Genomic DNA, 57,671 nt, shown 5'->3' with positions numbered 1-57,671 from the left:
TATCAGCTGGCCGATGGTCAGGATCAAGTCGTCGTTCCGATGACCTGGACCGACAGCAAGGGCGTGGTCTTCACCAAGGAGTTCATCCTCAAGCGTGGCGACTATGCCGTTGGCGTTGATTACAAGATCGACAACAAATCTGCCGAGCCGGTTCAGGTGCAGTTCTATGGTCAGCTGAAGCAGACCATAGCCACACCGAAGGATCAGGAAGGTCATGCCATGGTAGCCAGCGCTTACCGTGGTGGTGCCTTCTCCACTGAAGATACCCGCTACAAGAAGTACACCTTCGACGAGATGAAGGATGCCGACCTGAACAAGACCACCAAGGGTGGTTGGGTCGCCATGCTGCAACACTACTTCGTCTCTGCTTGGGCTCCGAACGCAAACGATACCAACAGCTTCTACAGCCGCGTGATCCCGGGTAAAGGCCAGGCCATCATCGGTTACAAGGCGCCGATGGTTGACGTGGCTGCCGGTCAACAGGCCGAAGTGACCAGCAAACTGTGGGTTGGCCCCAAGCTGCAAGACCAGATGGCCAAGGTGGCTAACCACCTCGACCTGACCGTCGACTACGGCTGGCTGTGGTTCATCGCCCAACCGCTGCACTGGCTGCTGACCGTGTTCCACGGTTTCGTCCAGAACTGGGGTCTGGCCATCATCATGCTGACCCTGCTGGTGCGCGGCATCATGTTCCCGCTGACCAAGGCCCAGTACACCTCCATGGCCAAGATGCGCATGCTGCAACCCAAGATTGCGGCCCTGCGCGAGCGCTTCGGCGACGACCGCCAGAAGATGTCTCAGGGCATGATGGAGCTGTACAAGAAGGAGAAGGTCAACCCGCTGGGTGGCTGCCTGCCGATCCTGGTACAGATGCCGATCTTCATCGCCCTTTACTGGGCACTGATGGAATCCGTTGAACTGCGTCACGCGCCGTTTGCCCTGTGGATCACTGACCTGTCAGTGAAGGACCCCTTCTTCGTGCTGCCAATCCTCATGGGTGCCTCCATGTGGTATCTGCAGAAGATGAGCCCGACCACCGTAACCGACCCGATGCAGCAGAAAGTGATGCAGTTCATGCCGATCATCTTCACTTTCATGTTCCTCTGGTTCCCCGCTGGCCTGACTCTCTACTGGCTGGTGAGCAACGTCATCTCCATCATCCAGCAGACCATCATCTATCGTCAGCTGGAGAAGAAAGGACTGCATTCACGCAGCTAATCTTCCCGTGATGACAAAAGAGGCGGCCTTCGGGCCGCCTTTTTTATTACAATGTCCCCACTACGTTTTCCTATCAGCGAACAAACGAGCCAAGCAAGATGACAACAGATACGATCGTGGCCCAGGCCACCGCGCCAGGCCGTGGTGGCGTCGGCATAGTCCGGGTCTCCGGCCCCGCCGCCGAACAGGTCGCCGGGATAGTGCTCGGCAAGCTCCCTCGGGTGCGCTACGCCGAATATCTGCCGTTCAGGGATGAGCAAGGCCAGGTACTGGATCAGGGCATCGCCCTGCTGTTCAAAGCCCCCAACAGCTTCACCGGCGAGGATGTGCTGGAGCTGCAGGGCCACGGCGGCCCCGTCATCATGGACATGCTGATCCGCCGCATTCTGAAAATCGATGGCATCCGCCCTGCCCGCCCCGGCGAGTTCAGCGAGCGCGCCTTCATCAACGACAAGCTGGATCTGGCCCAGGCCGAAGCCATCGCTGACCTTATCGAAGCCTCCAGCGAACAGGCCGCCCGCAGCGCCATGCACTCCCTGCAGGGGCAGTTCTCCAGCAAAATCCAGCAACTGGTGGAGAGCCTGATCCGGCTGCGCATCTATGTGGAAGCGGCCATCGACTTCCCGGACGAGGAGATCGACTTCCTCTCTGACGGCAAGGTGGCGGGCGACCTCTACAGCATCATGTCCGAGCTGGACGACGTGCGCAGTGAAGCCAAACAGGGCGCTCTGCTGCGGGAAGGGATGAAGGTGGTGATCGCCGGTCGTCCCAACGCCGGCAAATCGAGCCTGCTCAACGCTTTGGCAGGGCGCGAGTCAGCCATCGTCACCGAGATTGCCGGTACCACCCGCGACGTACTGCGCGAGCATATCCATCTCGATGGTATGCCGCTGCACATCATCGACACAGCCGGTCTGCGCGACACTCAGGACAAGGTGGAGCAGATCGGTATCGAACGCGCCTGGGCCGAGATCGAACAGGCCGACCGGGTGCTGTTTATGGTGGATGGCACCACCACAGACGCGGTTGACCCGCGGGAGATCTGGCCGGAATTTGTTGATCGGTTGCCAAAAAACATCGGCCTCACCGTCATTCGCAACAAGGCCGACCTGACCGGCGAGGATCTGGCACCGAGCCAGGAGCAGGGCCACGCCGTCTACCGCATCTCCGCCAAGACCGAGCTGGGGCTGCCTGCCCTGCGCGAGCACCTGAAAGCCTGCATGGGCTTCCAGGGCAACACCGAAGGGGGCTTTATGGCCCGTCGCCGCCATCTGGATGCGCTGGAGCGCGCCGCCGAGCGCCTGCTGGTGGCCAAGGAGCAGCTGGAAGTGTTCATGGCCGGCGAGCTGGTGGCCGAAGAGCTGCGCCTCGCGCAAGAGTCCCTCTCCGAGATCACCGGCGAATTCAGCTCCGACGATCTGCTGGGCCGCATCTTCTCCAGCTTCTGCATCGGGAAGTAATGTGGTGAAAAATCAGCAATAAAAAGCAGCCAGTGAGAAAATAAGATATTGTAAATATTGGATTTTGTTTTTTACTGGCTATTCTTGCCTGATCTTGTTTCGTGAGAATTTACCCCGAAAGTACCCCGAAGTAACCTCTCGGGGTACTTTCGGGGGACACTCATGAAGATCAGCATCGAATTCTGCGCACCGGACGCCGAAGGCAAGCGCGCTCTGCGCTTAACCTACTACGCCGGCTCCTACCTTGATCCAGCCACAGGCATCCGCAAGCACAAACGCAACTGCGCCATCACAATGACCACAGCATCACTTGCTGATGATGTTTTCCACTACACCATAATCAAAGTGGGCTGACGGGAAGTTGCTGTGATATTTCATCGCCTGCTCGACAAACTCATCTGCCAATGGTGCTCGTTGTCGATAGTCATGAAACAGAATGGCCTGGAGATGTCCCAGCTTGCTGCGCTGCTCATCGGATGGCAAGCCCTCATCATCCAACAGGCAGACTGTGGGCCGCCCCATTAGAATGGACTCGGCATGTATGGAGGAAGCACCGTTGCACAACACAACATCAGCCTCCTGAATCGCTCGGATCGAGCACTCCTCAGCGGGAATGATGCAATCGGGAAAACGATTATTGAATAATTTCTCTACCTGCGCCACGTCCCGCCAAGCAGGTAACTTGACTCTGACATTTTCCGTTATAAGCGGAGCAAAGTAATCGACTATTCCTGAATCACCAAATCTCAGACGCAAGTGTTCAAACATACTGATGAACAGTACAATCCTCGGTTTATTTTTTTGGGCTGGCTGGCTAGGACGAGCACTTTTTGTATGCTTTATCCATCCACTTTCTATGACTTTCGTATGACGACCCAAGGTCGCCTGGAGTGCAGAGGATGAAAAAGGCGTAAGTATGTAGTCAAAAAGATCCAAAAACCTTAGTTCATTGAGATTTTTATCTCCAAAAGGAGTAAGAAGATCATGTGGAATATATATGGATTTCTTAGGTTTTAATTTTTGAATTATTTCTAATGGCGATAAATAATTTGGGTAGTGTTCATTAAATTTTGGCGCCAAAAACTTTGCAACATCTCTAGTTAAATTAGTATGTGCTGATGTAATGTAGACAACATCCTCACCAATAAAGGGGGCAAGTAAATCTTCATCCTGCGCTGTGAGTTGGCCAAAATCCAACTCTGTGACATCATAACCAACCGCCCTAAGGTATTTGCATAAATCAGCCAACACATACTCAGAATCTACGCCTGAGGTAACAATTTTCATGAGGTCTGGCCTTTTATTATGTGGTAATTTGAGAAACAGCAAACTGATTATCGCTTGCTCTTATCCCCACTCGCGGTGTACGCGTCAACTTGGTGTCAATGACATCAATAATGAGAGTGCTGCCAACCTCAACCATTACCTTGGTAGACATGACAGAGAGTGCAATAATAGTAGAGTACTGCCCAGCGGTAACATTCACCTCTTCACTTGGTATAAATTTAGGCTCACTTATTATCCTCCAACTACCATCATTAACCCATAATGTGATAACAGGCATATCTGCCGTGGATGCCTGAAGCATACAGGCATACATATGACTATCTTGCGGGCCTGAATAGCAAGCGACCAGAGAAGCATGTCCACTCCCAGCCCCCAACCACGAAAATTTAGCCTTTATACTAATCACATCATCTACAGCAGTTTTTGCCTGAGCAATGGCCAGAGAAAAACCATCAGCTGGCGCCATAAAACCAATCTTGGTCGAATCAAATGGTGTTATCATCAAATTCTCCCAATAGAAATTTTCGGTATTGCAAATTGGGAGTCTAGCCGCCCTAAGTGTTACACAGCTGGGCGACTCAGTATAAATCGCCGGTGCAGAACCAAATACAGAATAAGAACCATCAGGCAAACATCCAATAGAGACAAAATCACATTTTTGATTTTCCGAAAGCTGTGCTATCTCATAGAAACCAACCTTATGAAGACATTTTCTAGTGTTCTTGCTATGTACCACAAAATGGCAATTATCGATATATAAAATATGACTTTGACAAGCCCTCAGAAGTAGATTTAGGATATGTCGCTCACCAAAAAAATCCTGCATCAGCCAAGGTGATGCGATACCAATACTTGTTACATGACGATCTTTCAAATGCAATACAAAATCGTCAACATTGCGAACATAAATAACTTCCTGATCTTGCAACAGTAACGAGACACCATCATGTAGCACTGGACATGCAAAAACTATATTGCACTGCTGCCAACTCTTGATATTTTTAGAAATACCAACAAAAACATCTTCAAGCTCAGCCGCTGTAACTATCACATCGTGGACATTGGCTGATGACATCACCGGTAATGAACTGACTTTCTCGCGCAGAAGTTCTGTTATAGCCTGAAGTCTGGAGATATCATCACGCAGAGTTAGCTGCCCCTCTGACAGTTGCTGGTTACCTTGCTCAATCCCCTGACTCAGATTAACCAGCTGTTCTGAAAAAATGAGATCAGCATCGCACTTTCCTGAACACCTCAGGAATGATTGGAGAAAACGCGTAAATCGACTCATGGTATCGTCATCCAATAATTATTATTCAGTACAGTTTTGCCTAACTGCTCTCTTCAGGTATACAGACAAGGGCATAGAAATGGGTGTTATCCCATCGGTTGTACTCTTTTGGATAAATATCAACAACTTCCTTAATGCTGAAACCGGCTTGACGTATAAGATCTATCTCATGCTGTAGCCATCTATATTCAGAGTAGTAATCTGTTCCTAGCTCTTTGGAGTAACCATCAACAATGACATCTTCAGTACACCCCATCTGATGCTTGACTATCAAAGTACCAGCAGGTCGTATCCATGAGCGAGCCTTCTGATAAATCCGTTCCGCCTCTGTTCTATTGAAGAAATTCATCACACCAAAAATGGTAACAAGATCAAATTTCTCTGCCACATCAAATATATTGAGATCTTCATTAATAACTTTCAGGTTGTCCATTCTTTTTATAAAATCGCTAAAGTTAGAATATTTTTCTACAGCGACTATTTTAGAGAAATCTTCTGTAAGGTGATTAACAAGCAGCCCAGTACCAGCACCAAGATCAAGCAGGGTTTTACTTTTATCTGAGAAACGTTTGACTAACTCAATATCAAAAATAGAAAAATCGGGGGCTTTATTTCTAGTCTCTATTGGTGATTTTATTTTGCTGGCTAGTTTTTCATAATAACTATTTATTTTATGATTACCACTACTCCACGAGTCCACAAAATCAACAGCTTTCTTATAGTCTTCATAAGTGTCAATATCTTGCGCTCGTATTATCTTCGCAGACATTGGCAATAATGGTTCTAAAAGATTGTAAAGATGGCCCGAGGTAAATCTTATATTTTCCCTGCGGATGGCAGCAGGTCCAGACCACTCGTAATCACCATCATCTCTGGAAAATGAAACAACTTGTTCTTGTTCATTGAGCTTCACAAAAACTGCGTCTTCGCTCACTTTTTGACTCACCCCAATAAATTCTTGCTCTGCTTCAATGCACTGAGCAATATCATCTGGGTGAACTAATAGATCCCCATCCCAAGCAATAATCATTTCATTAGCATGTTTACCACCAAGATAGAGACTAGCGCCAGTTTTAGAGTGAAAATAATCGTGATTGAAAACAAAAATAATATCTTTTCTGATCGAGCATACTTCATCAATAAGACTGCTAGCCTGAAAACCAACAACTATTCTAAGATCACTTACATGCCGGAATTGTTCTAGCTGTAGATGAATAAGTGGCACCCCTTGTAGCTTAATAAGCGACTTTGTTTGTCCCAGCCCAAGGCGCGAACCAACCCCCGCAGCACTAATTACCACTGACCTTCCATTTTGAGGTGATTTTATCTGTTGCAGTAACCTGAGCATAGCAACAGAATCATATACTGCATAATCTGCAACTTGCATTACCGTATTTGCCGGTTGGTGAATCAAGCCGCAAGCAATAGAAACATCAGCGATCCTCATGGCCTCAGCATCATTATTTCCATCACCGATGAAAACGACTTGCTCACCTTGCGCTTGATACTCTTTAACAATATCTTCTTTCTTTAGTATTTTGGTTAATCTAACCTTGCCATTGGCATCAACTTCCCCTTCTGATGATCGAATTACGCACTCTATTTTTTTGGCTAATTCTGCGATCCAGCCATTATAATTTCCAGTGGCAATAATACAGTCATCACGGTTACTATTGATAAAATCGAGCAGAGACTGGTTAAGGGGAATATCCGCTACGATGCGAGCAACTTGAGCCACATCTAGGTGACCAAGTATGTCAACCCGCTTGATGAAACTTTCCATGAATGGGATCTGACCATTAATAGTCTGGGCAGTTAACTCTTCTATTTGCGTAGTGACATTGAAACTTTTAGCTATGATAGGCAATGTTTCACAGCAGCTAAGTGTTCCGTCGAGATCGAAAATAAATTTCATCCTTTGCCTCGCTAGGTTGGCAATATCTAAACGTTTGTATTTATAAGACAATAAGCAAGTGAAGTCGAGACAATCTGGCGCAGGATCATACCCAGATCAGATGGACTTAGCCCACGATGGTAGACATATTCTGTTCTCACGACGAGACTTATTCGAAGACCTTTGGTGTGGCGCGCATCCAAGGTGGCTCTAGCGTCGCACTCTGTAGGGCGTTGTTGCCTAAATCGATGCAGTTTGAAGGGAACTTACTGAGGACTCGGAGATCTGATCACCACCATCCTCTTCAAGTTTGCATCATGGGCACGTCGCTTCACCCCATCACCAACTGGCCTACATACAACAAGTCTTTGATTAACCGTGGTTCACTCACCTTCTGGGTTGATGCCGAAGCCATGAACAGCTGGTTTCACCACGACCATCATGGGCGCCGAGGTCGCAGCCAGCTTTACACCGACCAGACCATCTGTACCTTCCTGATGCTCAAGGGGATTTTCAACCTCACTCTGCGGGCCACTCAGGGACTACTAGACTCCCTGTTCGAGTTGATGAATGTACCGTTGTGCGCACCGGACTATAGCTGCGTCAGCAAGCGAGCACGCTCGGTGACTGTGGCTTATCGACAGCCCCCAAAGGAACGTATTACCGACTTGGTTATCGACTCAACCGGGCTCAAGGTGTTTGGGGAAGGCGAGTGGAAGGTCAGAAAACACGGTTCGGAGAAGCGGCGAGTGTGGCGCAAGTTGCATCTGGCGGTAGACCCGGTGACCCACGATATCGTGGCGGCGGAAGTCTCACTGGAAAATGTCCATGATGCCGAGGTGTTGCCCACCTTGCTCAACCCTCTGCGGCGTAAGCTGGGACATGTTTATGCGGATGGTGCCTATGACAGCAAAGCCAGCCATCAGCTTATCTCGCGCAAAGGGGCGACAGCCTGTATCCCGCCTCGTAAGAGCGCGGGGCTATGGAAAAAGGGGCATCCAAGAAATGAGGCCGTGCTGGTGATGCGCAAGAAAGGGCTGGCGCACTGGAAGAAGATATCGGGGTATCACCGTCGCTCGCTGGCAGAGACGGCGATGTATCGGCTCAAGCAATTGCTGGCGGGGAAAATCAGTCTGCGTAACTACAACGGCCAAGTGGGAGAAGTCATGGCGTATGTTAGCGCCATAAACAAGCTGAATACCCTTGGTCTACCTGTCAGAAAGCCCCGAGTGTAGCGGTCACCAGGGGCTGGGGCAGTTGCTGCTTGATGGTTGATTTGGGAAACAACGCCACTCTGTAGTAGAACGCTTCAATGCAATCGAAGATTTCGGCGCGGGCCAGATCGTGGGTTTTGTTGATCCTTTTTATGATGCGATCTTTTTTTCAGCGAACTGAAGAACGATTCAGAGACAGCATGATCCCAACAGTTGCCACGTCGGCTCATATTGGGGGCCAAGTTATTGGCCCCAAAAAACACTGCCTATCGTTACTGCCATATTGGCAACCCTGATCCGACTACACGATAGCCAATCCACAAACCTAAAGGCGGCGCAGGCACCACATGAAGTAAGCGCCCCCCAACAGGGTGGAGACCAGTCCGACCGGCACCTCCTGCGGGAAGATGATCTGCTGGCCGACCCAGTCCGCCGACACCATCAACAGGGCGCCGGAAGCGGCGGCCCCAAGCAGATGCCAACGTGCCCGCACCAACCCCATCAGCTTGGCCATATGCGGCGCCAGCAGACCGATGAAGGAGAGCGGCCCCACCACCAGGGTGGCACTGGCGGTGAGAACGGCCACCAGCAGCAGGATGGCGAGCTGGGCACGGTTGAGGCGAATGCCGAGTGCGGTCGCCACCGCACTCCCCATTGGCAGCAGATCGAGCCAGCGGCTGACAAGCAGGCAGGCGGCCAGCATCAACAGCGCCAGCCCCACCAGCCCATAGGCCACCGGCAGGGTGACGTAATAGGTAGAACCGGACATCCAGGAGAGCAGTTGCTGCACCCGCAGGTCGCCGTTGGCCAGCGCAATGGCCTGCAGCGGCTCAAACAGTGCCGTGATGGCGATACCTGAGAGCAGGATCCGCTCCGGCTGGAAGCCGTGCTTGCGATTGACCACCACCAGCAGCAACAGGCAGCCGAAGGCTCCGAGCAAGCCACCGGCCAGCATCAGCGGCAGGGGCAACGCGGGCAGCAGCAGCGCTGTGGTAATCACCCCCATAAAGGTGCCGCCGCTCACCCCCAGCAGCTCCGGACTCGCCATCGGGTTGTTGCTGACCCGCTGCAACAGGGTGCCCGCCAGCGCCAGCAGCACGCCAGCCGCCCCCGCAGCCAGAGTGCGCGGCAGCCGCCACTCCAGCTGGGCCTGCCAGCGGAGCCAGCTTGGCCAGCTCCAGCCCGCCATTCCCTGCCCAACCAGCAGGGAGGCGACCACGGCCAGCAGCAGCCCGACCAGCAACAGGCCGATAAGGCGAGCCGGAGCCGGATGGCGAGCCACCTGCAGAGCGGCGTTTGCCTTAGGCGTACCCGACTTGATGCCAAGGCGCGGGATCAGCCAGAGCAGCAGCGGCGCGCCCAGCAATGCGGTCATGGCGCCGGTGGGGATCAATACCGGCCAGAAGCGGCTCAGACTCTGCAGCAGCAGATCGGTCGCCGCCAGCAGCAGGGCGCCGAGGATCGGTGCCCACAACAGGCGCTGGCCAAGCTGGCGGATCCCGAGCAGCCGCACCATGGCGGGCGCTGCCAGCCCGATAAAGCCGATCAGCCCCACAACGCTCACCACGCAAGCGGTGACAAACACCGCCAGCCCAAGTCCGGCAAAACGCAGATGCTGAAGGGAGACCCCCAGACTGCGGGCGCTGGCATCATCCAGCTCCAGCACCGCCAGCGGGCGCACCAGTACTGCGGCCAGCAAAGCGGCTGCCAGCAGGCGGGGTAACAGGTAACTCACCCCGCTCCAGCTGTTCTGCACTAGCGAGCCACTGCCCCACACCAGCAAACCTTTCAGCTCCTCCTGAAAGAACAGCAAGAGCCCCATGCTGATGGCCGCCAGATAGAGGTTGATCACCAGCCCGGCAAAGACGATGACCACCGGATTGAGCTGGCGACGCCAGGCCAGGGCAAACACCAGTGCCATCGCAAGGCTGCCACCGGCCATGGCGATCAACTCCCGCCCCAGCAGCAACCAGGAGGGGGCAAACAGGGTCACCATCATCAACGCCAGTTGGGCACCGGAGGCCACCCCCAAGGTGGTCGGTGACGCGAGCGGGTTGCGCAGCACCTGCTGCATCAGGGTGCCTGCCAGCCCGAGCGCCGCCCCGGCCAACAGGGTGACAGCCAAGCGGGGCAGCCAGCTGAAATGCACCACCGCTTGGCTGACATCATCCAGATTGGGGGCGAAGAGGCTCTGCCACCAGAGCGCACCGGGCAGCTGGCGAGCCAGCTCCCAATACGCGAGCAAGAGGGTCAACCCCAGCAGGATCGAGACAGGCCGCAGCAGCGGCGATGTGAGCAGTCGCTTCATCGGCTAGCCTCCATACGCTCGGCATCTTGCAGCAATGCATCGCTGAGCAGACCGGCGAAACGGCGGGCGGCCAATACGCCGCCAAAACTCCAGACCGCAGGCAGATGCAGCACGGGCGCCTGCCGTACCAGCGGCAGATGCTGCCACAGCCCAGGCTCCTGCAGCCGTTCGCTCACTCCGACCGGGATGGGATCGACCACCACCAGCCGCGCGGTTGGCAAGGTCATAAACTGCTCGATGCTGACCACCGAGAAACCCCAGTCATTGGTCTGCTCCTGCCAGCCATTACGCAGCCCGAGCCGCGTCATCACCGCATCGAACAGGCTGTGGCGACCAAACACCCGCACATGGCGCTCATCGATAAACTGCACCACCAGCAGGGGCGGCAGATCCGCAGGCAATCTGGCCTGCATGCTGGCGAGATCACGATCCAGCCCGGCCAGCAGCCGTTCGCCCTCGGCGGTTTTGCCCACCATGCGGGCGAGGGTCAGGGTCACCTCGTGCAGTCTCTGCCACAGATCGGTTTGCCCATCATAGAGGGCGATGGTGCTCACCGGCGCGATGCGGGAAAGAGTTGGCGCCAGCGGGGCCGCCAGCGGCGAGATGAGGATGCGATCGGGTTTGAGCTCCGCCAGCAGCTCACGGTTGGGCTGGGTGCGCAGGCCGATATCCACCACTCCGGCAGGTAGCCGTGGCTCGCCGACCCATGCCTGATAGGGGCCTGCATCCCCAACGGCCAGCGGCGTCACCCCGAGCGCCAGCAGGGTCTCGGCGATGGTCCAGTCGACGGTGGCGATACGGGGTAGCGGCGCAGAGGCGATCGGGGATGTGTCGGCCTGCGCCGCTAGTGGCAGCAGCAGGCTGATAAGGCAGGGTGCCATCTTCTTCAATAAACGGTTCAAGAGAGCCCCCGGTCAGACGATGGCGATGGGATGAGCATGAGCCGGATGGCGAATGACCTCCATCGGGATGCCATAGATGGCGTTCAGGGTCTCGCTGGTCATGATCCCCTCCGGTTCGCCGTGGGTGAGCAGGCGGCCGGAGTGGAGCGCCACCAACCGATCACAGAAGCGGGAGGCCATATTGATGTCGTGAATGACGATGATGACCCCAAGGTTTAGCTGACGGCTCAACTGCTTGACCAGCGTCAGCACCTCCACCTGATGGGCCACATCCAGCGCGGCCAGCGGCTCGTCCAGCAGGATGAAGCGGCTCTCCTGCGCCAGCAGCATCGCCAGCCAGACCCTGCCCCGCTCGCCGCCGGAGAGGGTATCCACCAGCCGATCGGCAAAGCGTTCGGTATGGGTAAGGGCGATGGCCCGATCGACCTGACGGTGATCCTCCGCCCCCATCCGGCCCAACAGGCCGCGCCAGGGATAGCGGCCCATCTCCACCAGCTCCCGCCCGAGCAGATTCTCGGCGCTCGGCAGATGCTGGGGCAAATAGGCCACCTGACGGGCAAACTCCCGGTTGCCCCAGTCGGGTAGCGGCTTGCCATCGAACAGGATCTCTCCATCACTCAAGGGTTGCTGGCGTGCCAGCAGCTTGAGCAGGGTCGATTTACCCGACCCATTGTGGCCGATGAGGCCATAGACCTGTCCCTGCTCGAAACGCAGGTCGGTGGGGTGCAGCAGCGTGCGGTCATTGACCGTGAAGCTGGCTGATTTCATCTCGAACATAAGCAATTCCTGTGCTGGCTTGCCGCCAGTCTCATCGGTGCCGGCATCAAGCTGGCACCTCGCAATCCAGATGGGCAATCGCATCACGGCTCACTGCGGCGCGGCACGCCCCGGTCAGTTCGGTGAGCTGGCCCTGACGCATCTCCAGCAGGCGATCGGCCAGCGGGAAATAGTGATCATCGTGACTGATAGCAATTACCGTCTTGCCCATCTCCTTGAGGCGCGGCAACAGCAGCTGATAGAAGATGCGGCGGAACTGGGGATCCTGATCCGCAGCCCACTCGTCAAACAGCATCACCTCGCGCTGCTCGGCCAGCGCCAGCAGCAGAGCGACCCGCTTGCGCTGCCCTTGGGAGAGCTCTATATCGGCGATAAAGCCATCCTCGATGGTGAGCTTGCTGCCCATCTGCAACCGCTCCAGCCACTCGGCCACCAGCTCATCCTTGGGTTCCGGCCCCAGCAGGTGCTGGAACAGGTGATAGTCGGTGAAGATGGCGGAGAAGAGCGCCAGATAGCCGTTGCGATCGGTGATCGGCTCACCATCCAGCAGGATCCGGCCCGATACCGGCTGGTAAAGGCCGGTCAGCAGCATGGCCAGCGTCGACTTGCCGGAGCCATTGCCACCGATGATGAAGATCTGCTCCCCCTTTTCGATGACCAGATCGATGGGGCCAACGGCAAAACCGCCCTCCCCCTGATAGTGAAAGCTCACCTGCTCCAACTCGATACGCTGCCAGGGGCGGATGGCGGGCGGCAGCGGGAAGTCCGCATCCGGCTCGGCCAGATTGAGGGCGGCGATCTTGTCGAACGCCACCTGAGCGGCAAGCAGGGTCGGCAGGGCGCCAATCCCCTGCAACAGCGGGGTGCGCAGGAACAGCAGGGTCAGCGCAAAGGTAGCAGCCACATTGGTGTTGGCCCAGCCAAGGCCGTTGGCCAGAAAGAAGACCAGACCGATCGCCCCCAGCATCATGATATTCGACCAGTTCACCGCGCTCAGGTGATAGGTGTCGGCGCGGATGATCTGCTGGCGGTAGTCACGGGCATTTTGCTCATAGAGCTGGTGGTAAACGAAGTGAGCCCGCTCGCGGTTTAGCGCCAGCTCCTTGCTGCCGGCGATGATGGCCTGATAGTTCTGATAGAGCCGATCTTCGGCCTGACGCATGTGGGAGAGATGGCGATAAACACGGTTCACCAACAACCAGCCCACCACCATGGTAATCGTGACCCAGAGCGCGGTCACCCCGAGTAATGCAGGAGAGAGCCAGCCAAGATAGAGGGCAGAGCCCAGCGTGAGTACCAGCCCCTGCACCAGCTCAGGCAGGCGCACGAAGGCAATGGTGATCTGGCCGATATCGCTGGAGAGGGAGGCCAGCAGCGGCCCCTGACCAATCTGGCGGATGCGGGCGACATCGCTATCCAACAGTTGCTTGAGCAGACGGCCACGCAACCGGTAGACAAAATGGTGACCGAGAGTGGTCAGGGCCAGCTGAGATCCGAGTGTGATCACCAGCAGCAGCACTATCAGGCCGACCAGCTGACCGAGGATCGGCAGCGGATCACCTATAGATTCGATAAGATACTGATTAATAAAAGCAATAACGCCAATCCCGCTGACGGCACTGAGCAGACTGAGCAGGGTAATGGCGATAAAAGGCCAACGATATTGGCGATAAACCAGAGACAAGAGTTCCATAACGGACCGGTATTCCAGAGAGGTCAGAACAACTGCGGGTGAAAAGAAGGGCGGGAATCCGGTTCCCGCCCGACTTCGATTACCAGCGGTAGTTGATGCTGCCCACTACGCTGCGCGGCTCGCCGTAGTAGCAGTAATAGTCACAACTGGCCACGTAGGTTTCACCCAGCAGGTTGTTGACGTTGAGCTGGGCACGCCAGTTCTTGGCAAAGTCATACCCGATCATCGCATCCCAGACGGTATGGGCCGGCACCTCGGCAGAGCCGTAGATGGGGGTGAAATCCGCATTCACGGCGCCAATACCCACGCTGGAACCGATATAACGTACACCGGTACCCAGCTCCAGACCCGAAGCCACCCCTTGCTGCACCTTGTAGTTGCCCCAGAAGGAGGCCTGGTGGCGAGGGATCAGGCTGGCATGGCGATCGCCACTGCCGGTGTCGTTGGTTTTGGCATCTGTGTAGGTATAAGCAGCGGTCAGACGCAGCGCATCGGTCACCTGCACGCTCCCTTCCAGCTCAACCCCCTGAGAGGTCACTTCACCCGCCTGGGTCTGCTGGCCGGAACCGGTAGAGACCAGCGAGTTGGTCTGGGCCAGATCGAACAGCGCCAGATTGATGTAACCGTCGAGGAAGGCAGGCGCATACTTCACGCCGGTCTCGTAGAGCTTGCCCTTGAGCGGCTTGTAGGAGTTTCGGGTGTTGGGATCGATCCCCGGCAGCACCTCGAACGACTCGGCATAGGCAAAGTAGGGAGAGAGGCCGTTGTCGGCCAGATACATCAGGCTGCCCGAGAGGGAGAGCTCGTGATCGTACTGGCGCTCGTCCTGGCTGGTATTGGTGTTGTGGGTCTCCACATAGTCGAAACGGCCACCGGCAGTCAGCAACCAGCGATCGTCCCAGCGGATCTGGTGCTGGGCATAGAGGCCGCTCTGGCCCTTGCTGCTCTTCTGGTGAGTGGCGGTCGACTCGTCAAAACCGGGGAAGCCGCTGTAATCCGGGTTCATGGTATTGATGGTGCCCATGGCGTAGTTGTCGGCCTCGACCCCTTCATTGACATGACGCTGCAGATCCACCCCCAGCAGCAAGGTCTGCTCGGTGCTGTCGGTGTTCCAGTAGCCCACCATCTGGTTGTCCATGGTGGCACTCTTGGTATTGCCATCACGGTAAACCAGGCCACGACTGGCAGTTGTGCCTTCATAGGTCGGGAAGATATAGGTCTGGCGCAGCAGCAGATCGTTGTAGTTGAAGCGGACGTTCTGCTTGAACTCCCAAGTCTGGTTGAGCTGGTGGGCCAGCTCGTAACCGGTGGAGATCTGGGTATTGCGGTTGCGATCGTAATCCGGCTGGCTCAGGTTGGTAGAGGGATCAATCTGGCCACCTGATGTATTCAGGGTGCCATAGACCGGGAAGAAGCCGTTGGTCGGGACCCCTTCGTCGTGCAGGAAGCTGGCCAGCAGGGTCAGGCTGGTACGATCCGAAAGATCGAAGGTGACGCTCGGCGCCAGATAAACCCGATCGTTGTAGGTGCCGGTAAGCACACCATCACGCTCTTTATAAAGAGCAACCATGCGGTAGCGGCTGTTGTCGGAGAGCGCGTCAGAGACATCCACCCCGACCTGACGATGATCCCGGCTGCCAAGCTGCAGATCTACTTGCCCTTGCGGCGTGGCGGTCGGTCGCTTGCTGATGGCATTGATCACCCCGCCCGGAGGCGCCTCACCGTAAAGGATCGAGGCTGGCCCCTTCAGCACTTCCACACTCTCCAGACCGAACGGTTCCGGCGTCCAGACGTAGTAGCCGGTGCCAAACAACCGGTTGCCATCCAGATAAGAGGCGGCATCGAAGCCACGCACCTTGAACCAGTCGGTGTTGTTGTCTGAGCCATAGAGGCCGGTCAATACGCCGGAACGGTAGCGAATCGCTTCATCCAGCTGCAACACGGCGTGCTGATCCAGCTCCTCGCGATTAACCACGGAGACGGCGCGAGGGGTCTCGGCCATCGGCACTTCCACCTTCATAGCCGTACCTGTCACCACCATGGTTTCGCTGGCTTTGGGCAGCTCAGCGGTGGTTTGTTCGGCCATCAGCGGCAGGGAGACGAGCAAACCGGAGAGCGAAAGCACGCCGAAGGCGCCCTTCTTGCCGGGTCCTGTAGTGTATTTTTGCGCAATCATATTAAAGTCTCGTTTATCAATGAGTTATGTTGTTTTAATTGTTATTTGTGGTCGTTTGTCGCGACATCACCCTGTTCCATGGGCGAATAAAGCAGCGCAATCCTACTACAGGAGCCGTGATCGAATCGATTCAATAATTGCTAATCATTTGCATCTACATTGTTATCTGACTGCATCGTTGGCAGGATTTCGCGGGAGGTGGGAGCCATCAGGAGAGCTATGAGCGGAGAAGAAAATGGGGAGGAATATAAAGAAGCAGAAAAAAGATCGGCAGGATGGATCCGGTGGCATTATCTGACTGGATCCATTATCCCCAAGCTTTATCCATATTTATCCACACCCTTTGGCGGTAGAATCCGGCTTTCCGTTTCTTTGTCTGAAATCAGGATCCATTCCATGGCCAAACTCAATCTCGTCGTCGGCTCCATGCTGGGCGCCGCCGAATATGTCGCAGACCACGTCGCCAACCTGCTGGAACAGGCTGGCCACCAGACCCGGATCCACAACCCGGCCAAGCTGGCAGAGGTACTGGATGATGCGGGATCCATCCTGCTGGTGGTCACTTCCACCCATGGTGCCGGGGATGTGCCCGACAACCTGCAACCCTTCGCCAAGGAGCTTGCCGAGCAGCATCCGGATCTTAATTCATTGAAATATGGCGTGATCGCCCTTGGTGACAGCAGTTATGACACCTTTTGCCAGGGCGGCAAGACGCTGGATCGCCTGCTGGCCGAGTGCGGAGCCAGCCGGATTGGCGAGCGACTCGACATCGATGTGACCCAACACGAGATCCCCGAAGATGCCGCAGAAGTGTGGATCCGCGACTGGATGACGATGATCGCCTGATCGGCGTGCGGGAGATCCTGAAAAAAAGCTTGATCTCCCCACTTATCCCCAGATCGACTATCCACCATGTTATTAACAGATTGATCCGGGGGGGTTGTTCTACAAGGTTACCCACAACGCCCAGGGGTAATGTGCATAACTACGGTGTAAAGCTCTGTAAAACCTATAGTTATCCATGTATTAGATCCAGACCGACAGACATCTGTGTATAAAAGTCCTGGTTATCCCCTCGTTCACCGGGCCAGGATCCAAGCTTTTCCACAAGCTAGGATCGTCCTTAAATTAATGATCTTTATGATCAAAAAGTGCTTATCAACAGAAAGGGCGGATCCTAATAAGAGATCCAGTAAAAGATCGATCTAAAGATCCTTAAGATCTAATTAGTGGATCCTCCCTTCATACTGAACGTTAAGTAGACGTTCCCCTCAGGACGCGAAACAGATAGAATGTTCCGCCCTTTAGCCCAGGCAAATAAAGATCTTCAGGCGTGCAGATCAAGGTGATCCCAATGCAATACCATGAACAATTTGATGTGATCGTCGTCGGTGGCGGTCATGCCGGAACCGAAGCAGCAACAGCGGCAGCCCGTATGGGCATGAACACCCTGTTGCTGACCCACAATATCGATACGCTGGGACACATGTCCTGTAATCCGGCGATCGGCGGGATCGGCAAGGGACACCTGGTCAAGGAAGTTGACGCACTCGGCGGGATCATGGCGCGTGCCATCGATCTTGGCGGGATCCAGTTCCGCACCCTCAACTCCTCCAAGGGCCCGGCAGTGCGAGCCACTCGTGCCCAGGCGGATCGCCTGCTCTACAAGGCCGTCGTTCGCCAGATGCTGGAGAACTACCCGAACCTGAAGATCTTCCAGCAAGCCTGTGACGATCTCATCATGGACGGGGATCGTGTTGCCGGTGTGGTCACCCAGAGCGGGATCCGCATCAGCGGCAAGACAGTGGTGCTGACGGTCGGTACCTTCCTGAACGGTTTGATCCACATCGGGATGGAAAACTACAAGGGCGGCCGTGCCGGGGATCCTCCCTCGATCGCCTTGGCCCAGCGCCTGCGTGAACTGCCGCTGCGCATCGATCGTCTCAAGACGGGTACGCCGCCGCGCATCGATGCCCGCAGCGTCGATTTCTCCGTAATGCAGGAGCAGCACGGTGACGATCCGCGCCCCGTCTTCTCGTTTATCGGCAATGCCAGCCAGCATCCCCGTCAAGTGCCCTGCTACGTCACCCACACCAACGAGCGTACCCACGAGGTGATCCGCAATAACCTGGATCGCAGCCCCATGTACGCCGGGGTGATCGAGGGGATCGGCCCGCGCTACTGCCCGTCGATCGAAGACAAGATCACCCGTTTCGCCGACAAGACGGCTCACCAGATCTTCGTCGAACCGGAAGGCCTGACCACCCACGAACTCTATCCGAACGGGATATCCACCAGCCTGCCGTTTGACGTGCAGGTGCAGATCGTCCGTTCTGTGCGCGGCTTCGAGAACGCCCACATCACCCGCCCCGGCTATGCCATCGAATATGATTTCTTCGATCCGCGGGATCTCAAGGCCAACATGGAGAGCAAGTGCATTCCAAACCTGTTCTTCGCTGGCCAGATCAACGGTACGACCGGTTACGAAGAGGCGGCGGCACAAGGCCTGATGGCCGGTCTGAACGCCGCGCTGCGTGCCCAGGACAAGGATCCCTGGAACCCGCGTCGGGATCAGGCCTACATGGGCGTGATGATGGACGATCTCTCCACTCTGGGGACCCGCGAGCCTTACCGCATGTTCACCAGCCGCGCCGAATATCGCCTGCTGCTGCGTGAAGACAACGCCGATATCCGCCTGACCGCCATCGGTCGCGAACTGGGTCTGGTGGATGACGAGCGCTGGAGCAAATTCAACGCCAAGATGGAACAGGTCGAGCTGGAGCGTCAGCGCATGCGTTCAACCTGGATCCACCCGCAACATCCGTCACTGGAAGCGGTCAACGCCTTGGTCAACACCCCGCTGACCCGCGAACAGAGTCTGGAAGAGCTGCTGCGTCGCCCCGAGGTGACCTATGATGCGCTGATGGCAATCGAAGGTGTCGGCCCTTCCGTGACTGATCCTGCCGCGGCCGAACAGGTTGAGATCCAGATCAAGTACGCCGGTTACATCGAACGTCAGCACGATGAAGTGGAAAAACAGCTGCGCAACGAGAACACCCTGCTGCCGCTGGATCTGGACTATCGCGAGGTGAACGGCCTCTCCAACGAGGTGAAAGCCAAGCTGAACGATGCCAAACCGCAGACCATTGGTCAGGCTTCCCGCATCTCCGGCATCACCCCGGCGGCCATCTCCATCCTGCTGGTTCACCTGAAAAAACACGGCCTGCTGCGTAAAACCGCCTGAGGATTCTTACCGTTGGAAAATATGCTGGAAAGATTGAACGGCCTGCTCATGCAGGCCGGAATTGTTATCACCGATATCCAAAAGAGCCAACTGGTGCAGTTGGTCGAGTTGCTGCACAAGTGGAACAAGGCTTACAATCTCACCTCGGTGCGAGATCCGGACGCCATGCTGGTCAAGCATATCCTCGATAGCCTGGTGGTAAGCCCCCACTTGCACGGTGAGCGCTTCATCGACGTGGGGACAGGTCCCGGCCTGCCGGGATTGCCGCTGGCGATCATCAATCCGGACAAGCAGTTCGTCCTGCTCGACAGTCTGGGCAAGCGGATCAACTTCATCCGCCAGGTGATCCAGGAGCTGGGTCTGACCAATGTGACGCCGGTCAAATCCCGGGTTGAAGAGTATCAACCCGAGGTGGGATTTGATGGTGTACTGAGTCGGGCATTTGCCTCGCTGGAGGACATGCTGAGCTGGTGTCACCACCTGCCGTCAGAACAGGGCAGCTTCCTCGCGCTCAAGGGACAATATCCCGAGCAGGAGCTGGCCCAGTTGCCTGCCAATATCCGTCTGGTAGCCTGTCATGAGTTGCGGGTGCCGGAGCTGGAAGGCGAACGTCATCTGCTGGAATTCAAACATATCCAGCCCGAATAGGGTCGCAGTTTCATTTAGGGGATCGTGTGGGAAAAGTCATCGCCATAGCCAACCAGAAGGGTGGAGTGGGTAAAACCACCACCTGTGTGAATCTGGCCGCCTCCATGGCTGCCACCCGGCGCAAGGTGCTGGTGATCGATCTGGATCCGCAGGGCAATGCCACCATGGGCAGCGGTGTCGACAAGTATGACGTCGAGCGCACCGCCTATGAGCTGCTGATCGAGGATGCCCCCATCAGCGAAGTGATCATCCCCGAAACCACCGGGGGCTATCACCTGATTGCCGCCAACGCCGACGTGACCGCGGCCGAAATCCGTCTGATGGAATTTTTCGCCCGCGAAATCCGCCTGCGCAATGCGCTGGCCTCGGTGCGGGACAAATACGACTACGTCTTCATCGACTGCCCGCCCTCTCTCAACATGCTGACCGTGAACGCCATGGCCGCCGCCGACTCAGTGCTGGTGCCCATGCAGTGCGAATATTACGCGCTGGAGGGGCTCACCGCCCTGGTTGACACCATCAGCAAGCTGGCCGCCGTGGTCAATCCGGAGCTCAAGATCGAAGGGGTGCTGCGCACCATGTTCGATCACCGCAACCGGCTGGCCAATGATGTGTCCGATCAGCTAAAACAGCACTTTGGCGACAAAGTCTACCGCACCATCATTCCCCGCAACGTTAGACTGGCTGAGGCCCCGAGTTTCGGTGCCCCGGCCATGCACTATGACAAATCATCGGTGGGCGCCAAGGCCTACCTGGCACTGGCTGGCGAGATCCTGCGCCGCCAGGAGCAGGAACGTCAGGCGACCATCGCAGACCGAGAGAGCATATGACTCCGAAAAAACGTGGACTGGGCAAGGGGCTGGATGCCCTGCTCAGTACCAGCACGGCTGCCCGCCAGAAACAGGTGATGAGCGATCAACGTACTGAAGAGGCCATGGCCCCCACCAATCAGGGCGAGCTGCGCAAGCTGCCGGTGGAGTGGTTACAGTCCGGCAAGTACCAGCCCCGCAAGGATATGTCCCAGGATGCACTGGAAGAGCTTGCCAACTCCATCCGCGCCCAGGGGGTGATCCAGCCCATCGTGGTACGCCCTCTCGGCGAACAATCCTTCGAAATCATCGCCGGTGAACGGCGCTGGCGCGCGTCCCAGCTGGCGCGGCTCGAGGTGGTGCCCTGCATCGTCAAGGATGTACCCGACGAGGCTGCCGTTGCCATCGCGCTGATTGAGAACATCCAGCGGGAAGACCTCAATGCCATCGAAGAGGCGGTCGCTTTACAAAGACTACTGACCGAATTCGAACTCACCCACCAGCAGGTGGCCGAGGCGGTGGGCAAGTCCCGCACCACGGTGACCAACCTGCTGCGTCTCAACCAGCTCAACGACGACGTGAAGCGTTTCGTCGAGCATGGCGACCTCGACATGGGTCATGCCCGAGCCCTGCTGGCCCTGAGCGGTCAGGCTCAGTCCGAACTGGCCAAGCTGGTTGCCCAGAAAGGGCTGACTGTACGCGATACCGAGAAGCTGGTGCAAAAAGCGCTTGAACCGGCAAAAGCCAGGGTCGAACTGGCTCGAGATCCTCAGATCGGCTATCTGGAGCGCCAGTTGGCAGAAAAAATAGGCAATCAGGTGCAACTTCAGCCTGGCAAGCGGGATAGCGGAAAGTTAGTAATAAGTTACGAGAATTTATCCGATTTGGACCGTATATTGGGCTATTTTGGCGTGTCAGAATCGTGATTCTTACGCTTTTTGTAGTAATAAAACATCCATTCCTTTTGATATGGCCATAACCTTGATTTGCCGCGGAAAGCCGCAAAAATTAAGGATTTTTGTCATATTGCAATAGCGGCCCTCAAGGGTATAATTTGACCGGCTTTAAGAGCTGTTAACATGGGGTCTTCGGATCCCGATTTTTTACAGTTCTGTAATGTTCAGGGGTAGGTTGGTGAAGCAGAAAATAGCCTTGGAAGGTTTTACGCTAGCCTGGGTTATGCTCGTTTGTCAGCTCATCCTGATCCTGGCGATGAGTGCTGTCTGGTTTTATCAGATTAGTGCCAGCGCCGGTTATTCCGCCCTTTACGGAGGGGGGATGTACTGGGTTCCTCAAGCCTTGTTTACTGTCTGGGTGCTGCGCCGCAAGGTGACAACCGAGAGTGTGGGCCTGGTTTTGCGGGACTTTTATGGTGGGGCTGGGATTAAGCTCGTTTCGACAGCAGGTCTGTTTGCTCTGTTGTTTGGTGCGAAAGTCGAGGTCGTTACCGTCTCGTTTTTTGCCACTTATATCCTCGCCCTCGTTGTACAGTGGATAGTCTCATTCACGCTTAACAACCACTATTAGGAAAACTCATGTCTGCAACCGGAGAAGTCCTGACTCCTCAGGGATATATCTCCCACCACCTGACCCACCTTCAAGTCGGGTCCGGGTTCTGGACGGTGAATATCGACTCAATGGTATTCTCCGTCGTGCTAGGCGCCCTGTTTATCCTGCTGTTCCGCAAAGTAGCCGTTAACGCTACCAGCGGGGTGCCGGGTAAGCTGCAGTGCTTTGTGGAGATGCTGGTCGAGTTTGTGAATGGTAACGTCAAAGACATCTTTCATGGTCGCAACAAGGTCATCGCACCTTTGGGGTTGACTGTGTTTGTCTGGATCTTCCTGATGAACCTGATGGATCTGATCCCCGTTGACTTTATCCCTCACGCTGCACAATTGATGGGTATTCCCTATCTGCGTGTGGTTCCCTCTGCTGACGTTAACATCACCATGTCCATGGCTTTGGGCGTGTTCTTCTTGATCCTGTATTACAGCATCAAGGTCAAGGGTATCGGCGGGTTTGTGAAGGAGCTGACGCTTCAGCCTTTCAACCACCCGGCGGCCATCCCGGTTAACCTCATCCTGGAAACTGTTACGCTGGTATCCAAACCGGTCTCTCTGGGTCTTCGACTGTTCGGCAACATGTATGCTGGCGAACTGATCTTTATCCTGATTGCGGGTTTGCTACCCTGGTGGTCACAGTGGATCCTGTCCGTGCCTTGGGCAATTTTCCACATCCTGATCATCACTTTGCAGGCATTCATCTTCATGGTTCTGACCATCGTCTATCTGTCGATGGCACAGGAAGACCATGGTTGATGCGACTCAAATAATCCTTTTTATACAATCAATTACATCTAAATAAATGGAGATCCTCATGGAAAACTTGAACATGGACCTGCTGTACATCGCTGCTGCAATGATGATGGGTCTGGCTGCTATCGGCGCTTCCATCGGTATCGGTATTCTGGGTGGCAAGTTCCTGGAAGGTGCTGCTCGTCAACCTGATCTGATCCCTGTTCTGCGTACCCAGTTCTTCATCGTAATGGGTCTGGTGGATGCGATCCCGATGATCGCCGTTGGTCTGGGTCTGTATGTGATGTTTGCGGTTGCTGGCTAAGTCGTTACGACATCTCCAGGCATAACCCATTAACTAACTAAAGAGGACATCGGCTGTGAATATCAACGCCACCCTCCTCGGCCAAGCAATTGCTTTTTTCTTCTTCGTTGTGTTTTGCATGAAGTATGTATGGCCGCCGCTGATGGCTGCCATCGAAGCCCGTCAGAAAGCTATTGCTGACGGTCTCTCTTCTGCCGAACGAGCCAAGAAAGATCTGGATTTGGCCAAGGCCAACGCCGTCGATCAGCTGAAAGAAGCCAAGCTGCAGGCTGCTGAAATCATTGAACAGGCCAACAAACGCAAGGCCCAGATCATTGATGAGGCAACTGTCGGTGCTCAGGCTGAGCGGGAAAAAATCCTGGCTCAAGGCCGTGCCGAGATTGAAGCTGAACGTCATCGTGCCAAAGAGGAACTGCGCAAGCAGGTTGCTGCTCTTGCCATTGCGGGTGCAGAGAAGATCCTGGCGCGCCAAATCGACCAGGCTGCCAACAGCGACATCGTCGACAAACTGGTAGCTGAACTGTAACGGGAACGGGGCTATGTCTGAACTGACTACAATCGCTCGCCCCTACGCCAAGGCTGCTTTCGAGTTTGCCGTTGAGCACAAGGCGGTTGATCAGTGGCTGGGGATGCTCAGCTTCGCTGCGGAAGTAGTGAAGAACGAGACCATCCACTCCCTGGTTAACGGCTCTGTGGCTGCCGACGAGCTGGCAAAACTGTTTGTCAGCATCTGCGGGGAGCAACTCGACGAGCATGGCCAGAACCTGATCCGGGTAATGGCAGAGAATGGTCGCTTGGGTGTGCTGCCGGCGGTCGTTGCCGAATTTGTGGTGTTCAAGTCTGAACTGGACAAAGAAGTTCAGGCTGACGTGATTTCGGCGATTGCACTGACCGACCAGCAGAAAGCCAATATTCAGGCTTCTCTGGAACAACGTCTCGCGCGCAAAGTGAAGCTGAATTGCAGCATCGACGCGTCCTTGATGGCCGGGGTGCTCATCAAGGCCGGTGATCTGGTTATCGACGGAACTGTCCGCGGCAAGCTGGATCGCATGGCTGACGCGCTGCAATCTTGATTGGGGTATTAGAGCATGCAACTGAATTCCACTGAAATCGCCGAGCTGATCAAGCAGCGCATTGCGCAGTTTGATGTAAAGAGCGAAGCGCGTAACGAAGGTACCATCGTCTCCGTGAGTGACGGTATCATTCGTATCCACGGCCTGGCCGATGCCATGCAGGGTGAGATGATCGAGCTGCCGGGCAACCGCTACGCTCTGGCATTGAACCTGGAGCGTGACTCCGTTGGTGCCGTAGTGATGGGTCCCTATGCCGATCTGGCCGAAGGGATGAAAGTAAAAGGTACTGGCCGCATTCTGGAAGTGCCGGTCGGTCGTGGTCTGCTGGGCCGGGTGGTCAACACCCTGGGTCAGCCTATCGACGGTAAAGGTCCGGTCGAGCACGATGGCTTCTCTCCGGTAGAAGTGATTGCCCCGGGCGTTATCGAGCGTAAGTCTGTTGACCAGCCTGTCCAGACCGGTCTGAAAGCCATCGACTCCATGATCCCTATCGGTCGTGGCCAGCGTGAGCTGATCATCGGTGACCGCCAGGTAGGTAAAACTGCCATTGCGATCGACACCATCATCAACCAGAAAGACTCCGGCATTAAGTGTGTCTACGTTGCGATTGGCCAGAAGGCCTCCACCATCGCCAACGTGGTGCGCAAGCTGGAAGAGCACGGTGCTCTGGCCAACACCATAGTAGTGGTTGCCTCTGCTTCCGAAGCGGCTGCCCTGCAATACCTGGCTCCGTATTCAGGTTGCTCCATGGGTGAGTACTTCCGTGACCGCGGTGAAGATGCCCTGATCATTTATGATGACCTGTCCAAGCAGGCCGTTGCATATCGTCAGATCTCCCTGCTGCTGCGCCGTCCGCCAGGACGTGAAGCATTCCCGGGCGACGTATTCTATCTGCACTCCCGTCTGCTGGAGCGTGCAGCTCGCGTCAACGACGAGTACGTAGAGAAGTTCACCAAGGGTGAAGTGAAGGGCAAAACCGGTTCTCTGACCGCGCTGCCGATCATCGAAACCCAGGCGGGCGACGTATCCGCGTTCGTTCCGACCAACGTGATCTCCATCACCGATGGTCAGATCTTCCTGACTTCCCAGTCTTTCAACGCCGGTATTCGTCCTGCGGTTGATCCGGGTATCTCCGTATCCCGTGTGGGTGGTGCCGCCCAGACCAAGATCGTCAAGAAGCTGTCCGGTGGTATCCGTACCGCGCTGGCCCAGTATCGCGAACTTGCTGCCTTTGCCCAGTTCTCTTCCGACCTGGACGATGCAACTCGCAAGCAGCTGGACCACGGTCAGAAAGTGACCGAGCTGATGAAACAGAAGCAGTACTCTCCGATGAGCGTGGCTCACCAGTCTCTGGTGCTGTTCGCCGCGGAAAAAGGCTATCTCTCTGATGTCGAGTTGAGCAAGATCCTCGACTTCGAAGCCGCTCTGCTCTCTTTCGCCGATACCCAGCATGCTGAGCTGATGGCTGAAATCAATGCCAAGGCTGACTACAACGACGCGATCGTTGGCAAGCTGACTGCGTTGCTGGATGACTTCAAGGCAACCCAGACCTGGTAAGCGAGTGTGGCAGCGCAAGCTGCCACCTGATGGAGAGAAGAGATGGCCGGCGCAAAAGAGATACGTAACAAGATCGGGAGTGTTAAAAACACTCAAAAGATCACCAGCGCTATGGAAATGGTGGCAGCAAGCAAGATGCGCCGTGCGCAGGATCGCATGTCTGCCAGCCGTCCGTACGCTGAAACCATGCGCAAGGTGATCGGCCATATCGCTCAGGGGAACCTGGAATACAAGCACCCCTACCTCATCGAACGTGAGGTCAAGCGAGTGGGTTACATCGTCGTCTCCACCGACCGTGGCCTGTGTGGTGGTCTGAACATCAACCTGTTCAAGGCTGCCCTCAATGATATGAAGCAATGGAGCGCGAAAGGTGCCAAGGTTGACCTGGCTCTGATCGGCAACAAAGCCTCCAACTTCTTTGAACGGCACGGCGCCAAGGTGAAAGCTCACGTCGCAGGACTGGGCGATAACCCGAGCGTCAATGACCTGATTGGTTCAGTCAAGGTCATGCTGAAGGCTTACGACAACGGTGAGATTGACAAGCTGTATCTGGTGTACAACAAGTTCGTCAACACCATGGTGCAGCAACCACGGGTCGATCAACTGCTGCCTTTGCCCGTAACTGAAGACAGCAAGCTCGCCAAGAAACACCACTGGGATTACCTCTATGAGCCGGATCCCAAGAAGCTGCTGGATACCCTGCTGGTTCGCTATGTCGAATCTCAGGTCTACCAGGGTGTAGTGGAAAACTTGGCCAGTGAACAGGCAGCCCGAATGGTTGCCATGCAAGCCGCGACTGACAACGCCGGTAACCTGATTAACGATCTGCAACTGGTATACAACAAGGCCCGTCAGGCCAGTATTACCCAGGAGCTGACAGAGATCGTATCCGGTGCTGCTGCGGTGTAAGGCAAGGGTTATCAAAGGTTTAGAGGATTTGACATGAGTAACGGTTTCATCGTCCAAATCATCGGCGCTGTAGTGGACATCGAGTTCCCGCAGAATGCCGTGCCCCAGGTGTACGATGCACTGAAGGTCGTTAGCGAAGGTCAAGGCCAGGGTCTGGTGCTGGAAGTTCAGCAACAGATCGGTGGCGGCGTCGTTCGTTGCATCACCATGGGTTCCTCCGACGGTCTGCGTCGTGGGTTGGAAGTAATGAATAGCGGTAAATCCATCCAGGTTCCGGTCGGTACTGCGACACTGGGTCGGATCATGAACGTACTGGGCGAGCCAATCGACGAGAAAGGCCCGATCGGTGAAGAAGAGAGCTGGTCAATCCACCGTGAAGCCCCCAGCTACGAAGATCAGTCCAACAGCACCGAGCTGCTGGAGACCGGCATCAAGGTTATCGACCTGGTATGTCCGTTCGCCAAGGGTGGTAAGGTTGGTCTGTTCGGTGGTGCCGGTGTAGGCAAAACCGTAAACATGATGGAGCTGATCCGTAACATCGCGATCGAACACAGTGGTTACTCTGTATTCGCCGGTGTAGGTGAGCGTACCCGTGAGGGTAACGACTTCTACCACGAGATGATGGAGTCCAACGTACTGGACAAAGTATCTCTGGTTTACGGTCAGATGAACGAGCCGCCCGGAAACCGTCTGCGCGTAGCGTTGACCGGCCTGACCATGGCCGAGAAGTTCCGTGACGAAGGTCGTGACGTGCTGTTCTTCGTGGACAACATCTACCGTTACACCCTGGCCGGTACCGAAGTATCCGCACTGCTGGGCCGTATGCCTTCCGCAGTAGGTTACCAGCCGACCCTGGCCGAGGAGATGGGTGTTCTGCAAGAACGTATCACCTCCACCAAGACCGGTTCCATCACCTCCGTACAGGCCGTTTACGTGCCTGCGGATGACTTGACTGACCCGTCTCCAGCGACCACCTTCGCCCACCTGGATGCGACCGTCGTACTGTCCCGTCAAATCGCGGCACTGGGTATCTACCCGGCCGTTGACCCGCTGGACTCTACCTCTCGTCAGCTGGATCCGCTGGTGGTTGGCAAAGAGCACTACGAGACCGCTCGTGGCGTTCAGACCGTACTGCAGCGCTACAAAGAGCTGAAGGACATCATCGCCATCTTGGGTATGGATGAACTGTCAGAAGAAGACAAACTGACCGTAGCCCGTGCCCGTAAGATCGAGCGTTTCCTGTCCCAGCCGTTCTTCGTAGCAGAAGTGTTTACCGGTTCTCCGGGTAAATACGTGCCGCTGAAAGAGACCATCCGTGGTTTCCAGGGCATCCTGAAAGGCGAGTATGACGATCTGCCCGAGCAGGCGTTCTACATGGTTGGCGGTATCGACGAAGTCGTCGAGAAATCCAAGAAACTGTAAGCCTCGACAGGAGGGCCCATGGCAGAGATGATCTCCTTTCACCTGGACGTGGTGAGCGCCGAAGGAAAACTGTTTTCCGGTCGCGTGCAATCCGCTCAGGTATCAGGCTCCGAAGGTGAGTTGGGTCTCCGCCACGGTCATGCTCCGTTGCTGACTGCCATCAAGCCGGGCCTGGTCCGCTTGGTGAAGCAGAACGGAACTGAAGAGGTGCTGTACATCTCCGGCGGTATGCTGGAAGTACAACCTGAATCCGTGACCGTGCTGGCGGACACCGCGATTCGTGCTGACGACTTGGATGAGGCGAAAGCCCAGGAAGCCAAGCGCGCAGCCGAAGAGCGGATCCACAGCTCCCATGGTGATATCGACTACGCCCAGGCCGCCACCGAGCTGGCCAAGGCGATGGCTCAACTGCGAGTCATCGATATCGTCAAAAAGAATTACCGCTAATAACGGTGATGTAAAAAGCGACCTTCGGGTCGCTTTTTTTTTACCCGTTGGATAGACTCCGCCGAGTATTTCCTCATGTTCCAAAGGTCAATTTATGTCCCTCAACGTCGTGATCCTGGCGGCGGGTAAAGGTACCCGCATGCGTTCTTCCCTGCCCAAGGTACTCCACCCGGTAGCCAACAAACCCATGGTTTCCCATGTGATCGATACTGCCCGTCAGGTCGGTGCCGAGCAGCTGCATCTGGTCTATGGCCACGGTGCCGAACTGCTGAAAGAGCGGATCGTGGCGGCCGATGTGAACTGGGTGCTGCAGGCGCAACAGCTGGGGACTGGTCACGCCGTCGCCCAAGCCATCCCGTTTTGGAAGGATGAAGACGACGTGCTGGTGCTCTACGGCGATACCCCGCTGATCCAGCCAGAGACCCTGCAGCGACTGCTTGCTGCCAAGGCTGAAAACGGTATGGCACTGCTGACCGTGGTACTGGACAACCCTACCGGCTATGGCCGTATCGTCCGTGAAAATGGTCAGGTAGTCGGCATCGTCGAGCAGAAGGATGCCAATGCCGAACAGCTGGCCATTCGTGAGGTGAACACCGGCGTGCTGGTGGCCAATGGGGGCCAGTTGCGTCAATGGTTGTCTCGTCTCGACAACAAGAATGCCCAGGGTGAGTTCTATCTGACGGATGTGATCGAGATGGCTCACGGCGATAATTGCCCGATTGCCGCTGTGCATCCAGAGCGTGCCGCTGAAGTTGAAGGGGCCAACAATCGGGTGCAATTGGCCCAACTTGAGCGCAGCTATCAGCAGATGCAGGCCGAGAAACTGATGATTGCTGGTGCAACCATGATCGACCCCGCACGCTTTGATTTGCGCGGGGTTTTGGAAATTGGTGAAGAGGTTGTTATTGATGCAAACGTCATCATTGAGGGCAAGGTGACTCTCGGCAATCATGTTCGTATCGGAGCCGGTTGCGTACTGAAAGATTGTGTCATTGGCGATCACACCGAGGTGAAACCCTACTCGGTTATCGAGGGTGCGCAGGTGGCAGATCAGTGCTCAGTGGGTCCGTTTACCCGCTTGCGTCCGGGGGCGGTTCTGGAGCAGGATGCGCACGTTGGCAACTTCGTCGAGATGAAGAAGGCCCGTCTTGGGGTTGGTTCCAAGTGCGGTCATCTGACCTATCTGGGTGATGCCGAGATCGGTGCCGGGGTAAATATCGGAGCCGGTACCATCACCTGCAACTACGACGGGGTCAACAAATTCCAGACCATCATCGAGGACGATGTGTTCGTCGGTTCTGATACCCAACTGGTAGCGCCTGTTCGCATCGGCAAGGGGGCCACCCTGGGTGCCGGCTCTACTATTACCAAGGACGTGGGTGAACATGAACTCGTGATAACCCGGGTACCCCAGCGTCACATCAAAAACTGGGCTCGTCCGGTCAAGAAAACTGATAAGTGATATCAGTATGAAGGCGACCCATGAACAAACGAATCATCAAGCTCGCAGACGCGAGCCACAGTCTGTTTTCCCGTTTTGTCGATCTGGTGGGAATTTCAGTCTCAATGGTGCTGCTTTCGCGACACTTTGGTTTGTTTCATGGGTTGGACGAGATGTCACTGGCCACGCTGGGCATGGTGGTCTTCTTTCTGGTTTCCCAGAATACCGGGCTCTATTGCAGCCGGGTTCGTAAACATCTGGCGCAGTCTCTGCTGCGCCTCATCTTCTCCTGGTTGGTAACAGCTACCCTGCTCTACCTGCTGGTCTATCTGGTTCCCATCTTCAAACCCTACCACCCTTTCCCGCTGGAGCTGGCTGTGCTCTGGCTTGCCATGGCCTGTCTTATTTCTACCGGCTATCGGGTGCTGTACCGACTGGTGACCCTCTGGTTCAGCGGTGCCTCCTGCTGTCGGCGTGTGGCCATCATTGGCGTGACTCCGGCCGGACTGGCGCTGGAAAAATCCCTGTGGGAGAGCCCGCGTCACGATATTCAGATGCTCGGATTTTTCGATGCCCGTAGCGAAGAGCGCTTCGGTTACCCGACTCGCAGTCCTCTGTTGGGTGATGTCGATGAGCTGCTCGAGCTGGCACGCAAAGGGCTGGTCGACGAAATCTATCTGGCGCTGCCCCTGACCGCCCGGGAGCGTATCAATCACTACCTCTACGAACTCTCCGACACCACGGTTAATACCTATCTGGTTCCCGATTTCTACGAGTACGGTCTGACCGTATCCCACATCGATCGGGTGGGCGATATCTATACCTTCAGCTTTTTCGATTCCCCGTTTGAAGGTGGCGCCGCCCTGCTCAAACGGATTGAAGATCTGGTGCTGGGTTCACTCATCCTGCTGCTCATCTCTCCGGTCATGGCGCTGGTCGCTCTCGGGGTGCGTCTCTCTTCACCCGGACCTGTGCTCTTCAAGCAAGATCGCTACGGCCTGGGGGGAAAACGGATCCAGGTCTGGAAATTCCGCTCCATGCGCGTCATGGAGAATGATGCCGTGGTGACTCAGGCAACCAGAGGCGATCCCAGAGTGACGCCATTCGGTGCGTTTTTGCGTCGTACCTCGTTGGATGAGCTGCCGCAGTTTTTCAATGTGATTCAAGGCTCCATGTCGATCGTGGGGCCACGTCCCCATGCCGTGGCACACAACGAGCAGTACCGCTCACTGGTGGAGCGGTACATGCTGCGCCACAAGGTCAAACCGGGGATTACCGGGCTGGCCCAGATAAATGGATTTCGTGGTGAAACCGACACCCTCGACAAGATGGAGATGCGGGTCAAGTTCGATCTCAAGTACATCCAGTACTGGTCGCTCGGACTGGATTTCAAAGTCATTTTCCTGACTGTATTCAAGGGGTTTATTGGTGCGTCCGCTTACTAGCCTCGTTTGCGCCGGACTGCTGCTCTCCCCCTCTCTTTCAGTCCGTGCCGAGGTCACTCCCGTATCCCATCAGGGGCCGCTGGGTCTGGAGATCCAGACCGAAGTGGAGAGTCGTTATGGTCACGACAGCAACCTGCTGTGGCTGCGTGACAGTGGTCAGGCGATTGACTCCGATTTCGTCGGGATCTCCCCGGAATTTCGCATGGTGGGTGAACGCGGCCTGGATCGTTATCAGTTCAGCTATCTGGGTGATTATCGTCGCTATGGCAGCAGCCATGCGGATGACTATGCCGATCACCAGTTCCAGTTTGACGGCAGCTGGCGCTTCTCCCTGCGCAACGCCTTCAAACTGATGTACCAGTATCGGCTGGGCCATGAGGCGCGTGGCGAGGGGCTGACCGAAGGCTTTATGTTGCAGGGAGATGCCTCTCCTTGTCCCAGCGACGCTGATAAGAAAGGTCGTGCGCTCTGTGGTGATGCCACATTCGGCAGATTTCAGATAAATGAGCCGTTGCGCTTCAAACGCAGCGAAGTGGGTGGCCGCTACAGTTACGGTGCACCCGATGCCAGAGGCAAGCTGGAACTGGCGCTCTCCCACAAGGATTTGGGCTATCTCGACAAGCACCTCTACCTGCATGACTTTGAACGCTATATGGCCGAGCAGGAGTGGCAGGAGAACACCGCCATTGTCGAGCTGTTCGATCAGGTGAGCCATGTCAGCCGTTTTCGTTACACCCTGCAGACCAATCTGCGACGCTACCCAGCCAATCCACGCAAGGATTCCGACGAGTTTTTCCTTATCACCGGGGTGATGAGCCAGCTGACCGGCAAGACCCGGATCGATGCCAATATCGGCGGGATCTACAAGCGTTTCGTCAACGATCCGCAGGCGGAGAGTTTCAAAGGGCTGAACTGGGAGCTGCGTCTGGAGTGGCAACCGCTCGATTACAGCAAGCTCGCGCTGCTCTCCAGCCGGACCATTCGTGATCCGGGTGGTGACGGCGGCTATGTCAGCAGCCAGCTATATGGCGCCGAGTGGCAGCACCACTGGTCACCCGGAGTGGCGACCACGCTCTCTTATCACGATATCCGGGATGATTATCACCAGTCGGTGGTCTGTGGTAACGACAACCGCCACCGTCAGGACGACATCCATCGCTGGGGCATGGGCATCAGCTACGACATTCGTCCCTCCGTCAGTCTGGGGCTCCACTACCAGCAGGCCGACTCAGGTTCCAGCTTTGCCGGGCAGCCCATCGACATCGGCGGCAATTGCTATGGCCGTGCCCTCGGTTACGACAAACAACAGCTTTCTTTTTCACTCAAGGTAGCCATTTAACATGAACAAAAGCGTGATGGTGCTTCTGCTTGGCTGGTTGTTCAGCCTGTCGGTCTGGGCTGGCCAGAGCCCGCAAGGCAACGATTCCGCCTACCGGTTGGCGCCGGGGGACGAGGTCGAAATCCGGGTGTATGGCGAGCCGGATCTGTCGATGAAGTTCAAGGTCGATACCAGTGGCCACGTCAATTACCCCTATCTGGGTCAGGTGCTGCTGATGGGCCATACCACCACTGAGGTGGCCGAGCTGCTGACCAGAGGGCTCAAGCACGGCGTGCTGCTCGATCCCATGGTGACGGTCAACGTGACCACTTTCCGCCAGGTGTTTGTTGCTGGCGAGGTGGCTCACCCGGGGGGCTACGAATACCAGCCCGGCCTGACGGTGGAGAAGGCCGTCGCGCTGGCGGGTGGTTTCACCGATCGCGCCGCCAGACGGGATATCAGCCTGCGCCTCAATGGCTGCGATCAGTTGCTGGAAGAGGTGAGCCTGCAACGGCAGCTCAATCCCGGCGACATCATCATCATCGAACAAAGTTTCTTCTGATCCAGGACGCTCTTCATGACTTCATTGTTGGTTGAAAATGGCCGTGCGCTAGAGAGCCGCCTCGATTTCAGCGGCCCCTGGCGGGTGCTCAAGGCAAACTGGTGGAAGGTGGTATTGTTTGCCGCCGTGGTGACCCTGGCGGCAGCCCCCTTTATCTTCAGCATGCCGCCCTACTATCAATCCAGTGCGACCCTGCTGCTGAAGGCAGATGCCAACAGCGCTTCCCCTATCGAGCCCGTCTATCGGGTCGATACCAGCCGCCGCGAGTACTACAACACCCAGTTCGAGCTGCTCAAGTCACGCCGGGTGGCCGAGAAGGTGGTTACTCATCTGGGCTTGGCCGAGTTGCCGGAATTCAACGGGCAGCCCAATCCGGACAGCTGGCTGAGCCGCATCAAGGGGCTCTGGAGTGCCGGACATCAGGAGGATGCCTCCTCACGCCACCAGCATGCGCTGGAGTATCTGGCCAGACACCTGACCGTCTCGCCGGTGCGCGATACCCAGCTGGTCAGCATAGGGTTCGAATCCCGCTCTCCCGAGCTGGCCGCCAGCGTCGCCAATGAGGTGGCCCAGACTTACATCGATCTCAATGTGGAGGAGCGGGTCGATGCCAACACCACGGCATCGCACTGGAACCAGAGCCGGCTGGTGGAGATAAAGGCCAGTCTGGAGAAGCAGGAGAAGCAGCTCGGCGATTTTCTTGCCCGCAATGATCTGCTGACGTTTCGCGGCGTAGATGGTCTGCAAACCGAAGAGCTCGGTATCATCACCAACAAGTACGCGGATGCACGCGAGCGGCGGCTGGCGGCGCAGGCCGAATTCCAGTCCATTCAGGAGTACGGCCGCAATCCGGCGGCGCTGGCTTCCCTGCCCGAGGTCTCCAACCACCCCCAGATGCAGGATCTGCGCATCGCCCTCATCAAGGCCCAGCAGGAGCTCTCCGAGCTGGCCAAGCGTTATGGCCCCAAGCATGACCGTATTCTGCAGGCCGAAGCACGCATCAAGGCGCTCAATACCCAGTCAAACCAGCTGATGCGGGAGATTGCCGACGGTATCGAGGATCGCTACCTGAGCAGCCAGCGCAAGGAGCAGGAGTACCTTGCCCAGCTTGACGAGAAGAAGCGGGAGTTCTCCTCGCTGGCAGTCAAGAAGGATGAGTACAACAACCTGAAGAACAATATCGACAAGACCCGTCAGCTCTATAACGAGCTGTTCCGCCGTCAGGAAGAGACCCGCCTGAACGCTCAGCTGCACGAGTCGAATGCCATCCTCTACGACGCGGCATCGGTGCCCTTGCTGCCTGCCAAACCAAACAAGATGCTGTTTCTGCTGATGGTGGTGATAATGGCGGGCATGGTTGCCGTGCTGGTAGTCATCACTGCCGGAGCGCTGCGCAATACCCTGGATCGTCTGAGCCAGCTGGTCTCCCAGCTCGGTGGTCGGGTGCTTGGTGAAATCCCGCGGCTGGCGGCCCTGCAGGATCAGAGTGCTCTGCTGCGGGTGGGGGCGGTCAATCCCAGAGTAGGTGCCAGTGCCGATGACCTCTACGCCATCATGCGGCTGGAGCCGGGTCAGCTGCAGCGCATCATGATCACCTCGACCCGTGCTGGTGAGGGCAAGTCGACGCTGGCGGCTCTCTGTGCCGCCAGCTTTGCCCGCCATGAGCGGGTGCTGCTGGTGGATGGGGATCTGCGCCGGGGCTCCCTTGGTCGCCAGTTGCTGGGGCAGGCAGCCAGACCGGGGTTAGCCGAGCTGCTCTCAGGCGAAGCCGACTTGGCTGTCTGTCTGGTGCCAAAAGAGGGATTGACCCTGCTGCCTGCTGGTCAGCCGGTATCTTCCCCGCTGGCACTGCTTGGTTCCCCGCGCTGGAGCGAACTGCTGGCAACCCTTGCCGGGCAGTTTGACCGCATCATAGTGGACACTCCTGCGCTGGAGGTCGGCAAGGATGCTCTGCTGCTGGGGCAACCGCTGGATGGTGCCATTCATGTGGTTCAGTCCGGGCAACTGCCGGCCAGCCGGGTGCTGAGCGTGCTTGCACAGCTGCGGGATGCCAGAGTGGCGGTTCTGGGGACTGTGCTGACCCAGGTCGCCGAGCGGGATCTGGAAGGGGCTGAGAACCTGAGATTCTGTGGTGCTCCCACCCGGGGCGCACTATGAAACTGCTGCGCAGCATCACTACCATAGGTGGTGCTTCCGTGCTATCCCAGCTGATCGGGGCGCTCTCGGTCTGGTCACTTTCGCACAAGTTCGACATGGCTGCGGTCGGGCTCTATGCCCTCAGCTACAGTCTGGTGCTGATCGGTGCCCAGCTTGCCACCTTTGCCTCGCAACTGCTGTTGCCCAAGCTGGAGGAGGCCGAGCTGCCCGGCAACCTGATCTTTTCCCTGTTGCAGGTCTTGCTACTCCCCATCCCCTATGTGCTGGTGGTGGTCTGCTTTTTCTCGCTGCCGCTCTGGCCGCTCTACCTGCTGACCGTGACCCACGGGCTGATCCTCATCGCCGAGAATCTGGCTCTGCGGGCCGGCCACTACCAGCGGCTCGGTCTGCAGCGTATCTCGGCCTCTGCCGTGGTGCTGCTCTGCCTGCTGCTTGCCCCTGACATGGTGCACTTTTATCAGTTATGGGCCTGTCTGTTGCTGCTGGTGATCGGGGGCTGGTTGTGGTCTGCCTTTGCCTGGCACAGTGCCATGCTGAGGGAGGCTGCCCCGCGCCACCTGCTGCACTTCTTCTCCCGCCATAAAGCGCATCTGGCTGGTGTCGGCAGTGCCGAGGTGCTGGCGATGGTGACGGCCAATCTGCCGACCGTGCTGATCAACTTCTGGTTTTCCCCTCTGGTGGCGGGCTACTTTGCCGTGGTCAACCGCTTCTGTCTGGCGCCCGTGGTGATTGTCGGCAACGCCATCCGCCACTCCATCTTCTCGCGATGGTCGGAGGATTTTCGCCTGCGCCGTTTCAACGGGGAGGAGTTTCGCAAGGTGAAGCGGCTGCTGCTGGCGATGGGCAGTGCGGCCACCCTCGGGATCCTCATCTGCTATCCGCTGGTGATGAAGTGGTTCTTCAATGCGGAGTGGATCGCCTCCATCAATACCTCCCGCTACATGTTGCCCTATGTCTTTACTGCGGTAGCCATCTGCCCGTTGACCGTGATCGAGCTGGTGTTCGGCTCGCCCCGCTACTTTTTGCGGATCCAGCTTGAGCAGCTGCTGGTCGTAGTGATTGCCTTCGTACTGTTGCCCTGGTTGCAGCAGGAGTACGCTCTCTGCGTGCTGGCCTTCTCTCTGCTGACTGCGGTGCGCTACGGCTTCGTCTTTTTGCGGGTCAACCGCCGGGCTGCCGAGTTGCAGGGGCGGATGGAGCTGGCCTCGTGAACAGCGCCTTCATCATGCAGGCCAATCTGCTGCTGTCGCTGGTGATCTGCGGCCTGGCCCAGTACGTTACCGGTATTACAGCCTTCCTCTGGCTGCCCTTCCTGCTGGCCATTGCCACCTTGATGTTGCTGCCGCTGCAGACGCGTTACAGCCCGTTGCGGCTCGACTATCAGGAGAAGGTGCTGCTGCTGCTCTACTGTGGTTTGCTGGTGCTGGCGCTGCTGGGCACCCTGCTTCAGCAGGGGGGCATGGTGACTATCATCGGTTTCAAGAACGAGCTGGCACTCTCTCTGCTGCTTCCCTGCCTGTTGCTCGGCTTTTGCCGCGAGTCACAGATTTACCGCATCATGAAGCTGGTGGAGTGGGTCTTCTACCTGCAGATCCCGGTGGTGCTGTTTCAGGTGCTGGTGGTGGTGCCGAAGCGGGTGGCAATGCGCGGCGAGTTTGAGAAGTGGGACTCGGTGGTCGGTACCTTCGGGGGGGATCCCATGGGTGGCGGCAATACCGGTGCACTCGGCTTCTTCTGCCTGCTGGTGATGCTGATCAAGCTCTCCGAGTTTCGCCACGGCCTCATTTCGCGTCGTTCGGTCGCTTTTCACATTCTTGCCGCCTTTGCCATCTGTGTGCTGGCCGAGGTGAAGTTCGTCATTCTGTTGTCCCCCTTGCTGCTGGCCTGGGTCTGGCTCTCGCCAAGCTATGTCAGGGGGATGAAGAGCTATGACCTCAAGCGTCTGTTGCTGATTGCGCTGGCGATGACTGCACTGGTGGCAGTGGCCGTTATGGTGCTGGCTGCCTCCTACTCATCCGCGTTCGAAGGGGCCGGGCAACAGGGGGCCATTGCGCTGTTTATCGACTCCCTCGGCTATATCTTCGATCCCAACCACATCAACCCGGAAACCGGCGAGCTGGGGCGGGTGACGACGCTCTTTTTCTGGGCCAGCAACGGTGATCACCACGGTCTCAGCAATCTGCTGTTTGGTTATGGCCTCAACACCACCAACCATGGCAGCACCCTGCCCGGTTTTCTCAATCCCCTGTTCAACGTGCTGCTCGACTCCACCTCCCTCAGCGTGTTGCTGTGGGAGGTGGGACTGATGGGCACCCTGATATTCATCGCGCTGATCGTTCTGCTGCTCTGGTGCTGCCGTCCCCGTCCGTTGCTGGATCGCCAGCTGCTGAGCGCGGCAGATGTGCGTCTGCTCAGCTATCAACCCGCTTTCATCGCGTTCGGGATCGCCTGCCTGCTGAGCTTGCCTTACAGCCAGCTGCTGATGCTGATCCCGGTGCAGCAGTTTCTCTTCTATTTCGTGCTGGGTGCCGCCCTGGTGATCCGTTCTTCGGTTCGGCAGGCCACCCGTTCCCGTGAGGTGTCATGACTCCATCCACCCTTATCTCCGTCATCATCAAGACCTACAACGAGGAGGCAGGGATTGCCGATACCATAGCCAGCATCAGGAGCGCTCTGGCCGACTACTCCCACCAGATTATCGTGGCGGACAGTCTTTCGACCGACCGTACCCAGGCGATCGCCTGCCAGCTGGGAGTCACTGTCGTCAGCCTGACCAACCCGGCCGATCGCTGTTGTGGCGTGGGGCCACAGCTTGGCTACCTCTTCAGCGAAGGGGAATTCCTGCTGCTGCTCGATGGCGACATGAAGCTGGAGCCGGAGTTTGTGCCAGCCGCCATTGCGCACATGCACTCCCATCCCGAGTGCGGTGGCGTGGCCGGGCGGGCCGAGATGGATGATGCCCGCAGCTATGAGTTCAAGTCGCGCAAGCAGCGCATCAACCAGATCTATCCGCTGGGCGAGTCGCGCTGGCTGTGTGGTGGCGGTCTGTTTCGACGCAGCGCCATCGAGCAGATCGGCTATCTCACCAATCGCAACCTGCACGGTTACGAAGAGGCGGAGCTGGGTATCCGGCTGCGTCAGGCGGGCTATCGGCTGGAGCGGCTCGATGTCCCCTTCTTCTTTCACACCTCCCACACCATGGACTCCCTTGCCCTGATCCGTTACCGCTGGCGCATGGGGTATCTGTTTGCCAGCGGCGAGCTGGTGCGCTCGGCGTGGGGGCAGCCCTATTTTCGCGAGGTGCTGTCGGTGATCCGCTCCGAGCTGCTGTTCGGGCTCTACCTGCTGGCACTCCTGTTCTGCGTATTGCTTTTCGCAGCCGGGCTGCCGTTCTGGTTGCCGCTGCTCGCGCTGGCACCGCTGGGTGGCTTTATCGCTCTCAAGTGGTTGAAGAACCGCTCCCTGCAAGATGCCCTGCGCAGTGTCATGAATCTCTCCATCTATGCAGCCGGGCTGGTGCGCGGCCTGCTGTTGCCCCAGCGCTCCCCGCGCGAGGCGCCCGCCCATCGTCTGATCCAGGAGTCATTGCCGTGAAGGTGCTCTTTGCCAACAAGTTCTTTTTCATGAAGGGAGGTGCCGAGACCGTCCTCTTTCAGGAGCGGGAGATGGTGCGTCAGGCGGGTCATCAGGTGATCGACTTTGCCATGCAGCATCCGGATAACCTCCCCTCGCCCCAGAGTGGCTACTTTCCGGCCAACGTTGATTATCACCAGCGGCACGGGCTCTTCGATCGGCTGAAGATCGCCGCTCGCTTCATTCACAATCAGGAGGCCTGTGATCGGCTGGCGGAGCTTATCCGTGCCGAGCGGCCCGATATCGTTCACTTTCACAACATCTACCACCAGCTCACCCCGGCGATCATCCGGGTGGCCAAATCCCTGGGCTGCAAGACGGTGCTGACAGCCCACGACTACAAGGTGGCCTGTCCCAACTACAGCATGCTGGTCGATGGCGAGCCGTTCGATCTGACCCGGATCGAGGGTTCCTGGCTCAAGCTGTTTCGCCATCAGTGGCAGGAGGGGTCATGGGGCAAGAGCCTGCTGCTCTCTGCCGAGGCGGCCTGGCAGCAGTGGCGCCGCAACTATGAGCAGGTCGATGCATTGGTGGCGCCGAGCGCCTTCATGGCTGGGATGCTTCGCACCCGGCTGCCTGCTTCCCGCATCGAGGTGATCCTCAATGGTATCGATGTCGAGTCGAGCCGCGAAAGCGGAGAGGATCGTGGGTACTTTCTGTTCCTCGGGCGCCTGATGGCCGAGAAAGGGGTCGAGACGCTTGCCCGTGCCCATCAGCGCATGACGCGGCCGGCGGGTCTCAAAATTGTGGGCGGTGGCCCGCTGCAGGCGCACCTCGGGCAGCATTATCCCAATGCCGAACTGCTGGGGTTCAAGCAGGGGGAAGCGTTGCTCGATCTGCTGCGTCACGCCAAGGCTGTGGTGGTGCCGTCCGAGTGGTACGAGAACTGCTCCATGTCGGTACTGGAGGCGATGGCCTATGGCAAACCGGTGATCGGGGCTCGAATTGGCGGGATTCCGGAGCAGATCCGCGACGGTCTCGATGGCTTGCTGTTCGAGGCGGGTAATGCCGACGAGCTGGCCCGCTGCATGGACAGGCTGGTGGCCGAGCCGGAGCAGACGGCGGCCATGGGGCGTTCGGCCCGTCAGCGGCTGATCGACAGTTACTCCCTCGCCAGCCACCAGCAAGCCCTGCTGGCGCTCTACCAGTCGTTGCTGGAGGAGAAACAGAGATGAGTTTCTGGCACGAGTTGAAAACCGAACTGGCACTCAATCCGAGCAAGACGGCGCGCCTGTTCCTGTTCAGTTACCGGCTGGCACAGGGAGGCCGCTTTATGAGGCTGCCCTGCTTGTTGCTGCTCAAGGGATTCAAGCTGCTGTGCGGCCTCGATATCTCGCCAAGAGCCCGGCTGGGTTGGGGCCTGCGCCTCTATCACCCGCAGAATATCGTCATCGGTGACGGCGTGCAGATGGGGCGTGACTGCACCCTGCGCCACAACTGCACCCTGGGCAACAAGCCAGATCGTCAGAGCGGTCAGCTTCTCTCGCCCAGCGTGGGGGACGGGGTCGAGTTCGGCACCGGCGCCATCGTTATCGGGGCCATCGCCATTGGTGATCATGCCTGTGTCGGTGCCGGCGCCGTCGTCACTCGTTCCGTTCCGGCTCGCGCCGTTGTTGCGGGCAATCCCGCCAGAATCATTCGAGAAGATCATGAAGCAGATTAGTGTGACCGTGCTCGGTACCCGGGGGATCCCCCATGTACTGGGCGGTGTCGAAACCCATTGTCAGTCCCTCTATCCGGAGCTGCACCGCCAGTTCGAAGTGGCGGCGACCGTGCTGGCTCGTGCCCCCTATGTGAATTACCGAAGCGGCGAGTTTGAAGGAGTGGCTCTCAAGGCGTTGCCCGCCCCCAAAAAGAAGTCGCTGGAGGCAATCCTCCACTCTCTGCTCGCGGCTTTTTACTGCCGCCGTCATGCCTGCGATCTGGTGCATGTCCATGCCATCGGCCCGGGGCTGGTGGTACCGCTGCTGAGGTTGCTTGGCAAACGGGTGGTCTTTACCCATCACGGCCCCGACTATGACCGCCAGAAGTGGGGGGCGCTGGCCAAGTGGGTATTACGCCTTGGTGAGCGCTGGGCGGTACGCTATGCCAGCGAGGTGATCGTCATCTCCGAAGTGATCAACGAGGCGATCCGCCGCCAGTACGATCGCCAGGATGCCCACCTCATCTACAACGGGGTGAAACGGGTCGCGCTGCCTGCTGCGGACAAGAGGGAGCTGACGCTGGCCCGTTTCGGACTGACCGCTGGCAGCTATCTGGTGGCGGTGGGCCGCTTCGTCGAGGAGAAGGGGCTGCACGATCTCATCGCAGCCTATCGCCAGCTCGATACCGAGCTGCCGCTGGTGCTGGTGGGGGATACGGATCACCCGACTCCCTACAGTGAGCGCTTGCAGCGGATAGCGGATGAAACACCGGGGGTGATTCGTACCGGTTTCCTCAATGGCGAGGCGCTGATCAGCGTCTTTTCACAGGCGGCCCTGTTTGCCATGCCCTCTTATCACGAGGGGTTGCCGATAGCCCTGCTGGAGGCGCTCTCCTTCTCCCTGCCGGTGGTGGTGAGCGACATTCCCGCCAATCTGGCGGTGGCGCTGCAACAGGAGTGCTATTTCCCGGTCGGCGATGTGAGTGCACTGGCTGAGCGGCTCAACGCCCAGTTGACTCGCGGCAAGGTCGATTACAGCGACTATCTGCAACGGTATGACTGGCAGCGGATCGCCGGTCAGACCATGGAGGTCTACCGCAAGGCTTTGGGCTTGCCCGCAGGAGAAAACCAATGAGCCAATTACCGCAGAAAACGCAGGGGGCGATCGACCGCTTCTACCGTGCTCTCTCCCCCGAGGTGGGCGAGAGCCTGAGTGAAACCCAGCGCGACGGTATCGAGCAGGCGCTGCGGCTGATGAGTGATGGCAAGTCGCACGCCATCAACGTCAACAGCGCCTTCGGCATCGGTCGCTGGCGCTGCTATCTGGTGGTGTTGATGGGACGGGATCGCCGTCATCGCGGGCGGGAGAGCGGCTTTCGCTTTCACCTAAAGGTGCTGCTGACCACCCTGCTGTTACTGCTGGGGATCTGCGGCATGGTGCTGCTGCTCTATCTGGTGAAGTCGGCCCTTGGCATCGACATCTTCAAGCACTTCTCGTTCGGGGTGTGGGATCTGTTTAAAAAGAGCGTGCTGATGTAATGAAAGAGGGCTCCTGCGGGAGCCCTCTTGCGTTACTGGATGTCTATCTCGGCCAGACGATACCAGCCACTCTCTTCCAGACCGGCAATGCCGAGCTGCAGGGCGGGCTGCTTGTCCTGACCGATGAAGGCCAGCTCGAGATAGTAGTGACCGCGTGCCATCCGGCCCGGCAGGGTCAGGCTGTCGCGAGTGGTAGCCTTGCTGCCCGGGATCCAGCGGGTCATGTCGTTGCGGGTCACCAGCATGGCGCCGACCTGGCCTTCCTCGTTGACCAGCCGGTAAGTGAGCGGCCAGTTGCGATAGGCCGGCGCTACCCCGTCGTTGTGCCAGTCGCCGTTGAGGGTAAGGGTAGCCCCCGGCTTCATGGTTCCCTTTAGGGTCAGCTGGTCCAGCACGATGCGATAGCCCAGCTTGCGCAGGGCATTGTCGACGATGGGTCGATATTGGGGGGGAACCGGATCCGACTTGAGATTGATGGTGGAGGCGTGTTGGGCCAGCGCCCAGTCAAAGGTGGCCTTGACCTCCTCCATGGTGTACTGCTGCTGGCCTGGCCACTCGCTCAGCTTGCCGCACACCTCGAAACTGACCGGCGCCCGCTGCCAGCTGGAGTCGAAGTTCGCCACATCGGTGCGGGCGCTCGCCAGTCGTTCCGGGTAGGCGTTGCGCATGTGGCTCCAATTTTGGGAGAAGTGGTGCCAGTCGCCGAGGCAGTCTGCCCGCCAGCCAGCTCCCTTGCCCACGGCATACTCAAACATGGGCAGGTTGTTGATGAGCATCAGCTTGGGGGTTCGCGGAAAAGCGGCCATCTGCAGGTCAACATAGGGTTTGAGCTGCTCGCTGCTGTAGCGCTGTTCCAGCGTCGGGCCAGGGAAGTTGCTCATGTGCCACTCTCCCCATGAACCTATCATGCCGATGTCGACATGACTCAGCGCCGGGTTGCCATCGTAATGGGCACCCAGCGCCTGAAACAGCCGGGTGGCACGGGCGAGGAACTGCGGGTCGCTGTAGTCGGGCACAAAGGTCTGGTGGTTGTTCACCCACTCTCCCCGAATCCCCTTGTTGATAAGCCACTCCGGGATCTTGCTGCCCGAGAAGGGCTCATCAAGGGTCATGACCCTGAGGGCGATCGACTGTTTCGGGGTGGCGTGCTGTGCCTGATCGATGGCCCTGTCGATCAGGGCAAAGTTGTATTCGCCCTCCCGTGGTTCCAGCTCGCTCCAGTAGAAACGGAAGTAGTCGACCGTACTGACCGGGTGTTCGGCCAGAGAGAGGGGATGACCCCAGCTGTTGTGAAACTCTTCGATACCGACGCCGGGATTGTGCAAGAGGTCGTCGACCGGTTCGGGATGAATGGTGAGGGTACCGGCCAGAGTTCCCTGAGCCCATAGCAAGCCGGAATAGAGCAGGTTCCTGCCCGGATGCATTTTCATGTGATCGTCCGCCTGTGGAACATGGTTGCATGCTAGGAAATTGGCGGACAAAGGCCCAGCCGGTTCCGCTGTTTTCGAGAAGAACCGACTGAAGCCTTTGTTGTCTAGGTCAGAGATTGACGGAGGTTGTGCCCTCAGTCGTCATTGTCATGTCCGGCTGGGCGGGACTCGACACTCTGTTGCCCCATCACCTGATACCAGTCGAGCTTTCGGGTCAGCAGCATGATCAGCGCCAGGGTGGCGAACAGCAGCAGGGCGCCTAGCAGCAGAGCGATCTCTTCGGCCTGCAGCAGGCTGTAGAGAGTGGCATAGACCAGCCCGAGCAGCGCAGCAAAGCCGATCCCCTGCTTCGGGCCGCCCAGCACATGGCTGAGGTAGAAGCCGTTGAGCAGCACGCTGGCCAGCGCGGCCACCAGATAGGCCCAGCCAAAGCCGAGGTGTTCAGTCAGGGCCAGTAGCACCAGATAAAAGATGGCCAGCCCCATGCCCACCAGCGCGTACTGGATCGGGTGGACCCGCAGCCCCTTGAGCAGTTCGAACATGAAGAAGTTGATAAAGGTGAGACCGATGAAGAGCAGGGCATATTTGGCCGCCCGCTCGTTGAGCTGATAGTGATCCACCGGCTGCACCAGACTGACGCTGAAGGTGGAGAGATTGCTATCGCCCCCGTTCATCATCCGGTTGAAGCGGGTCTCCATGTCGCTGGCGAACCAGCTGGTTTGCCAGTTGGCCTCAAACCCTTGTGGGCTCAGGGTGCGACTGCCCGGCAGAAAGTCACCGATAAAGTTGGGGTGGGGCCAGTTGCCCGCCAGCTGCAGGGTGCTCTCCTTGCCCAGCGGGACTATGTCGAGGGCGTTCATCCCCTGTAGATTGAGCTCCAGATGGAAGGTGCCATCCTGCTGCGGCAGGCTGTCGATCGGGGCATGGATACCCGCGAGCGCATCACCGAGGCGGGCGCCGGGGGCAAACGGGATCCGCTGTGTGCCGAGTTGCAGTTCGGGGACGCTGTTGATACCGCGGGCATCGGAGAGTACCAGACTCAGGTAGGGTTTGCCTGCCACCAGCTCATCATCCCCGGCGAGCGGCGCGCTCTCTTGTAGTTGAGCTGCTGTCGGCAAACGGCCGGAGAGGGAGAGCCGGGTCTGATAGACCTGCGCCTGATAGATGCCGAGCTTGCGCGGGGTCACCTCCATGATGGCCTGCACGTCCAGCTGTTCCGGCAGCAGGTAGCGGTAGATCTGCTCCTGACGGACGAAGCGCTTGCCCTCCTGCTCGACCGTCACCGAACGGGTATAGGGCTGTACGATAATGGGCCCCATCAGTCGCTGCGGGCCGCTGCTGCTGGCCATGATGCTGTGAATGGCCTGACTGCGGTAAGCCTGACGCTCCCGGTTCAGCTCCATGATGGATTGCACCGGTACCATCAGCAGCAGGCTGAGCAACAGCAGCAGAAAGATCTTGTGGGTGAATATCTGTTTGACCATGACACGTCTCCTTGTTGGATGGAGTGAGTCTGCCGGCCGGACGTGAAGGGGGGATGGGCTTGTGTGAAGTGGTGGTGAAGGGGGATAAAAAAACCGGCATTGCGCCGGTTTCTGGAGGAATTACAGGGTCTTCAGCTTCCCGGGCAATGCGGCCAGCACCTCTTCTTTCGCCTTGAGGGAGGCGAACTGCTTGCCGGGCTTTTGCACCACGGTATGGACGAAGATCAGCTGTTTGCCCGGTTTGCTGGCCCAGCCGACGAACCAGCCAATCTGCTGATCGCGGTTGAGGCTGCCATCCAGCTTCTTCGGGTAGCCCATGCCGGTTTTGCCGTGGATCTGCCAGCCGTCGATCTCGCTCACCTTGAGGATATTGGCGGTGTACTGCAGGGTCTGCGCCGAGACCGGCAGCTTGCCGCTCAGCATCTTGCCGAGGAAGCGAGCCTGCTCCTCCGGACTGATGGCGAGGCTGGAGCTGAGCCAGGCCTGGGTCAGGCCGTCATGCTTGCCCGGATTGCCGGAGAGATCCCGGTTGCCGTAGTCGAAGCGGTCGACGTATTGCTGGAAGCGCTCCATCCCCAGCCATTCGGTGATCTGCTGGGAGAACCAGACCACCGAGTAGGTTTCCCAGCGGCGCGGGGTGGTGGTTTCACGCCAGGCGGGCAGCCAGCCGTCATAGCTCGGTTTGTAAGGCAGTGCCGGATGCTCTTCATCCACCAGATAGCCGCTGTCGTAACCCATCAGCGCGAGCGGGATCTTGAAGGTGGACGCGGGTGGCAGCTGGCTGGAGCAGTCCCCTTCGCTGGAGAGGGTCTGGCCGTTGCCGTCAGCATAGAGAAAGCAGCCGCTGGCGGCGGAGGCAGGCAGGGCTGCGAGCAAACTGGCAGCCAGCAGGCTGGAGAGAAGCAGGCGGGACATAGCATTTCCTTGAGCAAATGGATGAGAGAAAGCGGCAGTCTATAGCCGCTTTGTGTGGGGAGTGTGAAGTTGCAGGGCGGTGACTAGGTGAACGGCAGCCAGAGTTCCGCCAGCGCGCCCCCTTCCGGCCGGTTGCTCAGGGTCAGACGACCGCCATGCTGGTGGGCTACTTCATGGGCGAAGCTGAGCCCCAGACCGCTGCTCTTGCCCTTGTCCGGGCGCGGCAGGGAGTAGAAGCGCTCGAAGATGCGCGGCAGGGCGTAGTCGGGAATGCCGGGGCCGCAGTCGGTGACCCGAAAACAGTAGCCCTCCTCCTGCTGGCTGCCGCTTAGGGTGACCAGCCCGTTGGCGGGAGAGAAGTCGATGGCGTTGTCTAGCAGGTTGCCGATGGCCTGCTCCACCAGCAGTGGATCCCATTTCTGTTTCGGCGCGCTGGCCAGCTCGGCTACCAGTGCCACCTGACGGCGCTGGGCAATAATCTGGCGAGCATCGAGGGTGCGCTTGCCCAGTTTTGCCGGTTCCACCGACTGGCGATCTAGCCCCTGCCCCGACTCCAGCCGCGCCAGTTGCAGCATTCGCTCGATCAGCTGCTGCATGCGGGCGGTTTCCAGATTGATGTTGCCGATAAAGCGTTTGGCAACTTCGGGGGGCGGCGTTTCGGCCAAAATCTCCCCTGCCCCGCGAATGGCGGCCAGCGGGCTCTTCAGCTCGTGGGTCAGGCTGTGCACATAGGCTTCGATGTAGCTTTTGCCATCGAGCTGGTGGCGCATGGTCTCCAGCGAGCGGCCGAGCCGATCCAGCTCGACGGTGTGCAGCCGTGGCAGCGGTGCCACCTCCCCCTTGCTGACCGAGTCGGCGTAGTGCACCAGCTTGCCGATGGCGCGGTTGAGCCACCATACCAGCAGGCTGCCGATCAGCAGTGAGATGAGCAACATCTGGCCGCCGGCCCGCAGCAGCTCCTGTTCCCCCCGCTCGATGGCGGGCATCAGGGTGCGGTTGGGTTTGGCGACGGTGAGGGAGCCGATGATCTCGGCCCCTTCCCTCAGCGGTGCCGCCACATACATGGTCGAGCTGGCGGCATCGTCGGGATCGGTGCGGGTGCTGCGGGCGCCATACTGGCCACGCAGAGTGCGGTAGACATCGTTCCAGCGGGAATAATCCTTGCCCAGATCCGTGCCGTCGGAGTCGTAAATCACCATCCCCTTCTGGTCAGTGACATAGATGCGGTACTCCGCCTGCTGCTTGAGGTGGCCATCGATCATCGCATTGATGGGATTCTGGTTGAGGCGGGCGAAGGCGCTGGCCAACCGCCCGTTCATCATATTGCCCTCTTGCAGATCATCGAGGGCGAGCGGCGCCAGCAGCTGGGTCATGTCGACCAGAGTATCCTCGGTGGCGCTGCGCACCCCGGGTTTTATCTCCTCGACGAAGATCTCCAGTACAAACCAGGCGGCCAGCGCGAAGATCAGCAGCAGGCCGCACAGCAGTTGCAACCCGAGTCTCATGCCAGCTCCAGGCTGTAGCCCAGCCCGCGGTGGGTGAGGATCAGGTTGGCTTCTGGATCATGTTCGCGCAGCTTGGCGCGGATGGTCTTGATGTGGGTATCGACGGTGCGATCAAGACTCTCCTCCGCATCCTGCCACACCAGATCCATCAGCTGCTGGCGGGAGTAGACCCGCCCCGGCGCCTGCATCAGGGTCTTGAGCAGCAGATATTCGTAGCGGGTGAGGGCCAGCGGTTGGCCGCGAAAATGGATGCGGGCCCGTTCCTCATCCAGCACCAGCAGGGCGCTGGGCTGGGGGGCGACGGGCTGGCTGCGGCGCAGGATGACCCGCACCCGGGCACACACTTCCCGTGGCGAGAAGGGTTTGGCCACATAGTCGTCGGCACCGATCTCCAGCCCGATCAGCCGGTCTATCTCCTCGCTGCGGGCGGTGAGGAACATCAGGGGAATATCGGTCAGCGCTCTCACCTGCTTGCAGAGTTCGAAGCCGCTGATGTCGGGCAGCCCCACATCGAGGATCAGGAAGTCGGGTCGCGTCTGTTCCAGTCGTGTCAGCAACTGCTGGCCCAGCATGAACCACTCCACCTCGAACCCGTCGGTCTGCAGGGCGTAAATCAGGGTGTCGGCGATGCTGGCCTCATCCTCCACCAGCCAGATGACTCTCTTTTGCATGGCATCCTCGTCGCAAATTGGCACCCCATTCTGGCATCGAACCAAATCGGATCCTATTTGCTGTTTTATTTTTCCGAAAAAGGGGCTAATATTTCGATGTTCTTTCGAATCGAAACTTAAAAATGACCAAACGTAATACTCAACAACGCCGCCACACCATAGTGACCCTGGTACAAGAGCAGGGTGAAGTGAGCGTCGACGCCCTCGCCAAACACTTTTCTACCTCCGAAGTGACCATCCGTAAAGATCTGGCGGTACTGGAGACCGGCGGTCTGCTGCTGCGCCGTTATGGTGGTGCCGTTCCCTTGCCGAACGAGATGGTGGTCGAGGTCAACCCTGAACAAGTTTCGAACCGAAAGTTAGCCATTGCCCGTGCGGCGGCCGAGCGGCTGCGTGATCACAACCGCGTCATCATCGACAGCGGCAGCACCACCAGCGCCATGATCCCCATGCTGGGCAACAAGCGCGGCCTCATCGTGATGACCAACTCCCTCAATGTGGCCGGTGCCCTGCGCGAGCTGGAAAATGAGCCTACCCTGTTAATGACCGGTGGCACTTGGGACCCTCACTCCGAATCCTTCCAGGGGCAGGTGGCGGAACAGGTGCTGCGCTCCTACGACTTCGACCAGCTCTTTATCGGTGCCGACGGCATCGACCCGGAGCGTGGCACCACCACCTTCAACGAGCTGGTGGGCCTGTCGCGGGTTATGGCAGAGGTATCGCGGGAGGTCATTGTGATGGTCGAATCGGAAAAGATCGGCCGCAAGATCCCCAATCTCGAACTTCCCTGGTCGAGCATCCATACCCTGGTGACCGACGAGGGGCTGGCCAGCGAGGCCAGAGAACAGATTCAAGCCCAGGGGGTGACGCTTATCTGCGCCCCGGTCACTTGCTGACATCGAGCTCTGAACCATCCAACTGACTTTACGATTTGTATCTCAAGGAGAAGTGTATGTGTGGCATCGTCGGGGCTGTCGCCCAACGTGATGTGGCTGAAATTCTGGTAGAGGGCCTGCGCCGTCTGGAGTACCGCGGTTATGACTCAGCCGGTGTGGCCGTGTTCAGCGCCAACCAGCCGTTGCAGCGGGTTCGCCGTCTGGGCAAGGTGGCCGAGCTGGCCAAGGCGCTCGACGAGCAGTCCGTCCACGGCGGTACCGGCATCGCCCATACCCGCTGGGCCACTCACGGCGAGCCCTCCGAACGCAACGCCCACCCCCACGTCTCCGAGCATATCGTGGTGGTGCACAACGGCATCATCGAGAACCACGAAGAGCTGCGGGAAGAGTTGAAGGCGCTGGGCTATGTGTTCAGCTCCGACACCGATACCGAAGTGATTGCCCATCTGGTCCATCACGAGCTGAAGAGCGCCGGTAGCCTGCTGGCCGCCATGCAGACTGCGGTGAAGCAGCTGCGCGGAGCCTACGGTACCGTGGTGATGGACAGCCGCGACGACAGCCGCGTGGTGGTTGCCCGCTCCGGTTCACCGCTGGTGATCGGCCGCGGTATCGGCGAGAACTTTATCGCCTCCGACCAGATGGCGCTGCTGCCGGTGACCCGTCGTTTCATCTTCCTGGAAGAGGGTGATGTGGCCGAAGTGACCCGCCGTGACGTGCATATCTTCGATACCAACGGCAACGCCGTGGTGCGTGAAGAGCAGGAGTCCGAACTCTCCCACGATGCCGGTGACAAGGGTGAATACCGTCACTACATGCTCAAAGAGATCCACGAGCAACCCAAAGCGATCACCAACACCCTGGAAGGGCGTCTGGGCAGCGATCACGTGGTGGTCGAATCGTTCGGCAACGGCGCGCGCGCCATCTTTGACAAGGTCGAGCACGTGCAGATCGTTGCCTGCGGCACCTCCTATCACTCCGGCATGGTGGCTCGCTACTGGTTCGAAGAGATCGCCGGCGTCTCCTGCGATGTGGAGATTGCCTCCGAGTTCCGCTATCGCAAATCGGTAGTGCGTCCCAACAGCCTGCTGGTGACCCTCTCCCAGAGTGGCGAGACCGCCGATACCCTGGCGGCGCTGCGTCTGGCCAAGGAATCCGGCTACATGAGCTCGCTGGCTATCTGCAACGTGCCGGGCTCCTCGCTGGTGCGTGAATCGGATCTGGCCTTTATGACCCGCGCGGGGGCAGAGATTGGTGTGGCCTCCACCAAGGCGTTCACCACCCAGTTGGCTGGCCTGCTGATGCTGGTGGCCTCGGTCGGTCACTGCCGTGGCCACCTTAGCGCGTCCGCCGAGGCTGAACTGGTCAAGGCGCTGCAAGCCCTGCCGCTGCGTATTAAAGAGAGTCTGGCGCTGGCCAAGGATATCGAAACCCTGGCCGAAGAGTTTGCCGACAAGCAGCACAGCCTGTTCCTCGGCCGCGGCAGCCAGTACCCCATCGCCATGGAGGGGGCGCTCAAGCTCAAAGAGATCTCCTACATCCACGCCGAAGCCTACGCCGCTGGCGAGCTGAAGCACGGCCCGCTGGCGCTGATCGATGCCGAGATGCCCATCATTGTGGTGGCGCCGAACAACGATCTGCTGGAGAAGCTCAAGTCCAACGTGGAAGAGGTGCGCGCCCGTGGCGGTATCCTCTACGTGTTCGCCGATGCCGACACCGGCTTCAAGAGCGACGAGACCATGCGGGTCATGAACCTCAACCATGTGGAAGAGGTGATCGCCCCCATCGTCTATACCGTGCCGCTGCAGCTGCTCTCCTACCACGTCGCCCTGATCAAGGGCACTGACGTCGACCAGCCGCGCAACCTGGCAAAATCGGTGACTGTTGAGTAAGTCACTTTTGATCAGTCACTTTCTGAAATGAAAAAGAGCCGCTATTGCGGCTCTTTTTGTTTCGGCTGAGGGGTTACGACAGCCGCAGGTTGGTGATGGTGACCTCATCGAGGGAGGGCACTATGATGCCGCTGGTGATCCCCTTGGCGATGGCCTGGCTGCGGTTCTTCGAGTCGGTCTTGTTGGTCACCTGGGTCAGGTGAAAGTTGACCGTCCGCTCGCTGATGCCGAGGATAGTGGCGATCTCCCAGGAGGTTTTGCCCTCGCTGGCCCAGAACAGGCACTCCTTCTCCCGATCCGACAGTTCGGTCAGGTACTTCATCAGGTCAGGCCGGCTTTTGATCAGTTGCAGCGCGGAGTTGAAGATGTAGCTGGCGCAGAATGACAGCAAGGGAACGTTTTCAAACATCAGATCAGAGTTGGACTTCTCCTTGGTGATGAATGAGAGGATACCGTGCTCCCCCTGCGGGGTGTGGAGCGGGAAGGATACGCCGTTGCGCACCCCGAAATCGGCAGCCAGATTCATCACATCGCGGCTGGCGCTGGGCAGCCAGGGCGAGTCGCAGTCGAGTTTGTTCCAGAAGATAGGCTGGGTCTGTTTCAGCCCCAGATAGACCACCGGATCCTGGGTCAGATACTGGTTTTCGCTGTAGGCGTCAAACCAGCTGGTCGGACAGTTGTTGAACAGTGCCACGTGGGATTTCTGCATGCTGATGGGGAAAATAATCAACAGCCGGAAGTAATCAAAGCCCATTTGATGACTGAAGCGTTCCAGTTGTTGCTGGATATCGCTGGTTTTTGTTGCCTTGGTGAACTTGTCGATATGTTCCCAGATCGCATCGTTGAGCATGACTTTCTCCTTTTTCGATCTCTATCACACTGATCGAAAAGATTTTTTCTCGTTATTTATATTTGTGCGGTGGCTATTGGCGCCACTTATTCCGTGCGTGCTTAAAAATTATCCTGTTTTTGTGCATAAAGGCCAAGAAAATCCTCTCGTTGCCAGTCCGCCCTGCATTTGAGATAATGATAATAGTTATCATTAGTAAGATGTATTTCAATGAACAAATTATGGGGTGTGGCCCTGCTGCCACTGTCAGTCCACTTTGCTGCCATCGGGGATGAGCTGGTTGCTCCCGCCCTCAAGAACAGCATAGCTGCCGGGAAAGCCTCCCAGCAGCGGGTGGAAAAAGCCGCCGATGCCGCCGTTGCCGCACGACTGGAGCTGCAAAATGCCCAGCTGCAACTGCGTGACCTCGAAGCCTACAACCGCTACATGCAATCTCTGGTGGCCGATCAGCAAAATGAGCTGGGTAAATTGAGCCAGCAGCTGGAAGCGGTGCAAGAGACCCGTCAGGGCTTGATCCCGCTGATGTTGCAGATGCAGGCAGATCTGGAACAGCTGGTGCAAAATGACATTCCGCTGCGCAAGGAAGATCGGCTGGCGCGGGTTGAACAGTTGAAAGCGACCCTGGCTCGCGCAGACGTTAGCGAGGCAGAGAAATTCCGTCAGCTGCTGCAGGCCTATCAGATTGAAGCCGAGTACGGCAGCCGGATGGACAGCTATTCCGCCGAGCTGGAGCTGGATGGTGCTCCGCGTCGGGTCGATGTGCTGGCGCTGGGTCGGGTCTCCCTGCTGGCGATGACGGCCGATCGCAGTCAGGCATGGCGCTGGTCTGCCGAGTCTAAGCAGTGGCAAGCCCTCGATAGCCAGTGGCTCTCCCCCATCGCCGAGGCGATGGATGTGGCCGCCGACAAGAAAGTTCCCCAGTTGCTCAATGTCCCCCTCTCTGTCAGCCGCAGTCAGGAGGCCCAATCATGAGAGTCACCATGAAGTGGTTCCCCCTCCTTATTGCCCTCTCCTGCGGTACCAACGCCGCTGTCGCCGATGAGTGGCAGCAGCAGGAACAGGCTCGTGAACAGCAGGCTCAGCAAGATCTGGCGACCGTTGCCAAGGAGCTCGGCACTGCCCGCGCCAGACTGGCCGAGGCCCAGCGCCTGAGCAAGGAGCTGGCTGGCAAGTTCGCCAGCAACGAGAAGCAGCTGGTCGAGCTTAACGCCCAGTGGGAGCAAGCCTCCGGCGACATGAACGAGATCTTCGCGGTCACCCGTCAAGGCGCCAGCGATGCGGTCAAGCTGCTGAGTGAATCCGCCGTCGAGGGCCAGTACCCGGAGCGTCTCGCCCCGCTGAAAGCCATGGCACAGGATAAACAGGTGCCGGATCGTGCCGCTCTCGCCCTGCTGCCCGCCACGCTGCTGCAGGAGATCCGCGAATCTGGCCGGATTGCCCAGTTCAACGGCAAGGTGCTCGATGCCCAGGGGGCTGCCAGCGAGCAGTCGCTGACCCGGGTTGGCAGTTTTGCCCTGCTGGGGAGCGAAGGCTTCCTGCAACCGACCGCCGAAGGCTTGAGCCCGGTACTGGGTCTGCCCGGTAGCGTGCTCTCTGCCGTTGCGGCTTATCAGGGTCAGGAAGGGGAAGCGCTGCCGCTGGATCCTTCGCATGGCACTCTGCTGGCGATGCTGGCACAGGCGCCCACCTTCTGGCAGCAGGTACAACAAGGTGGTCAGGTCGGCGCCATTATCGTGCTGTTGGCCGCCATCGGTTTGGGTATCGCTGCGGTACGGCTGTGGAGCCTCTCCCGCGAACTGGGTCGGGTGCGCCGCCAGCTCAAGAGCGGCGAGTATCACGCCGACAACGCCCTCGGCAGGGTGCTGACGGTGGCAGACAAACACCCTGAGCTGAGCATGGAGACCCTCGAACTGCGTCTTGATGAGGCAATCCTGCAGGAGACTCCTCGCATGGAGCGCGGCATCGGCATGGTCAAGGTAATCGCGGCCATTGCCCCCATGCTGGGTCTGCTCGGTACCGTGACCGGGATGATCGGCACCTTCCAGGCCATCACCCAGTTTGGCACCGGCGATCCCAAGATCATGGCGGGCGGTATCTCCATGGCGCTGGTTACCACGGTACAGGGTCTGGTTGCGGCCATTCCGCTGATCTTGGCCCACAGCCTGCTGCAATCGCGCTTCACCGAGCTCTCCAATGTGCTGGAGCAGCAGGTAGCCGGCATTCTGGCCGAGCGCGCCGAGAGCAATAACGGCGGGATGGAGCGAGCAGCATGATGCTCGACATCTGGCAACAGCTGCAGAGTTTCATGGGCCGTGGCGGCCCTGTGCTCTGGGTCATTCTGGCCCTGCTGGTGCTGATGTGGATTTTGATGATCGAGCGGCTGCTCTACCTCAATCTGGGTTTTGGCCCCTTGCAGCAACAGCTGCTCGGCCGCTGGCAGGCCCGCAGCGAGCGCCACAGTTGGCACGCCCGGGCGATCCGCAGCCGCTGGCTGGCGCAGGCAGAGCTGGAACTGAACCGTCATCTGATCTTCATCCGCACCCTGGTGGTGCTCTGTCCCATGCTGGGGTTGCTGGGCACAGTGACCGGCATGATCGGCGTATTCGATGCGTTGGCTGCGGCCAACCGCTTTAACCCGGAGAGCATGGCGGGCGGGATCTCCCGCGCCACTATCCCCACCATGGCGGGCATGGTGGTGGCGCTCTCCGGCGTGTTGTTACTCAGTCGGCTCGAGAGTCAGGCCAAGCGTGCGCTGGCCAAGACCCGGGACGGCCTGCGAGAAGAGAAGGTAATGCAATGAGACGGCAATCCAAACGCCAGCGTGACGAAGTGCAGATCGACATGACTCCCATGCTGGATATCGTGTTCATCATGCTGATCTTCTTTATTGTCACCACCTCCTTCGTGCGCGAAGCCGGGCTCGAGGTGCACAGACCCCAGGCCAGTCAGGCCAAGGCGCAGAAATCCTCCAGCATCATGCTGGCGATCGGGGCTCAGGGTCAGATCTTCCTCGACCGCAAGCAGATCGATGTGGAGCGGGTACAGGCCACCATCGCCCGTCTGCTGGCGGAGCAGCCCGATGCCAGCCTGGTGATCCAGGCCGACGAGCGGGTACCCCATGGCAAGGTGGTGCGGGTGATGGATGAGGCCAAGGCGGCGGGTATCGCCAATATCGCCGTGGCGGTGGCGCCGAAATGAAATACAAGCTGATGAGCCTGGGGCTGGGGATTGCCCTCAGTCTGGGCATCCTGCTGTTTATTGCCACGCTGGTTGAACCGCTCCGGGGCGAGAAGGTGGCGAGCGAACAGAAGCCCATCGTCATCAATATGCAGAACGAGGTGACCGAGGTGCAGGTACGCGAGCGTCCAGTGCCGCAGGAGCCCGAGCCTCTGCCAGAGCCTCCCGCGGCATTGGCCTCGACACCGCTGCCGATGCCTGCCGCGGCCCCCTTGGCGGCCGTTGAGCCGAGTCTGGATCTGGTTTCCAGCCTCAGCGCGGTGCAGGTCTATGCCCCCGGAGTGGCGACCAGTACCGCACCGGTATTGAGTGGCAACTACCACGGCCAGCAGCAGGGAGCGGGTATCGGCGCAGGTGACATGCTGATGCCGCTGCAACGGATCGAGCCGGTCTACCCCTATCGTGCCCAGCAGTCAGGGATCGAAGGATTCGTCACCCTGCGCTTTAGCGTGAATGCCGAAGGTGGCGTGCAGGATGTGGAAGTGGTCGAGGCCAAGCCCAAGCGTCAGTTCGAGCGGGCGGCCATTCAGGCGATCAACAAGTGGCGCTATCAGCCGAGACCGGGCGCCACCGACAAGCTGGTGCAAGTCATCACGCTCAAATTCAAACTGGAGTCATAACTATGTTGCGGATCTGGATCTGTCTGCTGGCCCTGGTTGGCCAAGCCTGTCTGGCGATGGAGGTCAGCCCTCACTTCTCCCGTCAGCTTGAACCCGTGATGAGGCTCTATCAGTCTGGTCAGTGGCAACAGGCCCAGAGCAAGGCATCCGGCCTCAAGCCAAATAGCGATGCCGAGCGTGCCTGGCTGGCGCAGTTGCAAGCCTCGCTGGCGGCCAATCTGCAACAGACCGCCCAAGCGAGCCGCTACGTCGAACAGGCCCTTTCCTATAAAGAGTGGCCCGAGCAACAACAGCTTCAGCTGCTGCGACTGCGCGGCGATATTCAGGCCCAGCAATCCAACTGGTCTGGTGCCATCGCCAGCTACAAGGCGGCACTGGCGCTCAAGCAAGACGATGCACTGCGCCTGCGTCTGGCTGGCCTCTATTACCACAACAAACAGTACGGTGACGCCGCCAGCCAGAGCGAACAGTTGTTGAAGAAGGGTTGGCAGAAACAGGCCGCCATCATTCGTCTCTCCGCCCTCACCGCCCAGCAACGTTATGGCGTGGCGGCCGATCAGGCGGCCGAGCTGATCCGTCATGAGCCGACAGAGAGTAAGTGGTGGCAACAGGCGGTATCGCTCAACCTCTCCGCCAAACGTGGGGATCAGGCGTTGGCATTGCTGCAAACTGCCATCGACAGAAAACTGATAGATGATGCGTCTGCCCGCAATCAGCTGATCCGCCTCTATGCCTGGCAAGGGCTGCCTTATCGTGGTGCCCGTCTGCTGGAAGCGGCCATGGCCAAGGGACAGATGAAGCAAAGTGCTGAAAACCGCCAACTGCTTGCCCAATTGTGGGAAGGTGCCCGGGAGTGGTCACAAGCAGTTGATAGCTGGCAGCAGCTGGCCAGCCAACATGGTCAGTCCAAAGCCGCCATGCGCGCCGCCGAACTGCTGCTGCAACAGGGCAAGACTGATGCTGCCATGACCCAGCTCGCTGCCATCAAGTCGGTGAAGGGCGAGCAAGGCAATCGCGCCAAAGCGTTGCTGGTGCAGGCACACCTTAATAAGGAGCAGTATGCCCAGGCGCTGGAACTGGCCCGTGAGCTGCAGCAACAGGATAACTGGCAGCAGAAGGCAACCAGCTGGGTCAACTATATCCGGGCACAAAGCGAAGAATTGAGCAAAAAAGCGGCGTAAAAGAGATGCCAAGGGGTTGTTTTGGGGCGTTCAGTTCGCTTTTTCAGCAAACGAACGCATTTTTGCAAAAAGCCCTTGTCATCCCGGCGCGGCTCCCTATAATGCGCCCCTACCAGCACGGCGGAACACGCCAAGCTGATGAGCCAGCTTCCTAGCGAAGTGGGCGTCGAAAGAAAAGCGAAAACAATCGCTTGACTTTCGAAGTGAGGAGCGTAATATGCGCCTCCTCAGCGCGACAAGCGTGACGCTCTTTAACAATTTGAATCAAGCAATCTGTGTGGGCACTCACAGCATCGAGCATCAAAAAC

52 protein-coding genes and 1 pseudogene (1 of these 53 running past the window's edge) are annotated in these 57,671 nt (G+C 58.0%); 38 read left to right on the top strand and 15 right to left on the bottom strand.

The annotated features are described in order from the left end of the window. The 3 genes from yidC to G5195_RS11735 form a co-directional block, all read left to right on the top strand. Window positions 1-1,218, top strand: the 3' portion of a protein-coding gene (yidC, locus tag G5195_RS11745; protein WP_421223556.1) for a membrane protein insertase YidC. The gene continues 429 nt to the left of window position 1, outside the view; only the last 1,218 of its 1,647 coding nucleotides appear in the window; the start codon falls outside the window, past its left edge; the stop codon is at window positions 1,216-1,218. 98 nt (window positions 1,219-1,316) lie between these two features. Continuing rightward, the gene (gene mnmE / locus G5195_RS11740) at window positions 1,317-2,678 is read left to right on the top strand and encodes a tRNA uridine-5-carboxymethylaminomethyl(34) synthesis GTPase MnmE (RefSeq protein WP_421223554.1); all 1,362 of its coding nucleotides are present in this window, start codon (window positions 1,317-1,319) and stop codon (window positions 2,676-2,678) included. Window positions 2,679-2,840: 162 nt separating this feature from the next. Then, window positions 2,841-3,032, top strand: coding sequence for a hypothetical protein (locus G5195_RS11735; RefSeq protein ID WP_421223552.1), 192 nt, complete (start codon window positions 2,841-2,843; stop codon window positions 3,030-3,032). On the opposite strand, the gene G5195_RS11730 is transcribed toward G5195_RS11735, so the two are convergent. The 3 genes from G5195_RS11730 to G5195_RS11720 are packed head-to-tail and all read right to left on the bottom strand — an operon-like array spanning window position 2,985 to window position 7,171. Further along, on the bottom strand, window positions 2,985-3,965 hold the full coding sequence (locus G5195_RS11730; RefSeq protein WP_216952506.1) for a hypothetical protein: 981 nt from the start codon (window positions 3,963-3,965) through the stop codon (window positions 2,985-2,987). The two genes, G5195_RS11735 and G5195_RS11730, sit on opposite strands and share 48 nt — an antisense overlap. A gap of 16 nt (window positions 3,966-3,981) precedes the next feature. Then, window positions 3,982-5,256, bottom strand: coding sequence for a hypothetical protein (locus G5195_RS11725; RefSeq protein ID WP_421223550.1), 1,275 nt, complete (start codon window positions 5,254-5,256; stop codon window positions 3,982-3,984). A gap of 40 nt (window positions 5,257-5,296) precedes the next feature. Further along, window positions 5,297-7,171, bottom strand: coding sequence for an HAD-IB family phosphatase (locus G5195_RS11720; RefSeq protein ID WP_421223548.1), 1,875 nt, complete (start codon window positions 7,169-7,171; stop codon window positions 5,297-5,299). 296 nt (window positions 7,172-7,467) lie between these two features. Here G5195_RS11720 and G5195_RS11715 point away from each other — a divergent pair, with 296 nt between their 5' ends. Continuing rightward, on the top strand, window positions 7,468-8,385 hold the full coding sequence (locus G5195_RS11715; protein ID WP_100645812.1) for an IS5 family transposase: 918 nt from the start codon (window positions 7,468-7,470) through the stop codon (window positions 8,383-8,385). On the opposite strand, the pseudogene G5195_RS11710 reads toward G5195_RS11715, so the two are convergent. From G5195_RS11710 to G5195_RS11685, 6 genes and pseudogenes are all read right to left on the bottom strand, one after another. Then, a pseudogene (locus G5195_RS11710) lies at window positions 8,366-8,665 on the bottom strand (hypothetical protein); the annotation flags it as partial. The gene G5195_RS11715 and the pseudogene G5195_RS11710 overlap by 20 nt on opposite strands. Before the next feature lie 24 nt (window positions 8,666-8,689). After that, entirely contained in the window at window positions 8,690-10,672 is a 1,983-nt protein-coding gene (fhuB, locus tag G5195_RS11705; RefSeq protein WP_421236165.1) for a Fe(3+)-hydroxamate ABC transporter permease FhuB, read from the bottom strand. Continuing rightward, on the bottom strand, window positions 10,669-11,553 hold the full coding sequence (locus G5195_RS11700; protein ID WP_236375860.1) for an ABC transporter substrate-binding protein: 885 nt from the start codon (window positions 11,551-11,553) through the stop codon (window positions 10,669-10,671). Before G5195_RS11700 ends, fhuB begins: the two co-directional genes overlap by 4 nt. A gap of 33 nt (window positions 11,554-11,586) precedes the next feature. Continuing rightward, complete coding sequence (locus tag G5195_RS11695; protein WP_362771798.1) at window positions 11,587-12,351, bottom strand: ATP-binding cassette domain-containing protein; 765 nt, start codon at window positions 12,349-12,351, stop codon at window positions 11,587-11,589. 46 nt (window positions 12,352-12,397) lie between these two features. Continuing rightward, window positions 12,398-14,044: a multidrug ABC transporter permease/ATP-binding protein gene (locus G5195_RS11690; protein ID WP_421236164.1), complete on the bottom strand. Its 1,647-nt coding sequence runs from the start codon at window positions 14,042-14,044 to the stop codon at window positions 12,398-12,400. 79 nt (window positions 14,045-14,123) lie between these two features. Then, window positions 14,124-16,220: a TonB-dependent siderophore receptor gene (locus G5195_RS11685; protein ID WP_421236163.1), complete on the bottom strand. Its 2,097-nt coding sequence runs from the start codon at window positions 16,218-16,220 to the stop codon at window positions 14,124-14,126. Between the two features lie 396 nt (window positions 16,221-16,616). Between G5195_RS11685 and mioC the strand changes: the two genes are divergently transcribed. The 26 genes from mioC (at window position 16,617) to G5195_RS11555 (ending at window position 42,685) form a co-directional block, all read left to right on the top strand. Next, a complete protein-coding gene (mioC, locus tag G5195_RS11680) occupies window positions 16,617-17,066 on the top strand; it encodes an FMN-binding protein MioC (protein ID WP_335838293.1) in 450 nt (149 codons plus the stop codon). A gap of 508 nt (window positions 17,067-17,574) precedes the next feature. Beyond that, complete coding sequence (gene mnmG / locus G5195_RS11675) at window positions 17,575-19,464, top strand: tRNA uridine-5-carboxymethylaminomethyl(34) synthesis enzyme MnmG (protein ID WP_100654726.1); 1,890 nt, start codon at window positions 17,575-17,577, stop codon at window positions 19,462-19,464. 21 nt (window positions 19,465-19,485) lie between these two features. Then, the gene (gene rsmG / locus G5195_RS11670; RefSeq protein WP_421223538.1) at window positions 19,486-20,112 is read left to right on the top strand and encodes a 16S rRNA (guanine(527)-N(7))-methyltransferase RsmG; all 627 of its coding nucleotides are present in this window, start codon (window positions 19,486-19,488) and stop codon (window positions 20,110-20,112) included. A 26-nt stretch (window positions 20,113-20,138) separates the two neighbouring features. Continuing rightward, window positions 20,139-20,942 (top strand): ParA family protein, encoded by an 804-nt coding sequence (locus G5195_RS11665; protein WP_005357226.1) that lies wholly within the window; start codon window positions 20,139-20,141, stop codon window positions 20,940-20,942. Beyond that, window positions 20,939-21,847, top strand: coding sequence for a ParB/RepB/Spo0J family partition protein (locus tag G5195_RS11660; RefSeq protein ID WP_421223536.1), 909 nt, complete (start codon window positions 20,939-20,941; stop codon window positions 21,845-21,847). Before G5195_RS11665 ends, G5195_RS11660 begins: the two co-directional genes overlap by 4 nt. Window positions 21,848-22,037: 190 nt before the next feature. Next, window positions 22,038-22,448, top strand: a complete 411-nt coding sequence (locus tag G5195_RS11655) for an ATP synthase subunit I (RefSeq protein WP_216952492.1) — start codon at window positions 22,038-22,040, stop codon at window positions 22,446-22,448. A gap of 8 nt (window positions 22,449-22,456) precedes the next feature. Further along, window positions 22,457-23,239 carry a F0F1 ATP synthase subunit A gene (atpB, locus tag G5195_RS11650; protein WP_216952488.1) on the top strand — a complete coding sequence of 261 codons (783 nt, stop codon included), beginning with the start codon at window positions 22,457-22,459 and terminating at the stop codon, window positions 23,237-23,239. A gap of 58 nt (window positions 23,240-23,297) precedes the next feature. Then, on the top strand, window positions 23,298-23,540 hold the full coding sequence (atpE, locus tag G5195_RS11645) for a F0F1 ATP synthase subunit C (protein ID WP_005307205.1): 243 nt from the start codon (window positions 23,298-23,300) through the stop codon (window positions 23,538-23,540). A gap of 55 nt (window positions 23,541-23,595) precedes the next feature. Then, complete coding sequence (gene atpF, locus G5195_RS11640; RefSeq protein ID WP_204480536.1) at window positions 23,596-24,066, top strand: F0F1 ATP synthase subunit B; 471 nt, start codon at window positions 23,596-23,598, stop codon at window positions 24,064-24,066. Between the two features lie 13 nt (window positions 24,067-24,079). Beyond that, window positions 24,080-24,613 carry a F0F1 ATP synthase subunit delta gene (gene atpH, locus G5195_RS11635; RefSeq protein WP_204480539.1) on the top strand — a complete coding sequence of 178 codons (534 nt, stop codon included), beginning with the start codon at window positions 24,080-24,082 and terminating at the stop codon, window positions 24,611-24,613. 15 nt (window positions 24,614-24,628) lie between these two features. After that, window positions 24,629-26,170, top strand: coding sequence for a F0F1 ATP synthase subunit alpha (gene atpA, locus G5195_RS11630; protein ID WP_216952485.1), 1,542 nt, complete (start codon window positions 24,629-24,631; stop codon window positions 26,168-26,170). A gap of 42 nt (window positions 26,171-26,212) precedes the next feature. After that, window positions 26,213-27,079, top strand: a complete 867-nt coding sequence (gene atpG / locus G5195_RS11625; RefSeq protein ID WP_041210471.1) for a F0F1 ATP synthase subunit gamma — start codon at window positions 26,213-26,215, stop codon at window positions 27,077-27,079. 33 nt (window positions 27,080-27,112) lie between these two features. Next, a complete protein-coding gene (atpD, locus tag G5195_RS11620) occupies window positions 27,113-28,501 on the top strand; it encodes a F0F1 ATP synthase subunit beta (protein WP_026455856.1) in 1,389 nt (462 codons plus the stop codon). Window positions 28,502-28,519: 18 nt separating this feature from the next. Beyond that, window positions 28,520-28,948 carry a F0F1 ATP synthase subunit epsilon gene (locus G5195_RS11615; RefSeq protein WP_005339345.1) on the top strand — a complete coding sequence of 143 codons (429 nt, stop codon included), beginning with the start codon at window positions 28,520-28,522 and terminating at the stop codon, window positions 28,946-28,948. A gap of 94 nt (window positions 28,949-29,042) precedes the next feature. Continuing rightward, complete coding sequence (gene glmU, locus G5195_RS11610) at window positions 29,043-30,410, top strand: bifunctional UDP-N-acetylglucosamine diphosphorylase/glucosamine-1-phosphate N-acetyltransferase GlmU (RefSeq protein WP_421223534.1); 1,368 nt, start codon at window positions 29,043-29,045, stop codon at window positions 30,408-30,410. A gap of 20 nt (window positions 30,411-30,430) precedes the next feature. Further along, complete coding sequence (locus tag G5195_RS11605; protein WP_421223532.1) at window positions 30,431-31,834, top strand: undecaprenyl-phosphate glucose phosphotransferase; 1,404 nt, start codon at window positions 30,431-30,433, stop codon at window positions 31,832-31,834. After that, entirely contained in the window at window positions 31,818-33,173 is a 1,356-nt protein-coding gene (locus G5195_RS11600; RefSeq protein ID WP_421223531.1) for an outer membrane beta-barrel protein, read from the top strand. Before G5195_RS11605 ends, G5195_RS11600 begins: the two co-directional genes overlap by 17 nt. Window position 33,174: 1 nt before the next feature. After that, on the top strand, window positions 33,175-33,714 hold the full coding sequence (locus G5195_RS11595; protein WP_421223529.1) for a polysaccharide biosynthesis/export family protein: 540 nt from the start codon (window positions 33,175-33,177) through the stop codon (window positions 33,712-33,714). Window positions 33,715-33,729: 15 nt separating this feature from the next. Continuing rightward, entirely contained in the window at window positions 33,730-35,871 is a 2,142-nt protein-coding gene (locus G5195_RS11590; protein WP_421236162.1) for a GumC family protein, read from the top strand. Then, on the top strand, window positions 35,868-37,082 hold the full coding sequence (locus G5195_RS11585) for a lipopolysaccharide biosynthesis protein (protein ID WP_421236161.1): 1,215 nt from the start codon (window positions 35,868-35,870) through the stop codon (window positions 37,080-37,082). Before G5195_RS11590 ends, G5195_RS11585 begins: the two co-directional genes overlap by 4 nt. After that, window positions 37,079-38,458 (top strand): capsular biosynthesis protein, encoded by a 1,380-nt coding sequence (locus G5195_RS11580; protein WP_421236160.1) that lies wholly within the window; start codon window positions 37,079-37,081, stop codon window positions 38,456-38,458. The genes G5195_RS11585 and G5195_RS11580 overlap by 4 nt, the downstream gene beginning before the upstream one ends. Further along, a complete protein-coding gene (locus G5195_RS11575) occupies window positions 38,455-39,465 on the top strand; it encodes a glycosyltransferase family 2 protein (RefSeq protein WP_421236159.1) in 1,011 nt (336 codons plus the stop codon). The genes G5195_RS11580 and G5195_RS11575 overlap by 4 nt, the downstream gene beginning before the upstream one ends. Further along, window positions 39,462-40,679 (top strand): glycosyltransferase family 4 protein, encoded by a 1,218-nt coding sequence (locus G5195_RS11570; protein ID WP_421236158.1) that lies wholly within the window; start codon window positions 39,462-39,464, stop codon window positions 40,677-40,679. The genes G5195_RS11575 and G5195_RS11570 overlap by 4 nt, the downstream gene beginning before the upstream one ends. Next, the gene (locus tag G5195_RS11565; protein ID WP_421223520.1) at window positions 40,676-41,167 is read left to right on the top strand and encodes a serine acetyltransferase; all 492 of its coding nucleotides are present in this window, start codon (window positions 40,676-40,678) and stop codon (window positions 41,165-41,167) included. Before G5195_RS11570 ends, G5195_RS11565 begins: the two co-directional genes overlap by 4 nt. Beyond that, window positions 41,154-42,281: a glycosyltransferase family 4 protein gene (locus tag G5195_RS11560; protein WP_421236157.1), complete on the top strand. Its 1,128-nt coding sequence runs from the start codon at window positions 41,154-41,156 to the stop codon at window positions 42,279-42,281. Before G5195_RS11565 ends, G5195_RS11560 begins: the two co-directional genes overlap by 14 nt. Next, a complete protein-coding gene (locus G5195_RS11555) occupies window positions 42,278-42,685 on the top strand; it encodes a hypothetical protein (protein ID WP_421223517.1) in 408 nt (135 codons plus the stop codon). The genes G5195_RS11560 and G5195_RS11555 overlap by 4 nt, the downstream gene beginning before the upstream one ends. 32 nt (window positions 42,686-42,717) lie before the next feature. Here the strand turns inward: G5195_RS11555 and G5195_RS11550 are convergent, their stop codons facing one another. The 5 genes from G5195_RS11550 to blrA form a co-directional block, all read right to left on the bottom strand. Beyond that, on the bottom strand, window positions 42,718-44,115 hold the full coding sequence (locus G5195_RS11550) for a DUF4832 domain-containing protein (RefSeq protein WP_421236156.1): 1,398 nt from the start codon (window positions 44,113-44,115) through the stop codon (window positions 42,718-42,720). Between the two features lie 134 nt (window positions 44,116-44,249). Then, window positions 44,250-45,599 (bottom strand): cell envelope integrity protein CreD, encoded by a 1,350-nt coding sequence (gene creD, locus G5195_RS11545; protein WP_421223513.1) that lies wholly within the window; start codon window positions 45,597-45,599, stop codon window positions 44,250-44,252. Window positions 45,600-45,719: 120 nt separating this feature from the next. Then, entirely contained in the window at window positions 45,720-46,514 is a 795-nt protein-coding gene (gene blaOXA / locus G5195_RS11540; RefSeq protein ID WP_263085054.1) for an OXA-12 family class D beta-lactamase, read from the bottom strand. Window positions 46,515-46,597: 83 nt separating this feature from the next. Beyond that, window positions 46,598-48,019 carry a beta-lactam sensor histidine kinase BlrB gene (gene blrB / locus G5195_RS11535; protein ID WP_421223931.1) on the bottom strand — a complete coding sequence of 474 codons (1,422 nt, stop codon included), beginning with the start codon at window positions 48,017-48,019 and terminating at the stop codon, window positions 46,598-46,600. Further along, window positions 48,016-48,690 carry a beta-lactam response regulator transcription factor BlrA gene (gene blrA, locus G5195_RS11530; RefSeq protein ID WP_033138557.1) on the bottom strand — a complete coding sequence of 225 codons (675 nt, stop codon included), beginning with the start codon at window positions 48,688-48,690 and terminating at the stop codon, window positions 48,016-48,018. The genes blrB and blrA overlap by 4 nt, the downstream gene beginning before the upstream one ends. Window positions 48,691-48,812: 122 nt before the next feature. Between blrA and G5195_RS11525 the strand changes: the two genes are divergently transcribed. Together G5195_RS11525 and glmS are read left to right on the top strand one after the other, a co-directional pair. After that, complete coding sequence (locus G5195_RS11525) at window positions 48,813-49,586, top strand: DeoR/GlpR family DNA-binding transcription regulator (RefSeq protein ID WP_064335026.1); 774 nt, start codon at window positions 48,813-48,815, stop codon at window positions 49,584-49,586. A 56-nt stretch (window positions 49,587-49,642) separates the two neighbouring features. Further along, on the top strand, window positions 49,643-51,475 hold the full coding sequence (gene glmS / locus G5195_RS11520) for a glutamine--fructose-6-phosphate transaminase (isomerizing) (protein WP_216960043.1): 1,833 nt from the start codon (window positions 49,643-49,645) through the stop codon (window positions 51,473-51,475). 73 nt (window positions 51,476-51,548) lie between these two features. Here glmS and G5195_RS11515 read toward each other — a convergent pair whose 3' ends face one another. Next, a complete protein-coding gene (locus G5195_RS11515) occupies window positions 51,549-52,325 on the bottom strand; it encodes a helix-turn-helix transcriptional regulator (protein WP_216952456.1) in 777 nt (258 codons plus the stop codon). Window positions 52,326-52,535: 210 nt separating this feature from the next. On the opposite strand from G5195_RS11515, the gene G5195_RS11510 reads away from it, so the two are divergent. Genes G5195_RS11510 through G5195_RS11485 form a run of 6 tightly spaced genes read left to right on the top strand, consistent with a single transcriptional unit; the run spans window position 52,536 to window position 57,363 of the window. After that, window positions 52,536-53,297, top strand: coding sequence for a DUF3450 domain-containing protein (locus G5195_RS11510; RefSeq protein WP_005339362.1), 762 nt, complete (start codon window positions 52,536-52,538; stop codon window positions 53,295-53,297). Next, window positions 53,294-54,598: a MotA/TolQ/ExbB proton channel family protein gene (locus G5195_RS11505; RefSeq protein WP_042082287.1), complete on the top strand. Its 1,305-nt coding sequence runs from the start codon at window positions 53,294-53,296 to the stop codon at window positions 54,596-54,598. The genes G5195_RS11510 and G5195_RS11505 overlap by 4 nt, the downstream gene beginning before the upstream one ends. Beyond that, a complete protein-coding gene (locus tag G5195_RS11500) occupies window positions 54,595-55,125 on the top strand; it encodes a MotA/TolQ/ExbB proton channel family protein (protein WP_005339367.1) in 531 nt (176 codons plus the stop codon). The genes G5195_RS11505 and G5195_RS11500 overlap by 4 nt, the downstream gene beginning before the upstream one ends. Continuing rightward, a complete protein-coding gene (locus G5195_RS11495) occupies window positions 55,122-55,523 on the top strand; it encodes an ExbD/TolR family protein (protein ID WP_005339369.1) in 402 nt (133 codons plus the stop codon). Before G5195_RS11500 ends, G5195_RS11495 begins: the two co-directional genes overlap by 4 nt. Continuing rightward, the gene (locus G5195_RS11490; RefSeq protein WP_216979815.1) at window positions 55,520-56,182 is read left to right on the top strand and encodes an energy transducer TonB; all 663 of its coding nucleotides are present in this window, start codon (window positions 55,520-55,522) and stop codon (window positions 56,180-56,182) included. Before G5195_RS11495 ends, G5195_RS11490 begins: the two co-directional genes overlap by 4 nt. Window positions 56,183-56,184: 2 nt before the next feature. Next, entirely contained in the window at window positions 56,185-57,363 is a 1,179-nt protein-coding gene (locus G5195_RS11485; RefSeq protein WP_421236155.1) for a hypothetical protein, read from the top strand. Window positions 57,364-57,671: the final 308 nt, after the last annotated feature.

This window comes from Aeromonas sp. 601039 (assembly GCF_049174415.1).
GTDB lineage: Bacteria > Pseudomonadota > Gammaproteobacteria > Enterobacterales > Aeromonadaceae > Aeromonas > Aeromonas veronii_A.
Note: the sequence above shows the minus strand (reverse complement) of the source record. Positions and strands in the feature narration are given on the sequence as shown.

Bases quoted from the DNA above. Each gene is read 5' to 3' on its own strand.
- mnmE (WP_421223554.1), top strand. From the start codon at position 1,317: ATGACAACAGATACGATCGTGGCCCAGGCCACCGCGCCAGGCCGTGGT.
- G5195_RS11735 (WP_421223552.1), top strand. From the start codon at position 2,841: ATGAAGATCAGCATCGAATTCTGCGCACCGGACGCCGAAGGCAAGCGC.
- G5195_RS11730 (WP_216952506.1), bottom strand. From the start codon at position 3,965: ATGAAAATTGTTACCTCAGGCGTAGATTCTGAGTATGTGTTGGCTGAT.
- G5195_RS11725 (WP_421223550.1), bottom strand. From the start codon at position 5,256: ATGAGTCGATTTACGCGTTTTCTCCAATCATTCCTGAGGTGTTCAGGA.
- G5195_RS11720 (WP_421223548.1), bottom strand. From the start codon at position 7,171: ATGAAATTTATTTTCGATCTCGACGGAACACTTAGCTGCTGTGAAACA.
- G5195_RS11715 (WP_100645812.1), top strand. From the start codon at position 7,468: ATGGGCACGTCGCTTCACCCCATCACCAACTGGCCTACATACAACAAG.
- fhuB (WP_421236165.1), bottom strand. From the start codon at position 10,672: ATGAAGCGACTGCTCACATCGCCGCTGCTGCGGCCTGTCTCGATCCTG.
- G5195_RS11700 (WP_236375860.1), bottom strand. From the start codon at position 11,553: ATGGCACCCTGCCTTATCAGCCTGCTGCTGCCACTAGCGGCGCAGGCC.
- G5195_RS11695 (WP_362771798.1), bottom strand. From the start codon at position 12,351: ATGTTCGAGATGAAATCAGCCAGCTTCACGGTCAATGACCGCACGCTG.
- G5195_RS11690 (WP_421236164.1), bottom strand. From the start codon at position 14,044: ATGGAACTCTTGTCTCTGGTTTATCGCCAATATCGTTGGCCTTTTATC.
- G5195_RS11685 (WP_421236163.1), bottom strand. From the start codon at position 16,220: ATGATTGCGCAAAAATACACTACAGGACCCGGCAAGAAGGGCGCCTTC.
- mioC (WP_335838293.1), top strand. From the start codon at position 16,617: ATGGCCAAACTCAATCTCGTCGTCGGCTCCATGCTGGGCGCCGCCGAA.
- mnmG (WP_100654726.1), top strand. From the start codon at position 17,575: ATGCAATACCATGAACAATTTGATGTGATCGTCGTCGGTGGCGGTCAT.
- rsmG (WP_421223538.1), top strand. From the start codon at position 19,486: ATGCTGGAAAGATTGAACGGCCTGCTCATGCAGGCCGGAATTGTTATC.
- G5195_RS11660 (WP_421223536.1), top strand. From the start codon at position 20,939: ATGACTCCGAAAAAACGTGGACTGGGCAAGGGGCTGGATGCCCTGCTC.
- G5195_RS11655 (WP_216952492.1), top strand. From the start codon at position 22,038: ATGTTCAGGGGTAGGTTGGTGAAGCAGAAAATAGCCTTGGAAGGTTTT.
- atpB (WP_216952488.1), top strand. From the start codon at position 22,457: ATGTCTGCAACCGGAGAAGTCCTGACTCCTCAGGGATATATCTCCCAC.
- atpE (WP_005307205.1), top strand. From the start codon at position 23,298: ATGGAAAACTTGAACATGGACCTGCTGTACATCGCTGCTGCAATGATG.
- atpH (WP_204480539.1), top strand. From the start codon at position 24,080: ATGTCTGAACTGACTACAATCGCTCGCCCCTACGCCAAGGCTGCTTTC.
- atpA (WP_216952485.1), top strand. From the start codon at position 24,629: ATGCAACTGAATTCCACTGAAATCGCCGAGCTGATCAAGCAGCGCATT.
- atpG (WP_041210471.1), top strand. From the start codon at position 26,213: ATGGCCGGCGCAAAAGAGATACGTAACAAGATCGGGAGTGTTAAAAAC.
- atpD (WP_026455856.1), top strand. From the start codon at position 27,113: ATGAGTAACGGTTTCATCGTCCAAATCATCGGCGCTGTAGTGGACATC.
- G5195_RS11615 (WP_005339345.1), top strand. From the start codon at position 28,520: ATGGCAGAGATGATCTCCTTTCACCTGGACGTGGTGAGCGCCGAAGGA.
- glmU (WP_421223534.1), top strand. From the start codon at position 29,043: ATGTCCCTCAACGTCGTGATCCTGGCGGCGGGTAAAGGTACCCGCATG.
- G5195_RS11605 (WP_421223532.1), top strand. From the start codon at position 30,431: ATGAACAAACGAATCATCAAGCTCGCAGACGCGAGCCACAGTCTGTTT.
- G5195_RS11595 (WP_421223529.1), top strand. From the start codon at position 33,175: ATGAACAAAAGCGTGATGGTGCTTCTGCTTGGCTGGTTGTTCAGCCTG.
- G5195_RS11590 (WP_421236162.1), top strand. From the start codon at position 33,730: ATGACTTCATTGTTGGTTGAAAATGGCCGTGCGCTAGAGAGCCGCCTC.
- G5195_RS11585 (WP_421236161.1), top strand. From the start codon at position 35,868: ATGAAACTGCTGCGCAGCATCACTACCATAGGTGGTGCTTCCGTGCTA.
- G5195_RS11575 (WP_421236159.1), top strand. From the start codon at position 38,455: ATGACTCCATCCACCCTTATCTCCGTCATCATCAAGACCTACAACGAG.
- G5195_RS11565 (WP_421223520.1), top strand. From the start codon at position 40,676: ATGAGTTTCTGGCACGAGTTGAAAACCGAACTGGCACTCAATCCGAGC.
- G5195_RS11560 (WP_421236157.1), top strand. From the start codon at position 41,154: ATGAAGCAGATTAGTGTGACCGTGCTCGGTACCCGGGGGATCCCCCAT.
- G5195_RS11555 (WP_421223517.1), top strand. From the start codon at position 42,278: ATGAGCCAATTACCGCAGAAAACGCAGGGGGCGATCGACCGCTTCTAC.
- G5195_RS11550 (WP_421236156.1), bottom strand. From the start codon at position 44,115: ATGAAAATGCATCCGGGCAGGAACCTGCTCTATTCCGGCTTGCTATGG.
- creD (WP_421223513.1), bottom strand. From the start codon at position 45,599: ATGGTCAAACAGATATTCACCCACAAGATCTTTCTGCTGCTGTTGCTC.
- blaOXA (WP_263085054.1), bottom strand. From the start codon at position 46,514: ATGTCCCGCCTGCTTCTCTCCAGCCTGCTGGCTGCCAGTTTGCTCGCA.
- blrB (WP_421223931.1), bottom strand. From the start codon at position 48,019: ATGAGACTCGGGTTGCAACTGCTGTGCGGCCTGCTGCTGATCTTCGCG.
- blrA (WP_033138557.1), bottom strand. From the start codon at position 48,690: ATGCAAAAGAGAGTCATCTGGCTGGTGGAGGATGAGGCCAGCATCGCC.
- G5195_RS11525 (WP_064335026.1), top strand. From the start codon at position 48,813: ATGACCAAACGTAATACTCAACAACGCCGCCACACCATAGTGACCCTG.
- glmS (WP_216960043.1), top strand. From the start codon at position 49,643: ATGTGTGGCATCGTCGGGGCTGTCGCCCAACGTGATGTGGCTGAAATT.
- G5195_RS11515 (WP_216952456.1), bottom strand. From the start codon at position 52,325: ATGCTCAACGATGCGATCTGGGAACATATCGACAAGTTCACCAAGGCA.
- G5195_RS11510 (WP_005339362.1), top strand. From the start codon at position 52,536: ATGAACAAATTATGGGGTGTGGCCCTGCTGCCACTGTCAGTCCACTTT.
- G5195_RS11505 (WP_042082287.1), top strand. From the start codon at position 53,294: ATGAGAGTCACCATGAAGTGGTTCCCCCTCCTTATTGCCCTCTCCTGC.
- G5195_RS11500 (WP_005339367.1), top strand. From the start codon at position 54,595: ATGATGCTCGACATCTGGCAACAGCTGCAGAGTTTCATGGGCCGTGGC.
- G5195_RS11495 (WP_005339369.1), top strand. From the start codon at position 55,122: ATGAGACGGCAATCCAAACGCCAGCGTGACGAAGTGCAGATCGACATG.
- G5195_RS11490 (WP_216979815.1), top strand. From the start codon at position 55,520: ATGAAATACAAGCTGATGAGCCTGGGGCTGGGGATTGCCCTCAGTCTG.
- G5195_RS11485 (WP_421236155.1), top strand. From the start codon at position 56,185: ATGTTGCGGATCTGGATCTGTCTGCTGGCCCTGGTTGGCCAAGCCTGT.